Source organism: Chryseobacterium aquifrigidense (assembly GCF_006716485.1).
Lineage (GTDB): Bacteria > Bacteroidota > Bacteroidia > Flavobacteriales > Weeksellaceae > Chryseobacterium > Chryseobacterium vietnamense.
Genome location: NZ_VFPD01000002.1, coordinates 713,757 through 771,427 on the forward strand (window position 1 = coordinate 713,757; position 57,671 = coordinate 771,427).

General features: G+C 36.5%; 54 protein-coding genes and 1 riboswitch (2 of these 55 cut by a window edge). Of the genes, 40 read left to right on the top strand and 14 right to left on the bottom strand.

Translation table 11 applies throughout. The features are described 5' to 3' along the window. Positions 1-7, bottom strand: the 5' portion of a protein-coding gene (locus FB551_RS18320; RefSeq protein WP_047427610.1) for a hypothetical protein. 428 nt of this gene lie to the left of the window's left edge; only the first 7 of its 435 coding nucleotides appear in the window; the start codon lies at positions 5-7; the stop codon falls past the left edge of the window. Positions 8-73: 66 nt separating this feature from the next. On the opposite strand from FB551_RS18320, the gene FB551_RS18325 reads away from it, so the two are divergent. The 8 genes from FB551_RS18325 to FB551_RS18360 all read left to right on the top strand — a co-directional run bounded on the left by FB551_RS18325 (position 74) and on the right by FB551_RS18360 (position 8,280). Further along, positions 74-1,927, top strand: a complete 1,854-nt coding sequence (locus FB551_RS18325; RefSeq protein WP_142018487.1) for a glycoside hydrolase family 35 protein — start codon at positions 74-76, stop codon at positions 1,925-1,927. A gap of 218 nt (positions 1,928-2,145) precedes the next feature. Continuing rightward, entirely contained in the window at positions 2,146-2,778 is a 633-nt protein-coding gene (locus tag FB551_RS18330) for a response regulator (protein WP_047427613.1), read from the top strand. A gap of 6 nt (positions 2,779-2,784) precedes the next feature. Continuing rightward, entirely contained in the window at positions 2,785-3,576 is a 792-nt protein-coding gene (locus FB551_RS18335; protein WP_142018488.1) for a hypothetical protein, read from the top strand. 1 nt (position 3,577) lies between these two features. Then, the gene (locus FB551_RS18340; RefSeq protein ID WP_142018489.1) at positions 3,578-4,213 is read left to right on the top strand and encodes a hypothetical protein; all 636 of its coding nucleotides are present in this window, start codon (positions 3,578-3,580) and stop codon (positions 4,211-4,213) included. Next, entirely contained in the window at positions 4,210-4,998 is a 789-nt protein-coding gene (locus FB551_RS18345) for a sensor histidine kinase (RefSeq protein ID WP_142018490.1), read from the top strand. Before FB551_RS18340 ends, FB551_RS18345 begins: the two co-directional genes overlap by 4 nt. Before the next feature lie 67 nt (positions 4,999-5,065). Continuing rightward, on the top strand, positions 5,066-5,395 hold the full coding sequence (locus FB551_RS18350; protein ID WP_047427626.1) for a hypothetical protein: 330 nt from the start codon (positions 5,066-5,068) through the stop codon (positions 5,393-5,395). A gap of 217 nt (positions 5,396-5,612) precedes the next feature. Further along, positions 5,613-6,905 (top strand): phosphopyruvate hydratase, encoded by a 1,293-nt coding sequence (gene eno / locus FB551_RS18355; RefSeq protein ID WP_047427629.1) that lies wholly within the window; start codon positions 5,613-5,615, stop codon positions 6,903-6,905. An 88-nt stretch (positions 6,906-6,993) separates the two neighbouring features. After that, positions 6,994-8,280 carry a citrate synthase gene (locus FB551_RS18360; RefSeq protein ID WP_047427632.1) on the top strand — a complete coding sequence of 429 codons (1,287 nt, stop codon included), beginning with the start codon at positions 6,994-6,996 and terminating at the stop codon, positions 8,278-8,280. A gap of 59 nt (positions 8,281-8,339) precedes the next feature. On the opposite strand, the gene FB551_RS18365 is transcribed toward FB551_RS18360, so the two are convergent. Together FB551_RS18365 and FB551_RS18370 are read right to left on the bottom strand one after the other, a co-directional pair. Then, complete coding sequence (locus FB551_RS18365; RefSeq protein ID WP_047427634.1) at positions 8,340-8,663, bottom strand: nuclear transport factor 2 family protein; 324 nt, start codon at positions 8,661-8,663, stop codon at positions 8,340-8,342. An 18-nt stretch (positions 8,664-8,681) separates the two neighbouring features. Continuing rightward, complete coding sequence (locus FB551_RS18370) at positions 8,682-9,476, bottom strand: SDR family oxidoreductase (protein ID WP_142018491.1); 795 nt, start codon at positions 9,474-9,476, stop codon at positions 8,682-8,684. 120 nt (positions 9,477-9,596) lie between these two features. Between FB551_RS18370 and FB551_RS18375 the strand changes: the two genes are divergently transcribed. After that, the gene (locus tag FB551_RS18375; RefSeq protein WP_142018492.1) at positions 9,597-9,983 is read left to right on the top strand and encodes a winged helix-turn-helix transcriptional regulator; all 387 of its coding nucleotides are present in this window, start codon (positions 9,597-9,599) and stop codon (positions 9,981-9,983) included. Positions 9,984-10,070: 87 nt separating this feature from the next. On the opposite strand, the gene FB551_RS23365 is transcribed toward FB551_RS18375, so the two are convergent. Further along, positions 10,071-10,235: a hypothetical protein gene (locus FB551_RS23365; protein ID WP_156121335.1), complete on the bottom strand. Its 165-nt coding sequence runs from the start codon at positions 10,233-10,235 to the stop codon at positions 10,071-10,073. Between the two features lie 290 nt (positions 10,236-10,525). On the opposite strand from FB551_RS23365, the gene FB551_RS18380 reads away from it, so the two are divergent. From FB551_RS18380 to FB551_RS18430, 11 genes are all read left to right on the top strand, one after another. Further along, positions 10,526-11,440, top strand: a complete 915-nt coding sequence (locus tag FB551_RS18380; protein ID WP_047422426.1) for a dimethylarginine dimethylaminohydrolase family protein — start codon at positions 10,526-10,528, stop codon at positions 11,438-11,440. Positions 11,441-11,537: 97 nt separating this feature from the next. Then, entirely contained in the window at positions 11,538-11,945 is a 408-nt protein-coding gene (locus FB551_RS18385) for a four helix bundle protein (RefSeq protein ID WP_047427641.1), read from the top strand. A 55-nt stretch (positions 11,946-12,000) separates the two neighbouring features. Beyond that, complete coding sequence (gene ctlX, locus FB551_RS18390; protein ID WP_142018493.1) at positions 12,001-12,924, top strand: citrulline utilization hydrolase CtlX; 924 nt, start codon at positions 12,001-12,003, stop codon at positions 12,922-12,924. A 20-nt stretch (positions 12,925-12,944) separates the two neighbouring features. Continuing rightward, on the top strand, positions 12,945-13,304 hold the full coding sequence (locus tag FB551_RS18395; RefSeq protein ID WP_047427646.1) for an S-adenosylmethionine decarboxylase family protein: 360 nt from the start codon (positions 12,945-12,947) through the stop codon (positions 13,302-13,304). A 129-nt stretch (positions 13,305-13,433) separates the two neighbouring features. Beyond that, entirely contained in the window at positions 13,434-14,765 is a 1,332-nt protein-coding gene (locus tag FB551_RS18400; RefSeq protein WP_226798734.1) for a DUF4178 domain-containing protein, read from the top strand. After that, positions 14,762-14,956: a hypothetical protein gene (locus FB551_RS18405; protein ID WP_047427653.1), complete on the top strand. Its 195-nt coding sequence runs from the start codon at positions 14,762-14,764 to the stop codon at positions 14,954-14,956. Before FB551_RS18400 ends, FB551_RS18405 begins: the two co-directional genes overlap by 4 nt. Positions 14,957-14,969: 13 nt before the next feature. Further along, positions 14,970-15,185, top strand: coding sequence for a DUF350 domain-containing protein (locus FB551_RS18410; RefSeq protein ID WP_047427656.1), 216 nt, complete (start codon positions 14,970-14,972; stop codon positions 15,183-15,185). Next, positions 15,178-16,692 carry a polyamine aminopropyltransferase gene (locus FB551_RS18415; RefSeq protein ID WP_142018495.1) on the top strand — a complete coding sequence of 505 codons (1,515 nt, stop codon included), beginning with the start codon at positions 15,178-15,180 and terminating at the stop codon, positions 16,690-16,692. Before FB551_RS18410 ends, FB551_RS18415 begins: the two co-directional genes overlap by 8 nt. 37 nt (positions 16,693-16,729) lie before the next feature. Next, positions 16,730-18,256 (top strand): flavin monoamine oxidase family protein, encoded by a 1,527-nt coding sequence (locus FB551_RS18420; RefSeq protein WP_226798735.1) that lies wholly within the window; start codon positions 16,730-16,732, stop codon positions 18,254-18,256. 9 nt (positions 18,257-18,265) lie between these two features. Beyond that, positions 18,266-19,291 (top strand): hypothetical protein, encoded by a 1,026-nt coding sequence (locus FB551_RS18425; protein ID WP_142018497.1) that lies wholly within the window; start codon positions 18,266-18,268, stop codon positions 19,289-19,291. Positions 19,292-19,318: 27 nt separating this feature from the next. Next, positions 19,319-21,073 (top strand): discoidin domain-containing protein, encoded by a 1,755-nt coding sequence (locus FB551_RS18430; protein ID WP_142018498.1) that lies wholly within the window; start codon positions 19,319-19,321, stop codon positions 21,071-21,073. A 51-nt stretch (positions 21,074-21,124) separates the two neighbouring features. Here FB551_RS18430 and FB551_RS18435 read toward each other — a convergent pair whose 3' ends face one another. From FB551_RS18435 to FB551_RS18445, 3 genes are all read right to left on the bottom strand, one after another. Next, positions 21,125-21,985, bottom strand: coding sequence for an alpha/beta hydrolase (locus FB551_RS18435; RefSeq protein WP_142018499.1), 861 nt, complete (start codon positions 21,983-21,985; stop codon positions 21,125-21,127). A gap of 80 nt (positions 21,986-22,065) precedes the next feature. Continuing rightward, entirely contained in the window at positions 22,066-24,324 is a 2,259-nt protein-coding gene (locus tag FB551_RS18440; RefSeq protein WP_142018500.1) for a TonB-dependent receptor domain-containing protein, read from the bottom strand. A 44-nt stretch (positions 24,325-24,368) separates the two neighbouring features. Then, the gene (locus FB551_RS18445; protein ID WP_142018501.1) at positions 24,369-26,630 is read right to left on the bottom strand and encodes an outer membrane beta-barrel family protein; all 2,262 of its coding nucleotides are present in this window, start codon (positions 26,628-26,630) and stop codon (positions 24,369-24,371) included. Positions 26,631-26,951: 321 nt separating this feature from the next. Here FB551_RS18445 and FB551_RS18450 point away from each other — a divergent pair, with 321 nt between their 5' ends. Further along, a complete protein-coding gene (locus FB551_RS18450) occupies positions 26,952-28,733 on the top strand; it encodes a carboxypeptidase-like regulatory domain-containing protein (protein ID WP_142018502.1) in 1,782 nt (593 codons plus the stop codon). A 50-nt stretch (positions 28,734-28,783) separates the two neighbouring features. Here FB551_RS18450 and FB551_RS18455 read toward each other — a convergent pair whose 3' ends face one another. The 3 genes from FB551_RS18455 to recJ all read right to left on the bottom strand — a co-directional run bounded on the left by FB551_RS18455 (position 28,784) and on the right by recJ (position 31,539). Next, entirely contained in the window at positions 28,784-29,122 is a 339-nt protein-coding gene (locus FB551_RS18455; protein WP_142018503.1) for a DUF3817 domain-containing protein, read from the bottom strand. 83 nt (positions 29,123-29,205) lie between these two features. Further along, the gene (nadD, locus tag FB551_RS18460) at positions 29,206-29,790 is read right to left on the bottom strand and encodes a nicotinate (nicotinamide) nucleotide adenylyltransferase (protein WP_142018504.1); all 585 of its coding nucleotides are present in this window, start codon (positions 29,788-29,790) and stop codon (positions 29,206-29,208) included. Positions 29,791-29,826: 36 nt separating this feature from the next. After that, entirely contained in the window at positions 29,827-31,539 is a 1,713-nt protein-coding gene (gene recJ, locus FB551_RS18465) for a single-stranded-DNA-specific exonuclease RecJ (protein ID WP_047427687.1), read from the bottom strand. 387 nt (positions 31,540-31,926) lie between these two features. Between recJ and FB551_RS18470 the strand changes: the two genes are divergently transcribed. Further along, a complete protein-coding gene (locus tag FB551_RS18470) occupies positions 31,927-33,681 on the top strand; it encodes a fibronectin type III domain-containing protein (RefSeq protein ID WP_142018505.1) in 1,755 nt (584 codons plus the stop codon). Positions 33,682-33,756: 75 nt separating this feature from the next. Here FB551_RS18470 and FB551_RS18475 read toward each other — a convergent pair whose 3' ends face one another. Then, positions 33,757-35,379, bottom strand: coding sequence for an ABC-F family ATP-binding cassette domain-containing protein (locus FB551_RS18475; RefSeq protein WP_047427693.1), 1,623 nt, complete (start codon positions 35,377-35,379; stop codon positions 33,757-33,759). Positions 35,380-35,500: 121 nt separating this feature from the next. Here FB551_RS18475 and smpB point away from each other — a divergent pair, with 121 nt between their 5' ends. The 5 genes from smpB (at position 35,501) to FB551_RS18500 (ending at position 40,238) form a co-directional block, all read left to right on the top strand. Beyond that, positions 35,501-35,959, top strand: a complete 459-nt coding sequence (gene smpB, locus FB551_RS18480) for an SsrA-binding protein SmpB (RefSeq protein WP_047427948.1) — start codon at positions 35,501-35,503, stop codon at positions 35,957-35,959. Between the two features lie 77 nt (positions 35,960-36,036). Then, positions 36,037-37,548 (top strand): OmpA family protein, encoded by a 1,512-nt coding sequence (locus tag FB551_RS18485; protein WP_047427696.1) that lies wholly within the window; start codon positions 36,037-36,039, stop codon positions 37,546-37,548. Between the two features lie 95 nt (positions 37,549-37,643). Beyond that, positions 37,644-38,384: a YebC/PmpR family DNA-binding transcriptional regulator gene (locus FB551_RS18490; protein ID WP_034694756.1), complete on the top strand. Its 741-nt coding sequence runs from the start codon at positions 37,644-37,646 to the stop codon at positions 38,382-38,384. Between the two features lie 57 nt (positions 38,385-38,441). Further along, entirely contained in the window at positions 38,442-39,266 is an 825-nt protein-coding gene (locus tag FB551_RS18495) for a UDP-2,3-diacylglucosamine diphosphatase (RefSeq protein ID WP_142018506.1), read from the top strand. After that, positions 39,267-40,238, top strand: coding sequence for a glycosyltransferase family protein (locus FB551_RS18500; protein ID WP_142018507.1), 972 nt, complete (start codon positions 39,267-39,269; stop codon positions 40,236-40,238). It begins immediately after the preceding gene. Here FB551_RS18500 and FB551_RS18505 read toward each other — a convergent pair. Next, entirely contained in the window at positions 40,227-40,517 is a 291-nt protein-coding gene (locus FB551_RS18505) for a GNAT family N-acetyltransferase (RefSeq protein WP_047427706.1), read from the bottom strand. The two genes, FB551_RS18500 and FB551_RS18505, sit on opposite strands and share 12 nt — an antisense overlap. Before the next feature lie 118 nt (positions 40,518-40,635). Further along, entirely contained in the window at positions 40,636-41,385 is a 750-nt protein-coding gene (locus FB551_RS18510) for an RDD family protein (RefSeq protein WP_142018508.1), read from the bottom strand. A gap of 28 nt (positions 41,386-41,413) precedes the next feature. Between FB551_RS18510 and FB551_RS18515 the strand changes: the two genes are divergently transcribed. The 7 genes from FB551_RS18515 (at position 41,414) to FB551_RS18545 (ending at position 48,279) form a co-directional block, all read left to right on the top strand. Further along, positions 41,414-42,397, top strand: coding sequence for a stage II sporulation protein M (locus tag FB551_RS18515; RefSeq protein WP_047427712.1), 984 nt, complete (start codon positions 41,414-41,416; stop codon positions 42,395-42,397). After that, positions 42,381-43,343 carry a DUF4013 domain-containing protein gene (locus FB551_RS18520; protein ID WP_047427715.1) on the top strand — a complete coding sequence of 321 codons (963 nt, stop codon included), beginning with the start codon at positions 42,381-42,383 and terminating at the stop codon, positions 43,341-43,343. Before FB551_RS18515 ends, FB551_RS18520 begins: the two co-directional genes overlap by 17 nt. Continuing rightward, positions 43,336-44,127, top strand: a complete 792-nt coding sequence (locus tag FB551_RS18525; protein ID WP_142018509.1) for a DUF4129 domain-containing protein — start codon at positions 43,336-43,338, stop codon at positions 44,125-44,127. Before FB551_RS18520 ends, FB551_RS18525 begins: the two co-directional genes overlap by 8 nt. An 11-nt stretch (positions 44,128-44,138) precedes the next feature. Beyond that, positions 44,139-45,296, top strand: coding sequence for a hypothetical protein (locus tag FB551_RS18530; protein ID WP_047427722.1), 1,158 nt, complete (start codon positions 44,139-44,141; stop codon positions 45,294-45,296). Between the two features lie 114 nt (positions 45,297-45,410). Then, a complete protein-coding gene (locus FB551_RS18535; RefSeq protein ID WP_185150221.1) occupies positions 45,411-46,442 on the top strand; it encodes an AAA family ATPase in 1,032 nt (343 codons plus the stop codon). 67 nt (positions 46,443-46,509) lie between these two features. After that, a complete protein-coding gene (locus tag FB551_RS18540) occupies positions 46,510-47,832 on the top strand; it encodes a DUF58 domain-containing protein (RefSeq protein WP_047427725.1) in 1,323 nt (440 codons plus the stop codon). A gap of 27 nt (positions 47,833-47,859) precedes the next feature. Next, positions 47,860-48,279 carry an OsmC family protein gene (locus tag FB551_RS18545; RefSeq protein WP_047427729.1) on the top strand — a complete coding sequence of 140 codons (420 nt, stop codon included), beginning with the start codon at positions 47,860-47,862 and terminating at the stop codon, positions 48,277-48,279. Between the two features lie 78 nt (positions 48,280-48,357). Here the strand turns inward: FB551_RS18545 and FB551_RS18550 are convergent, their stop codons facing one another. Then, positions 48,358-50,973, bottom strand: a complete 2,616-nt coding sequence (locus FB551_RS18550; RefSeq protein WP_142018510.1) for an MGH1-like glycoside hydrolase domain-containing protein — start codon at positions 50,971-50,973, stop codon at positions 48,358-48,360. A gap of 188 nt (positions 50,974-51,161) precedes the next feature. Then, a riboswitch (SAM riboswitch) is annotated at positions 51,162-51,268 on the top strand. A gap of 60 nt (positions 51,269-51,328) precedes the next feature. Here FB551_RS18550 and FB551_RS18555 point away from each other — a divergent pair. The 6 genes from FB551_RS18555 to metH all read left to right on the top strand — a co-directional run. Continuing rightward, a complete protein-coding gene (locus FB551_RS18555; protein WP_142018511.1) occupies positions 51,329-52,267 on the top strand; it encodes an alpha/beta fold hydrolase in 939 nt (312 codons plus the stop codon). Between the two features lie 5 nt (positions 52,268-52,272). Next, positions 52,273-53,811 (top strand): ACT domain-containing protein, encoded by a 1,539-nt coding sequence (locus tag FB551_RS18560; RefSeq protein WP_047427737.1) that lies wholly within the window; start codon positions 52,273-52,275, stop codon positions 53,809-53,811. A gap of 112 nt (positions 53,812-53,923) precedes the next feature. After that, positions 53,924-55,084 carry an O-succinylhomoserine sulfhydrylase gene (locus tag FB551_RS18565; protein ID WP_142018512.1) on the top strand — a complete coding sequence of 387 codons (1,161 nt, stop codon included), beginning with the start codon at positions 53,924-53,926 and terminating at the stop codon, positions 55,082-55,084. A gap of 34 nt (positions 55,085-55,118) precedes the next feature. Next, on the top strand, positions 55,119-56,129 hold the full coding sequence (locus FB551_RS18570) for a homocysteine S-methyltransferase family protein (protein WP_142018513.1): 1,011 nt from the start codon (positions 55,119-55,121) through the stop codon (positions 56,127-56,129). Between the two features lie 82 nt (positions 56,130-56,211). Beyond that, a complete protein-coding gene (locus tag FB551_RS18575; protein WP_142018514.1) occupies positions 56,212-57,303 on the top strand; it encodes a fatty acid desaturase family protein in 1,092 nt (363 codons plus the stop codon). A 1-nt stretch (position 57,304) separates the two neighbouring features. After that, positions 57,305-57,671, top strand: partial view of a methionine synthase gene (metH, locus tag FB551_RS18580; RefSeq protein ID WP_142018515.1) — the 5' portion only. 2,294 nt of this gene lie beyond the right edge of the window; only the first 367 of its 2,661 coding nucleotides appear in the window; it begins with the start codon at positions 57,305-57,307; the stop codon falls past the right edge of the window.

Consider the following 57,671-nt stretch of genomic DNA (forward strand, 5'->3'; position numbering starts at 1 on the left):
TTTTCATGATTATATTATTTGATATTCAATATGATTTTTATACTTTAATTTTACAAAAATCATGCCTTACAATATGAGAAATTTTAACCGATATTTATGCATTATTCTTTTATTTTTCTCCTTGAATACTGTGTTTTCACAGAAGGGAAATTTTGAAATAAAAGATGGACATTTCTTCCTGAACGGAAAACTATTTACCATATACTCCGGTGAAATGCATTATCCGAGAGTTCCTTCAGAATACTGGAAGCATCGCCTGGAGATGATGAAAGCTATGGGGTTGAATACTGTTACCACCTATGTATTTTGGAATTATCATGAAGAAACACCGGATAAATGGAATTTTACAGGTGAGAAAAATTTACAGAAGTTCATCAGGACAGCACAGGAAGTCGGCTTATACGTCATTATCCGGCCCGGGCCTTATGTTTGTGCAGAATGGGAATTTGGCGGATATCCGTGGTGGCTGCAGAAAAATAAAAATCTGGAAATAAGAAGAGACAACAAAGCCTTTTTAGAAGAGTGCCAGAAATATATCAGTCAGCTGACAAAACAGATCGTACCTCTTCAGATTAACAATGGAGGTCCCGTAATTATGGTACAGGCAGAAAATGAATTTGGATCTTATGTCGCCCAAAGAAAAGATATTCCCCTGGAAGAACATAGAAAATACAGCCATAAGATTAAAGATATGCTATTGAAAAGTGGGATTTCTGTACCATTATTTACTTCAGACGGAAGCTCGCTTTTTAAAGGGGGTTCCATTGAAGGAGCTTTACCCACTGCGAATGGAGAAAGTGATATTGCTGTTTTAAAGAAAAGTATCAATGAATATAATGAAGGGAAAGGCCCATATATGGTTGCAGAATATTATCCCGGCTGGCTTGATCACTGGGCAGAACCATTCGTGAGGGTTTCTGCAGAAGAAGTGCTGAAGCAAACAAAACTGTACATAGAAAATGGTATTTCTTTTAATTACTATATGATTCATGGAGGAACCAACTTTGGGTTTACCAGCGGTGCCAATTACGATAAGGATCATGACATCCAGCCGGATCTTACAAGTTATGATTATGACGCTCCTATCAGTGAAGCAGGATGGACAACTCCTAAATACAATGCATTAAGAGAAGTTTTTCAAGCTATCAATAAAAGTAAACTTCCGGATGTTCCAAAACCCGTAAAGGTCATCACCATCCCACAAATAAAATTTTCAAAAGTAAATTCTCTGTTTGATCTTACCGACCATCAGAAACCTATTATTAGTGACCAGCCCCTTACATTTGAAGATCTGAACATCGGAAACGGATATGTTCTTTACAGAAGAAAGTTTGACAAAGATTATAAAGGAATATTGGAAATAAACGGTCTGCGTGATTATGCGAATGTTTATATCAATGGCCAATGGAAAGGTGAATTGAACAGAGTACATAAAAAGTATGATCTTGATATTGAAATAAAATCCGGAGACCGGCTGGAAATTCTGGTTGAAAATATGGGCAGAATCAATTATGGAGCAGAGATTGTTCATAATCTAAAGGGAATTATCAGCCCCGTAAAAATTAATGGTACTGAAATTTTCGGAAATTGGGAAATGCTTCCCCTGCCTTTTGAAAGCTTCCCAAAACATAATTTTAAAAAGAGAGATATTGCTTTTCACTCACCCGTAATTCAGGAAGCAGAATTTATGCTTGATGAAACAGGAGATACTTTTCTGGATATGAGAAATTTTGGAAAAGGTATTGTTTTTATCAATGGGAGAAATGTAGGAAGATACTGGAGTACTGCAGGTCCCCAACAAACCCTTTATATTCCCGGAGTGTGGCTGAAAAAAGGAAAAAACCGCATTCAAATCTTTGAACAGATCAAATTCCATAATACTATAAGCAGTATTGATCATCCTATTCTTGATCAGATTGTAAAATAACTGTTAGTGTAAAGTGTCTTATTATTTCTTATTGGCTTTATCTTTAAATTTATTGTGAAATATTTAGGCATATATTATTTTTGGAATGAAAAATTGATTAAATTTAATAAAGTCTAAAAGACTGAACGATAACTTCAAACTCAAACAATAATATTACACAAACGTGTAATTGATTTCAATCTGTTTTCTGTTGAAATTTGCTTCAAACAAACAAAGTCATGAGCATTTCCATAGCCATAGTAGAAGACGAGAAAAACTACAACAATGCGTTGAAGAAGGTCATCAATTATCAGAAGGATATGAAAGTGATCGCTCAGTTCTTTGATGGCAATGATGCTATAACGAATTTACCTGATATTTCTCCTGACGTTGTGATGATGGATATCCAGTTACAGGATATGCTCGGAATCGAAATCATAGAAAAATTACGAAAAGAAATGCCCGATACACAGTTTATCATGTGTACCAGCTTTGATGATGATGAAAAGATTTTTAATTCTTTAAAGGCAGGCGCTATGGGATATCTGGTAAAAGGCGAAAGTATGGATAAGATTCTTTCCTCAATACGGGACGTATATCAGGGAGGTGCTCCTATGAGTTTTTCTATTGCAAGAAGGGTATTGAATCATTTCGAGAAGAAACTTCCTGAGATAAAAGGTTTTGATGAACTTACGGAACGCGAAAAAGAAATCCTTGAACTTCTTTCCCAGGGTCTTCTTTACAAAGAGATTGCAGATAAAAAATTCATCAGTATTGATACCGTTAAAAAACACGTAGGAAATATCTATAGAAAACTCCACGTCAACAATAAAGTGGAGGCAGTCAATAAATTTAATCAATCAAAAAACTAAGAAATTATGGAAAATTCAAATGCAACAAGTCAGGTAATCCCTGATGATAATTTAACTTACAGAGAAGGCCCTATCGGTAATAAACTTGAACAGCTAGTTGAAGATGTGTCGGAAATTAGGCCAATCAGCCAGATTCTGGCAAAAAGTTTTATTGACAGTGCTAAAAAGGGAGTTTTGCTATTTATGCAAAATCAAAATGTGAATTTTAATCTCGGAGGTATTTATGCTGTAGAACATTCATTAATGAAAAATATTTGTGACCTCATGAATGATATTAAAGCGACCTATTTAACATTCACTTTCGTACAGATAGATCCACAGGATTCCAGGTTGCGACTTACACCTTATTCTGAAAACAAAGTGATCTACATGGTGGCCTCTTTGCAAACAGAGGGGAAAAATACCATTGATGAGCATAATTATCTTATCATTAATGCCAATCAGGATTTTTCACTTAAGGATCTGAGAATTTCCGATGAGAATGTAAAAGCACTTTATGATTTTTATCTTCAGAATGGACATCAGGTATTGACTAATTATCTAGGGCGAAATAATACACGTTATATCAGTTATCATATCGTTGATCTGATAGATACCTTATCAAAAGATCGTAGTGATACATTTATCATCAATCTTTGCGAGATCAGTGATGTCAAGAAAGTGATTTTTGAAAATAATCTTGGAGATAAGTTTCGGGAAGACCAATATGAAAAACACTTTGAAACCCACGAAAAACAAATGACGCTGGTTTTTAGCACAGACAAGGGATATTACGATATGGGCTCATTATATCCTTAAGATGTTGATCCAGGTAATTTATATTGCAGTACTCTTGGCGGCTACTGTAAAGTCTATAGTTTTAGCTGGAAAGAAAGGTCTTTCCAGCCAAAACTATTTTGCGGTATTTTTGTTTCTGTCGCTTTGCCTGGAGCTGTATGGCCATTATAAAATATTCAATAAAGAATTTGACTTTGCTTATCTGTTTAATTATTACAGCATTTTTTTGATTATTTTTTTTGGCATCTACTATGCTAAAATTTTCCCCCGGAAACTCAGTGTATTTTCCCGGTATGTTCTGATGGCCATACTTGCGTATATTATTCTCTTTGTAAAGTTTTATAGTGATAACTATGAAAATACATTAGGAATATTAGTATGCTTTTATTTCATCATTAATGTGTTGGTTTGGTTGTACATCAGACTGAAAAATTTTGACGAAATAAAAATTCTGGACGATCCGCATTTCTGGGTTTCCTGTGGTTTGCTTTTCTGGAGTATCTTTTTTATTTTCAGATCTATTCCCATGTTTTTCCTTCAGGATAATGATCCCGGGCTTCTGCACATCTTGAAAGTGATGCAGTATTGTGTTAATATCATTATGTATGGATTGTTCTATATTGCTTTAAGGAAATTTGAAAATAAAAAAACAATATGAAACAGCTGCCGGATACCATACGATTGGCTTATATTATGGCTGTTATTTTGTTAATAACTTTCGTCATCTTTATTGTTTTAATAGTTGTTCTGTATAATAAAAGACAGCTCTTTTTTATTCAGCAGCAACAGCTCAAAGAAGCAGAACACCAAAACCAGCTTCTCCAGAAAGAGTTGGAAAAACAAAAAGTACTGGAGCAGGAACGGGAACGTATCTCCCATGATATGCACGATGATCTTGGAGCCGGAATTTCTGCATTGAAACTTCAGGCGGAATTTCTAAAACAGAAAGCAGAAGACGATGATCTGCAAAACGATATCGATGAACTTCTGAAGACCTCTGAAGAAATGAATATCTCCATGAGGGAAATGCTCTGGAGTCTGAACTCAGGAAATGATACATTGGGAAGCTTTGTCGATTATGCTATCCTTTATACGGGGAACTTTTTAAAGAAAACAAAAATCAGGGTGTATTCAGAATGCGAAGATATCATTGCAGAAGCACCCATCTCTACGGAAATGAGGCGGAATCTTTTTCTCTGCTTAAAAGAAGCCGTCAACAACGTGTACAAACACAGCCATGCAGATACTTTGAAACTTTCATTTTCGCAGAAAGAAAATAAGTTTTCTATGAAAATTTCCGATAACGGAAACGGAATTCCTGATGGGCAGAAAGAAGGTAACGGCCTTAGAAATATGAAACGAAGAATGAATGAATTATCAGGAGAATGTATAATCATATCCGAAAACGCCGGAATCTGTTTGGTGTTCAACATAACACTATAAATACCCCTTTTGTGTAATTGACGGGTTCGTTTTTTAGAGATAAATTTGGTATATAAAATTAAAAGCCATGAAAACTCTTATTAACGACAGTATCGGAGATTTGGAAGCTGCTTTAAAAAATAACAGTGATCTTCAGGAGAAGTTCAAAACAAATCCTATAGAGGCTATTAAAAATGTAGAAATAAGGAATCCAAAGGATACAGATTATTGGATTTACAGGATTATTGTCCTGATGCTCGGGCTGGCGGTCATTGCAATTATTGCAGGGCTTATTCTCATTGCTTACTGGAATGACGGCTCTTCTAAAGATAATCAGCTGGTCACGATCTTTGCTACCATTTCATCAGGAGCAATCGGGGCGTTGGCAGGTCTTTTATCGCCTACTCCCAGAAAATAAAAATAACTTCACATATCGTATAACAAAACCCACTTTTTAAGGTGGGTTTTGTTATAGCCTTCTATTTTTAAACCCCTGATCTGTTACCGCAAAAATTAGGAATTATCATAATATAAATTAACTAAAATTTAACTTGGAATAGTTTCAAAAAAATACTGTGAAATACCCTTAAAAGTTAAATTTTGATTAAATTTGTCTAAACTAAAAAAAATAAAAAATGAGTGCAATTTCTTACATAGAAGCAAGACAGATTTTAGATTCCAGAGGAAATCCTACCATTGAAGTAGATGTATTTACAGAAAGCGGAGCAATGGGCCGTGCAGCTGTACCTTCAGGAGCATCTACAGGAGAACACGAGGCGGTAGAATTACGTGACGGTGGTTCAGAATATCTGGGGAAAGGAGTTCTGAAAGCTGTTGAAAATGTAAAAGAAGTAATTGCAGAGAATTTAGTAGGACAGCCGGTTTTTGAACAAAACTATATTGATCAGATCATGATTGATCTTGACGGAACACCAAATAAAGGAAATCTTGGTGCTAACGCTATCCTTGGTGTTTCTCTGGCCGTAGCAAGAGCAGCAGCAGCAGAATTGGGAATGCCTCTTTATAAATATGTAGGGGGAGTGAACGCAAACACCCTTCCTGTTCCAATGATGAATGTAATCAACGGTGGATCTCACTCAGATGCTCCTATCGCATTCCAGGAATTCATGATTATGCCGGTAAAAGCAGATTCTTTCTCTCATGCATTGAGAAAAGGAACTGAAATTTTCCACAATCTAAAGTCTATTCTTCATTCAAGAGGATTATCTACTGCGGTAGGTGACGAAGGTGGTTTTGCACCTACTTTCAAAGGAACTGAAGATGCTTTGGATACTTTACTTCAGGCTATTGAAAAAGCAGGTTATAAGCCAGGTGATGACATTATGTTAGCACTAGACTGTGCAGCTTCTGAATTCTACAAAGACGGAATCTATGATTACAGAAAATTCCAGACTCCGGATGCAGCTCAGTTTTCAAGCAGCGAGCAGGTTTCTTACTTAGCGGAGCTGGCAGCAAAATATCCAATCATTTCTATCGAAGATGGTATGCAGGAAAACGACTGGGAAGGTTGGAAAATGTTAACGGATAAAATCGGTGACAGAGTACAGCTGGTAGGAGACGACTTATTTGTAACCAACGTAGAAAGACTATCCAGAGGAGTAAAAGAAAATATTGCCAACTCTATCCTTGTAAAAGTAAACCAGATCGGTTCTCTTTCTGAAACAATGGCTGCAGTACAAATGGCTCAGAACAACAAATTCACTTCAGTAATGTCTCACAGATCAGGAGAAACTGAAGATTCTACAATTGCTGATTTAGCTGTAGCAATGAACTGCGGACAGATCAAAACAGGTTCGGCTTCAAGATCAGACAGAATGGCAAAATACAACCAGCTGTTGAGAATTGAAGAAGCTTTAGGCGAAACTGCAATTTTCCCAGGGTTGGAAGCTTTTAAAATCAAAAGATAATTAATCGAATTTATAAATAACGGCAAGCGAAATTTTTAGTTTGCCGTATTTTATGGAAAGTGGTATATTTAAAAAAAATAAATAAATAATGTCAGACAACAAAGTAATATTGAATTACGACGGTAATTCATATGAATATCCAATCGTGGATAGCACTATCGGAGACAGAGGGATTGATATTTCAAAATTAAGAGACCAGACAGGTTTAATCACTCTGGATTTAGGTTACAAAAATACAGGAGCTACTATTAGCGACATCACTTACTTAGACGGAGATAAAGGAGAATTATTCTACAGAGGTTATCCAATTGAGCAGATTGCTGAAAAATCTAACTTCACGGAAGTAATGTATCTTTTATTACATGGAGAATTACCTACTCAGGATCAGTTTACTTCATTCGACAACAATATTAAAAAATATAACTTCATCGCAGACGAAATGAAAAAGATCATTGATGTTTTTCCTCGTTCTGCTCACCCTATGGGAGTTTTGTCTTCTTTAACTTCTGCTTTGACTGCTTTCAATCCAAAAGCTGTTAACGTAAACTCTAAAGAAGAGATGGATCACGCTGCTGAGCTTATGATCGCTAAGTTCTCTCACCTTTGTGCATGGACTTACAGAAAAACTCAAGGTTTACCTTTAAACCACGGTGATAACAACCTGAACTACGTAGAGAACTTCTACAAAATGGCATTCAGATTACCAAACGCTGATTTCGAAATTGATCCGGTAGTGGTAAATGCTTTAGATAAATTATTAATCCTTCACGCAGACCACGAACAAAACTGTTCTACTTCTACAGTAAGAATGGTAGGTTCTGCTCACACTGGTCTTTTCGCTTCTATCTCTGCCGGGGTATCTGCACTTTGGGGACCACTTCACGGTGGTGCTAACCAGGCGGTAATCGAAATGCTTGAATTGATCGAAAAAGACGGAGGTGATGTATCTAAATATGTTGCTAAAGCTAAAGATAAAGCTGATAATTTCCGTCTAATGGGATTCGGACACAGAGTGTACAAAAACTTCGACCCAAGAGCAAAAATCATCAAGAAAGCTGCTGACGATATTCTTACAGCATTAGGTATCCAGGATAAAGCTCTTGACATTGCAATGCAGTTGGAAAGAGTAGCGCTGGAAGATGAGTACTTCGTAGAAAGAAAGCTATATCCAAACGTAGACTTCTACTCAGGTATTATCTACAGAGCATTAGGAATTCCTACAGAAATGTTCACAGTAATGTTTGCATTAGGAAGACTTCCGGGATGGATTTCTCAGTGGAAAGAAATGAGACTGAAAGGAGACCCAATCGGAAGACCAAGACAGGTTTACCAAGGTGCTCAGGAAAGAAACTATATCGACATTGCAAGCAGATAATATTTGCTTATACCATAAAAGAATCCTAAAGCTTGCTTTGGGATTCTTTGTTTTACAACTTATTCAGTAATGGTTAAGGCTGCAATAAGGTTGTCTTCAATCCTGAAATAAAACTTAAGAAGTACCGGACTGCCGTCAAAAGATCCTGAAATATTGATCTTCAAAAGAATAGTATCATCCTTCGTCAGGAAGTCTTTCACCTCAAATAACGTTTTAAATTCATTATTAGAGTTCTGATTCCATTCTCTGATTTCATCTTTTCCTATATATATTTTTCCTTCATCAAATACGGATGCCTGTTCAGAAAAACAACTGGCAAAAGTTGTACTGTCAAAAAGTTCCTGTGCCTTTAAAAAATCTTGTAAAATGGTAGGTAAATTCATATTATTATTTTTAAATGATTAAACAGTAGGGATAGTACCACCATCTATTACATATTCGGTTCCTGTTAAATATTGTGCCCGTGGAGAAACTAAAAAACCAACAAATTCTGCAATATCTTCTGGCTGGGCAGGTTTGCCGATAGGAATTCCACCCAGTGCATTCATAACGCTTTGAGTTGCTTCTTCAATGGATGTTTTAGAGCTGTCCGCAATACGTTCCATCATACGCGTAGAAGCTGAAGTCATGATCCAGCCCGGAGAAACAGTAAGTACACGAACTCCCTTCGGAGAAACTTCTTTTGATAGACCTTTGCTGTAATTGATCAGTCCGGCCTTAGCAGCAGCATAAGGTAATGTGGAATCAAATAAAGGCAGCCTTCCCTGAATGGACGCAATATGTATGATCACTCCTTTCTTTCGTTCCAGCATTTGCGGCAGAAATCCTCTGTCTAAACGAACGGGTGCCAGCAAATTGGTCTGAATTGTATTTTCCCAGTCTTCATCACTCAGAACAGAGAAGCCGCCACCAGGCGTTTCTGAGCCGCCCAATGTATTAATTAAAATATCAAGCTTCCCAAAAGTAGATAATACTTCTTTTACCAGTTTTTCCGTGTCTTTTGCCTTACTCAGATCTCCTGAAATAAAATGAAGCTGATTATCCATCTCTTCAGATCGGTTTCTTGCAGTAATAATTACAGTGGCGCCAGCGGTGAGTAATCTCTCAGCAATAGCTTTTCCGGTTCCTTTTGTCCCTCCGGTTACCAAAGCAATCTTACCTGATAATTCATTGTTGAAATTAAATGATTCTGTCATGATTTCTTTTTGTACAAATTTCAGGAGTATGACAGGCTCTTACAAGTACGGTCTTACGAATCCCATAGGGATAAATTAATCCCCTATTGTGATCTCATTTCATTGTGTTACATTTGTTTTATGTATGAAAGAAAAATCCCACCCAATCTGAACTGCGGGCTTGATCTGATTGCTGAGGTGCTCTATGGCAAATGGAAAATTCGTTTGCTATGGTTTATTAATGAAGGATTTCAAAGACCCAGTGAATTGCAGCGGAAAATTCCGGATGCTTCCCGCAGAGTGTTGAATGTTCAGCTAAAAGAACTGGAAGAGCATGAACTAGTAACAAAGAAGATTTATCCCGTTGTGCCTCCAAAAGTAGAATACAGGCTTACAGAATTTGGACAGACATTGATTCCGGTGATTGGCACATTAGGGAAATGGGGAGATGACCATGAAGAACGTTTACGGATATTGATATTGAGAAGGCTTGAAAACTTGTCACAAAGCGAGAGAAACAATACCTGATATTAGCTTTTTTGATTTAATCTCAGGTGAAGAATCTATAAAATAATAGAAGAAAGCCTGCTTAAAAAAGCAGGCTTTCGTTTTTTATTAAGGACATTGGCATCTGTCACATGTCCAGATATAACAATTTCCTGCATCATCCCACTCGCAGCATCTTCTGCCAGTTGAAATCGGAGCACCTCCCATTACAGATTTTTGTTGGTCTCTTCCTAATTTTTGTGCGTTTTTCAGCACCGGATTGTTCTTGTTCATGACTTTGATTTTTGGTGTTAATAGTTATGTTTTAGGGTCTATAATTTCGCGAAAATTATATCACTAATATAGGAAATTAAATAATATAAATATCTGTTTTTTTATTCTTATGTAGATGGAAAATAGTAAGTTGTAGATGTTTTTGGAGCTATTCACTACAGTTGGCCGGACAGACAAGGAAATTTTGTTGAAGGGTGCTCGTTTTGGCGATCAAATTTAATGCATAAAATAATCCAAAAGTTTTATAGGTAGAGACCTTTACTTATATTTGTAGTATTGCATAAATCTTTATGAGACTAAACATTAAAAACGAAACGGGTAGGCTGAAGTCAGTAGTTCTAGGCCAGCCTAATTCACTGGGAGCAGTTCCCACACTAGAGGAAAGTTATGACGCAAAGTCATATTACTCAATCGAACACAACATTTATCCTAAAGAAGAGGATATTATTAATGAAATGAACGCTTTTGAAGCAGTTTTAAAAAAGTATGACGTTGAAGTACTGCGTCCAAGTATCATCAAAGATTACAACCAGGTTTTCTCAAGAGATGTAGCCTTTGTGATTGACGATAAGATGATCATTTCCAATGTGATCGCGGACAGAGCAGACGAGCAGGAAGCATACAAAAGCGTTTTTGAGAAAGTAGCATGGAGAAAGATCATCAACCTTCCGGAAACAGCACATATTGAAGGAGGAGATGTAATTGTATGGAATGATTTTCTTTTTATCGGAACCTGCTTCAGTGAAGATTACAGAAACTATAAGACGGCAAGAACAAATGAATATGCCATTGAAATCTTAAAAGAATATTTTCCAAAGAAAAGAATTATTGACCTGGAACTGAAGAAAAATGATAAAGTTCCGTTTGAAGGCATTCTGCATTTGGACTGTACATTTAATCCCGTAGGAGAAGACAAATGTATTATTTATAAAAATGGATTCGTAGATGAAAGTGATTACCGCTTGATCATCGATATTTTCGGAGAAGAAAACTGCTTCCATATCAATGACGAAGAAATGTTTGAAATGTTCCCGAATATCTTCTCAATTGCTCCTGATGTAGTAGTTTCAGACAAAGCATTTACAAGAATGAATGACCATTTGAGAAACGTATGGGGAATGACCGTTGAAGAAATCCCTTACAGAGAAATCTCTAAAATGGGTGGTTTGCTGAGATGTTCTACAATGCCGCTTGTGAGAGAATAATGGAGTAGGAGTGTTTGAGAGTGGGAGAGTTTTAAGGCCTGAGAGTTATAGTGTTGGTAGGCTTGAATATTTTTTTAATTTTAAATAAATATTAGGTATGTCAACAATTAAATTTCATCAGGACTTAAAAGTTTATCAAAAATCATTTGAAACAGCACAACTGATTTATGAATTCTCAAAATCCTATCCAAAAGAAGAACTTTATTCACTTACAGATCAGATAAGAAGATCATCAAGATCTGTAACTGCAAATATTAGTGAAGCTTGGGGAAAAAGAAGATATGAAAAATCCTTCATCGCTAAGCTTACAGATTCAGAGGGAGAAGCAAGAGAAACCCAAACATGGCTTCAATTCGCTTTTGCTTGTAAGTACATAAATGAAGAGCAATATGATCATTTGCACAAAGAATATAATCAAATAATAGGAATGTTAGTTAACATGATGAGTCAGTCAGAAAAATGGTGTTCATTTTCTTCTGTGAATAAAGAAGAGAATAATTTGTAAAACGCTGTTCAGACACTCAAACTCTAATACACTAATACCCTCAAACATATAAAAAATGCAAACAACAGATACAGTATTAATGATAGAACCGATCGCATTCGGTTATAACGCTGAGACAGCGAAAAATAATTATTTTCAGGTAGAACAGACAGGTTCTGATATCCAGTCAAAAGCTTTGGCAGAGTTTAATACCTTTGTCGGAAAGCTGAGAGAAAAGGGAATTAATGTAATTACTATAAAAGATACTTTGGATCCACATACACCGGATTCTATTTTCCCAAACAACTGGGTAAGTTTTCACAAGGACGGAAAAGTGGTTTTATATCCGATGTTCGCTTCCAACAGAAGAGTGGAAAGAAGAGAGGATATTATTGAAAGCATCCAGAATCAGGGATTCGAAGTGGCGGAGATTGATGACTGGTCTTTCTCTGAAACTCAGGGGCATTTCCTAGAAGGAACAGGAAGTATGATTTTCGATCACGATAACAAAATTGCTTATGGATCTGTTTCTTTGAGACTGGATGAAAAACTGTTCAGAGAATTCTGTACAAAATTCGGATTTACTCCCGTTGTTTTCCATTCTTTCCAGACCGTAGGAACAGAAAGACTTCCCATCTATCATACTAACGTAATGATGTGTGTGGCAGATCAATTTGTTGTAATCTGTCTTGATTGTATTGATGATGAGCTGGAAAGAGAAAAAGTAGTGGAAACCATTAAAGGATCAGGAAAAGAAATCATCGAAATTTCAGAAGAGCAGATGCAGCAGTTTGCAGGAAATATGCTTCAGGTTCAGAATAAAGACGGTGAGAAGTTCCTGGTGATGAGCCAGACAGCCTATCAGTCTTTATCTTCAGAACAGGTTGCAGCTATAGAAAAATACTGCGAAATTATCTATTCAGACCTGAATACCATTGAAGTAAATGGAGGAGGAAGCGCAAGATGTATGCTTGCTGAGGTTTTTCTTCCAAAAAAATAATATATTTACGAAAAAATTAATTGAACCCATTATCAAGTAAAGGTTTACATATTCTTCTGACTTTGGAAACAGAGTCAGAAGATTTGTTATTAGACAGCAAAGGTTTTCTGACGTTTACAGAAGATATTCTGAAAACTAAAGAAGTAGAAATTGTAGGAGTTACCAATCATATTTTTGAGAATGATAGTTTTACTTCTGCAGTGATCCTTAAAGAGTCTCACCTTTGTATCCACACGTGGCCGGAATTTAAACAGCTTACTTTTGATGTTTTTCTTTGTAATTATTCACAGGACAATACCACAAAAGTAGAGCAGATTGCAGATGAAGTGGTTCAGTATTTTAAAGCTAATACGATTCAGAAACACAAAATTTACAGATAAAAAATGCACTATGTCTGCCCAGCATGCGAATCAGAAAATACATTAGATCTCACTTTTCCTATAGAAGAATATGTTTGTAAAACCTGCTCTTATCTCATTGATGTAGCGGGAAATAAAAAGACTAAACATTTGAAAGTACCGACAGAAAACGTTGTATTGGACGTCGGACAGAAAGGGAAAATTGAAGATGTAGAATATACGGTCGTTTCAATTACTGTCAAAAAATACGGAAACAGTATTTTCTGGCGGGAATATTCTTTAAAAGACAGCAAAGGAAATGATGCTTTCCTGAGTGAAAGTGATGGGCACTGGGTGTTCCTGATCTCAATGCATCCCGATGATTTTAAAAGTAAAAATTCGAAATTACCTACCTATGCCGGGCGAACTTATCGCTGGTACGAAAATACTCCATGCACTATTGATGCTGCTGCCGGTTTTTTTGATGAACACCTTGATTTCAGCGTTGCGACCTACAAAGAATATGTCAACGGAACCCGTATGATCTCTCAGGAAAAGACCGCTAAGAAAAGCCAGTACTTCTACGGCGTTCACATTTCAAAACATGATGTCAAAAGAGCTTTTAAAATAGCTTACATGCCGTATTATACAGGAGTTGGGATTGTTCAGCCTTATTATTTTGATATGAAACAGGCTTTGAACATCTTTTGTGTAGCCGCATTAATGATATGTCTGCTTCAGCTCTACGTATATACATCAAGAACTAACGAAACCGTTTTTGCGGAGACCATCAATTTTGCTGATGTAAAAAATAAGGAACTGGTCAGCAAAAGTTTTACCCTTTCAGGAGGCTCAGCACCATTAAAGGTCAATGCTTTTTCAGGAGTTGATAATTCCTGGGCAAATATCCAGTTGAGTCTTGTGAATGAAAAGACCAATGAAATTATCTATACCTCCAAAGATATCGAACAATATCATGGTTACGAAGATGGAGAAAGCTGGTCAGAAGGAAGTCAGTCCGAAGATTTTAATCTCTGTGGGGTAGGCTCCGGAAAATATCACTTCATTATTTCCGCCGAAAAAGAAGGTGGCTTACCTTCATTTTCAGGTCTTACGTCGCCTGATTCAAAGGTCATTATATCACGGGATAAATCAGGAATCATTGAGATTACTGATATATTCAAGGTGCAGACTAAAACCTTTACAGACGGACAGACGCTGGAAAAAGATACCTCGGACGTAATCAGACTTGCCAAAGCATCGTTCGGAACTCAAAAGCTGGACTCCCTGATTAATACTGAAGCACTTAAACTCACTACAGATCCCATTTCAAGCAATACCTATGTACAGCTCAAAGCAACCTGGCTTCCCGTTTCATTCTGGAACTTCGGATTTATTTTATTCATAATGGTTGTTCTCTTTGTAGCGATGTGGATAGGAAGACATTTCTTTAATGTGAATAAATGGAAGAACAGTTCAAATACCCCTTATGCCACATCATGATAATTAATATTTTAAATTACATAAGACAAAACTGGATACTCTGCATGATCGGTGGATTCTGCCTGACCTGGTTTGTATACCTTACGTACCAGGGAAATCAGGTATGCGACTGTGCCAAAACAGAAACATACCGCGACGGAACTACAAGAAGCCATTCTAGAGTAGGATTCTACAGATACTATCACAAATAAAAATATAAAAACTATGGACAACATCAATTTCTTACCCATAATAAACTCGGTTCTTTATTCATTTTTAGGAATCGCCATTTTACTTGTATGTTATTTCATTATTGAAAAATTGACTCCTGAAAAAACATGGCACGAGATCGCCCAAAACAAGAATATAGCAATTGCTATTGTTTTCGGGGCATTTATCATCGGAATTTCAATGATCATAAGCGCGGCAATTCATGGATAAGAAGAGGATTCCTCTTGAGCTGCTTTTATTGTTTTCAGTATTCGTCATTGCTACATGTGGATTGATTTATGAGCTGGTGGCAGGAGCCCTGGCGAGCTATCTTTTAGGAGACTCTGTAAAGCAGTTTTCCTTCATTATCGGGGTGTATCTCTTCTCGATGGGAGTAGGTTCCTACCTGGCAAAATTCATCAAAGGAAATCTTATTGATAAATTCATTGAGATTGAAATCCTTGTTGGAATTGTGGGTGGAATCAGCTCTGTAGTGCTGTTTATTTTATTCAATACACTCGCACACTTTGAAAGCGTTTTATATCTTTTTGTCTTTTTCACGGGCTGTCTTGTCGGCGTGGAAATTCCGCTTTTGATGAATATTCTGAAAGACAGAGTACAATTTAAAGATTTAGTTTCAAACGTTTTTGCGTTCGATTATATTGGAGCTTTATTAGCTTCGATCCTTTTTCCACTGGTTTTGATTCCAAAGCTGGGTATTGTAAAAACACCTTTGTTTTTCGGACTGATCAATATTTCTATTGCAATATTCCTCTGTTATTATCTTACAAATGAATTATCAAAACCCTTATCATTAAAGGTAAAGTCTATTACTGCATTTACATTTCTGTTAGGTCTTTTCTTTTTCTCAGATACGATTCTGTCTTATTCTGAAGAAAAACTGTATGGAGAAAATGTAGTGTACACCAAAAGTTCTCCCTATCAAAGAATTGTTTTAACGAGAAATACGCACGAGTTTCGTTTATATTTAAATAACAACTTACAGTTTTCATCCACGGATGAATACCGTTATCATGAAGCTTTGGTACATCCTGCCATGTCGATGGCAAAAAACATTGATAATGTTCTGATTCTCGGAGGTGGTGATGGTTTTGCAGCCAGGGAAGTATTAAAATATAAAGATGTTAAAAAACTAACACTTGTAGATCTTGATGGGGAAATGACCCAGTTTTTCAAGACGAATGAAACCATGCGCAGGCTCAATCAAAGCTCTTTCTCCAATCCGAAGGTGGAAGTGATCAATAAAGACGCTTACATTTGGGTAAAAGAGAATAAAAAGAAGTTTGATGTCATTATCATCGACTTTCCGGATCCATCTAATTACAGCTTGGGAAAACTCTATTCCTTACAGTTTTATAAAGAACTGGAGAGATTGACAACCCTTGATACCAAGATTGTGGTTCAGACCACTTCTCCCTATTTTGCTCCAAAATCTTTCTGGTGTATTGAGAAAACGATCAATCAGATTTTTCCTTTCACAACAGCGTATCACACTTATGTTCCGTCTTTTGGAGAATGGGGATTTTCTATGGCTTCATTTGAGCCCATCAACAACAGGATCTATAGAAAGCTTCCTGGCTTGAAATACTATGATTACAACTTTTCACAAATGTCTTATTTTAATAAAGACATGAAAGTGAAAGAAGTAGAAGTTAACCGTCTGGACAACCAGATACTAGTCCGTTATTTCGATGAAGAGTGGGGGAAAGTACAGTAGAAAGCATTTTCTTACAACTATATTTTTAGGTAGCCTTATGCTTCCCTTTTTGCAGTATTGTGGAAAGAAAGTAAAAGCTTTGCTGCTAAAAATCACCGGAACCAATCATGTTCTCGGGCATAAACTGTGGGCAAAAGATTTTCCACAGTTTTCAGAAGTTATCCATACAAAATATCTTGTTGTGGGTGGTGGAATTTCCGGACTATCCGCATGCAGATTTTTCAGCCGGAATAATGAACAGGATTATCTTCTCCTTGAAATGGAAAACCATCTGGGAGGAAACTCTTCAAACGGACAGAATGCATTTTCAAAATTCCCTTTAGGCGCACATTATTTACCGTTACCCAATAAGGAGAACGTCGAAATCATAGATTTTTTGAAAGAATGTGGAATCTGCCTCGGAGCAGAAGAAAATGGTGAACCCATCCTCGATGAATATCAAATGACTTTTCCACAACAGGAAAGACTGTTTTATAAAAATTCCTGGCAAAATGATATAGTGCCTCAAAGAGGTGTTTCAGCAGAAACGCAGCAGGAGCTTAACCGTTTTTTTAAGTTAATGGATGAATTCCGTGTAAAGAAAGATGGACAGGGAAAATACTGGTTTGCCATTCCGGTACATGATTCAAGCAAAGAAGATGAGGTTGTAAAGCTTGAAAAAATTATTTTTAAAGACTGGCTCGTCGAAAATAACTACCATTCTGAAGAACTTCTCTGGCTGCTGGATTATTCGTGCAGAGACGATTTTGGGTTGGGAATTGACTATGTTTCTGCGTGGGCAGGAATTCATTATTTTGCTGGCAGAAAAAATAACTGGAGCACAAAATATAAAGATCAGGTATTCACATGGCCGGAAGGAAATGCCAGATTAGCAAAGCATTTTTCAAAATATACAGAAGGAAAACATATGTCCGGAAATCTGGTTTTTGATGTAAAAATCAATGATAAGGTCGAGGTATTGAGCTTTGATAATACTCAAAAGAAAACTAAAAAGATTATTGCAGATAAAGTATTGTTTGCATCACCACAGTTTGTAAACGAGAGAATTTTCAATCATCAGAAAGCAGCTTCATTTCATTACGTGCCATGGCTTTTAACAACCATTACCCTGAAAAATGAATTTGGAGGAGATGAAGAACTGGCCTGGGATAATGTGATCTATGGATCTTCGGGATTGGGGTATATCTTTGACCAGCATCAGAATCTGAATCAGATTATAGGTGAAAAGGTAATTACCCACTATAAGAGCTTTTCAACAGGAGATTGTAAGAAAGCCAGGAAAAAGCTCTACGGAATGAAAGAATCTGAACTGAAAACTTTAGTTTTGGATGATCTGAAGAAAGCCCATCCTCTGATAGAAGATTTCATTCTCGAAATGCAGTTCCATAAAATAGGGCATGCCATGATTGCTCCGGTTCCCAATCAGATTTTTGGTGAAGAAACCCAAAAAGCAAAAGAACCGATAGAAGGTAAAATTTTCTTTGCCCATTCTGATCTTTCCGGAATATCTATTTTTGAAGAAGCCTTTTATCAGGGAATCCGTACTGCAGAAAAAATGATGTAAAATAATACAATGAAACAGCCGTGGATACATAGTGCAAAAACAGACTGGTGGTTTATCTTATCACCACCTTTTTTGGTGCTGCTTGTTATTTTTCTTTTTCAGAAACAAATTCAAGGGTTGGAAAATCATTATTCCTTTTATACATGGCTTTTTCTGATTGTTTTTGTGGATGTAGCCCATGTATATTCTACCTTGTTCAAAACCTATTTTGTAAAAGGAGAAATACAGAAAAATAAACTTCTTTACCTTGGAATTCCTGCTGTAAGCTGGATATTGGGAATTATTCTGTTTCAATTCGGAAGTCTGACATTCTGGTCGGTTTTGGCGTTGATCGCTGTTTTTCATTTTATCCGACAACAGTACGGCTTTATGAGGATCTATGCCCGCTTTGAACCGAATAACTGGAGTAAAAAAATAGATGAGGTTGCCATCTACTCTGCAACTATTTATCCGATGTTGTACTGGTTTAAAACACCCCGGGCTTTTACCTGGTTCGTTACTAATGAATTTGACTGGTTTAAAAACCTCCCGGATTATATTCCCTTCATTACGATCATCTATTTTGCAATTTTGATCATTTGGCTTTTTAAAACTGTTGTTGAAGTTTTTAAAACAAAAAACATTAACATTCCCAAAACAGCACTGATCACCGGAACATTCCTTTCCTGGTATTTTGGGATTATCTACTTTAACAACGATCTTCTTTTTACTTTTCTGAATGTAGTTTCTCACGGAATTCCTTACATCGCATTGATTTATATAAGGGAAATACAACAAAAAGAAAATCATCAGCTGAGCTGGATGCAGATTTTTAAGTCTTTTTCCGGAGTATTACTATTTGTTGGTGTCATTTTATTATTTGCTTTTGTAGAAGAATTTTTGTGGGAAACCCTGGTGTGGAATGAGCACTTTTCCATGAATATGATGATCTCCGAAAATCTGTTTCAGTTTCTGGTTCCCTTACTGGTTGTTCCGCAGCTTACTCATTATCTGCTGGATGGCTTTATTTGGAGAAAACCAAAAAAAGTTACCTAACTTTGTCTCAATCTTTAAAATCTAAAAATGAGACAATATTTTCTGTCATTGACAATTTTTCTTGGAATTATTGTTGGTGCCCAGCAGAAAACTTTCTGCAATCCTATCAACATAGATTATGGTTATACTCCTTTTGAAGTTTTTTCAAAACAAGGGAAACATCGCGCTACGGCAGATCCGGTGATTGTTAATTTTAAGAATAAACTGTTTCTTTTTTCTACCAACCAGGAAGGATACTGGTACAGTGATGATATGCTGGACTGGAAGTTTGTCAAAAGAAAATTTTTAAGAGATACTAAATATATTCATGATCTTAATGCTCCTGCAGTTTGGGCCATGAAAGATACTTTATACGTTTATGGTTCTACCTGGGAACAGGATTTCCCGATCTGGAAAAGTACAAATCCTACGAAAGATGACTGGAAAATAGCGGTAGATACTTTAAAAGTGGGAGCTTGGGATCCGGCATTCCATTATGATGAAGATAAAAATAAACTGTATCTGTACTGGGGCTCAAGTAACGAATGGCCATTGCTGGGAACAGAAGTGAAAGTAAAAAATCTTCAGTCTGAAGGTTTCGTAAAACCTATTATTAAATTAAAACCTGAAGACCACGGATGGGAACGTTTTGGGGAATACAATGACAATGTTTTTCTTCAGCCTTTTGTAGAAGGAGCTTGGATGACAAAGCATAACGGAAAATATTATATGCAGTACGGTGCTCCGGCAACAGAATTCAGTGGATACTCGGATGGAGTATACGTAAGTAAAAATCCTTTGGAAGGCTTCGAATATCAACAGCATAATCCGTTTTCCTATAAACCTGGAGGATTTGCCAGAGGAGCAGGCCACGGAGCTACGTTTGAAGATAATTACAAAAACTGGTGGCACATTTCTACCATTTTTATTTCTACTAAAAATAATTTTGAAAGAAGACTGGGAATCTGGCCTGCAGGGTTTGATAAAGATGATGTAATGTACTGTAATACAGCTTATGGAGATTATCCTACTTATCTTCCGCAATACGCACAGGGAAAAGATTTTACAAAAGGTCTTTTTGCCGGCTGGATGCTGCTGAATTATAACAAACCTGTTCAGGTATCGTCTACTTTAGGTGGATATCAGCCCAACTATGCTGTAGATGAAGATATCAAAACCTACTGGAGCGCCAAAACAGGAAATTCCGGGGAATGGTTTCAAACGGATTTGGGTGAGGTTTCCACCATCAATGCTATTCAGATCAATTATGCAGATCAGGATGCTGAGTTCATGGGGAAAACCTTTGGAAAAATGCATCAGTATAAAATCTACGGTTCCAATGACGGGAAAAAGTGGAGTGTAATTGTGGATAAAAGCAAAAACACCAAAGATGTTCCTCACGATTATGTAGAACTTGAACATCCTGCAAAAGCCCGTTTCCTTAAAATGGAAAACCTGAAAATGCCAACAGGAAAATTTGCATTAAGCGGTTTCAGAGTGTTTGGAAAAGGAGCAGGAAAACAGCCCGCAAAAGTAGAAGGTTTTGTACCATTAAGAGCTGATCCCAAAAAGTATGGGGAAAGAAGAAGTATCTGGATGAAATGGGAGCAGAATCCTGATGCAGACGGCTATGTAATTTATTTCGGAAAGTCTCCTGATAAATTGTATGGCAGCATTATGGTCTACGGAAAGAATGAATATTTCTTTACAGGTGCAGACCGAACGGATGCTTACTATTTCCAGATTGAAGCTTTCAATGCGAATGGCGTTTCAGAAAGAACAGCCGTTGCAAAGTCAGAATAAAAATTCAATTTTAAAATAAAAAAATAGCACGTTTTGAAGAATCAGAACGTGTTATTTTTTGTCTGTTTTTTTGAGAAATGTTTCTATTTTATCAATAAGAAATTGATCATTTGGGTGTTGATCCCAGTCCAGATGCCCGCCATTGAATGAATAAGACTCATGGAAAATATGGTTTTTATTTAAAACAGAATCTAATATCTTTTCTTGTGAAGAAGGAATAACACGATCTGAATTTCCATAGTAAGATAAAGTAGGAGCGGAGTTTTCATCGATCCATTTTACAGGACTTGCAAAATCTATTAGTGATGTTCCCGCTTTCTGTATTTGGGGATCAACAAGTCTTTTTTCCACAAAAGAATATTCCTGATAGTTTTTAAAACCCGGATCTGAAAGGTCTGCAGGACCAACAATATTAATCACAGCTTTTACTTTTTTATCTGTATCAAACTTATAGGCATACAGCATAGATAAATGGGCTCCGGCGCTGTTGCCTAATAAAATCACATTTGGATTATACCCCAGTTTATTTTTTAGTAGTTCAGTTACTTTTTTTATATCATCAGTTTGATTGGGAAGTCCAAAGTTACTAGCTGAAGCTAGTCTGTAGTTCATATTAACGAAGATATAATCGGGAAATCTCTCCATCATAGAAAGAGTGAAAAATGTAAGCTGTGATTTATTTCCACTGCGCCAGCCCCCACCATGAATCATGATAAAAACATTCTTTTCCTGAGTTGTTTTGATTTGTGGAATATAGAGATCCATTACCTGTTCAGCACTCTTTCCGTAATGAATATTCTCCTCTTTGTCAAAGTTGATATCCTTACCTAGTTTAATCTTTTTTTCTGTACAGCCAGCCCAAAGAAAAAGAAGACTCATGTAAATTAAAATAATCGGTATGTGTTTTTTCATAGTGATTAAATATAAAAAATCCGCTGAAAATAATCAGCGGATACCGTAAGAATAATTGAATATGAAGAAAGATAATTCTTTTACCTTGTTCTGCTTTTAATGGCATCTGATGCGCCTTCTATATCTCTTACCTTTTTCACCTTCTGGTTTCCGAAATTATAGGTAAGACTTACGATTAAGCTTCTGTTGTAGCGGTTTTGATGGACATAATTATAATTCCCGTTTTCCTGAAAGTCCTCAATTTTAACGATGTTGGTATTCAGTACATCATTTACATTCACTGCAAACGTCCAGTCGTTCCACATTTTCTTAAGACTAAGATCTAAACTCATCAGGTTTTTCAATGAACCAAGCTCAATCTGCTGCTTGTCTACGAAGAAATAATTAAGTCCGAAGAACCATGTTTTCTTTTTATCAAGACGAACGGTGTTGTTGGTTTGGATCAAAAGGCTGGTAGAATTGGTTTTATTGGTGTAGGTAATAAAGTTTCCATTAGGACCTTTTTGATCTTTGAATCGGTCTCCGGTTGTAGGATCAGTATCAAGACTTCCATTGTTAATATTATGCTGTACACCGATATTGAAATTGGTCGTCCAGTATTGTTTGAAAAATGACTTTTGAATACCTACCATGGCAGACATTTCCTGCTTATTCCCAAAATTGGTTCTGATATATCTTAAAGCCGGGTTTTCTCCTTCCTTCCCGGCCGGCGATACCGGATATCCCTGAAGCGGAACCTGTGTGATCACATCCTGAATATAAGAGTGATTTAGAATCAGGAAATATGAATTTTTGAACATATAAGTAAGCTCCTGATTATAGGTGGAAGATGCCTTTACAAATGGGTTGTTCTGAGTATAATTATCATCTGTAAGAATGTTTCTTACCGGATTAAGTTCCCAGAAACTAGGTCTTCTCATTCTGCTTGAGAAGGAATAGGAGATATTGTTTTTATCATTAATTGCATAATTCAGACTTAGATAGGGAAGAAGGTTTTTGTAATTTCTTTCAATTCTTCTTAGGGCTTCTGTGGGAGCATTGTCAGAAGTTCCAAGGCTGTTTGTAATTTCGTATCTGGCACCTACTTTTCCGGAAAGTTTGTCGGAAATTTTTTTCTCAACGGTAAGATACATTCCGTAGATGTTTTCATCATAGATAAAATGGTTAGGCCTTGAATCCGGAGCTTTTACGGGATTAAAGGAGTAAGTGATGTTTTTAGAATCGTTATCTGTTTTGGTCTTGTTATAATTTCCGCCTATAGAAACCGTCAGATCATTTTTAAACTTTTGATTATAATCCACCATTCCGGAGAAGTTATTAATGATCTGTGGAAGGTCCTGAATGACTTGTCTTGTTCTTGTCCCAACAACTCTGTCAATATCTGAAGCGAAAGTTTGGTTATCTGTGAACTGAAATCTTCTATAGTTGAGGTAAGCACCGTTTACATTCAGTTTACTGCCTAACGAATCCGTTTTTAATTCATAATTTAAATTCACAGAATTGTTATAAGATCTTGAATCCTCCCGGTTTTTAGACCATGTATATTCTGTATTTGTTTTTTTAATGGTATTAAATAAGTCTACCGTTGAATTATAACTTTTATTGGCCCATGTGTTCCATGATAATGCAAGATTGCTCTTATCATTCAGCTGATAATCAATATTCAGGTAACCCCCTATGTTTTTATTCGGGTCATCAACATCTCCTACAGATTCATTAGAAGTTTTTACAGTCCCATTTCTTAAAGTATAAGTTTGTGGCTCGATATTTTCACCCCCGCTAAGGCTGGCGCTTATTCCCAGTTTGTTTTTTCTGTAGTTGGCTGAGAAGCTTGCCTGGCTTCCATTGTATTTATTGGTGGTGTTAGACATTCTCATGTTTCCATTCAGGCCATCACTCATTTTTTTCTTTAAAACGATATTGATGATCCCATCAGATGATTCTGCCTGATACTCACTTCCCGGAACTGTAATGACTTCAATTTTCTGGATATTCTCAGCCGGAGTATTTTTCAGAAACTGAGCCAGAGATTCGGAATCCATATTGCTTTTTCTTCCGTTGATATAGATCAGCGCATTATTTTTTCCGGCAATTTTTAATGTTTTATCGTCTGTGGAAGATAATAACGGGGTCTGCTTCAGGAGGTCAAAAGTAGTATTTCCTTTCGCTACGGGAGAAGCTGCTACATCATATACAAAACGGTCGCTTTGCTTTTTGAAAACCTGCTTTGTAATGGTGACTCCTTCTATATTTTTTGTTTTTGCCGTATCAGATTTCTTCTCCTGAGCAAATGCGCAAGTACCGAATACGATGGCCATTGACAAAATTATACGTTTCATGTTGTTGTTATTTAAGAGTGGTTTAGTAATAAAGTTTTTATAAATCAGGTTCTTGATTTTACAGCATCATTAGCTGATTTCATTTCCCTTGCTTTTTTCAGTTTCTGATTTCCGAAATTATAGGTAACCCCGATGCTCATTAGCCTTGGATAGTTGAAGTTGGTGATATTATTGTATTTTCCATTAGGCTGTACTCCTTTAATACTGTAGAAACTTTGATTGAATAAGTCACTCACTTCAGCTACGATTGTCCAGTCTCCTGCAATTTTTTTCAGACTCAAATCAAAGCTTTGTCTCGCTCCAATCATTCCTCCTTCCATTGCGGTCTGGCTGGCAAAGAAGTAATTCACTCCCAGGAACCAGTCTTTTTTAGAAGACAGTCTGATAACATTATTGAGGGTTGCAGACATATTGTAGTTTTTAACATCAATGATATAAGGATCTACTACTTCAGTTTCTCCCGGAACGGGCATAGAAGTAGGATCTTCAAATACGCCACCCTTATAGGTAACATATCCTAAATTGACAGAATAGTTGGTTGTCCATATGTCTTTGAACCATGATTTGTTCATTCCAAGAGTTAATGCAATCTCCCTGTTCTTACCATAATTAGTTCTGATATATCTTAAGAATCTGGTAGTTTCCATAATTGGATTTCCTTTGATATCCTTGATGATTTTCCCCTTAGAATCTTTTTTAGGAGCTGTTACCGTTCCCTGCAATGGAATCAGGTCTGAGGCTGCTGCATCTTCCACCATATTAAAACTAAGATTGGCATAGAATGCATTTTTGTACATATAATTAAGTTCCTGATTATAGTATTTGGAAGCCAATATAAATGGATTGTTCTGTGTATAATTGGTTGGAGTAAAATAGGTTCTTGAAGGATTCAGCTCCCAGAATCTAGGTCTTCTGATTCTGCTGGAAAAAGTATAACTTAAATTATGGTCTGCACTGATGGCATAATTTAAATTCAGGTAAGGCAGAAGGTTGTTGTAATTTCTTTCAAATCCTGTTTTGTCTACAATATCTCCGGTACTTCTGGTCATTTCATATCGGGTACCTATTTTTCCGGATATTTTTTCAGTTAATTTTCTTTCATAGTTCAGATAAATCCCCAATATGTTTTCCTTGTAAATAAAGTGATTGGTTTGGTTGGGATCGATGATAAATTCTCCGTTTTTCAGTTTATCCTGTCTGGTATCATTATCCGTATTAGTGTGGTTATAACTTACTCCCATCAACCATGTAGCTCCTTTCGCTGTTTTTTTCAGATAATCAATATTAGCTGCGTAATTGTTGATAATTTGTGGCACTGCCTGATGTAATGCTGAATATTTGTTGATGGTATCATTCGTTAAAGGAAAACTTTCATTGAAACTTACTTTATCCCTGTTGAACCACAGGTAAGAAATGTTTGATGTAAGCTTACTTCCCAGGGAATCTGTTTTCATCTCATAATTTAAATTGAAAGAGTGATTTCTGGTCTGTGCATCCTCATTATTGACTGTTCTGTTATTTAACACCCCGTTTTGCCAGTTAGTAATATCCAGTACGGAATTGAAGCTTTTATTGTATCTCATATTGTAGGAGAATCCAAGACTGTGTTTTTTATTGATCTCGTAATCAACATTGAAGCCTCCACCAAAATTTTTGTTAGGATCGTCATTAAACCCAAAGGATTCATTTTTGAAAGTAGGATCTCCGTTGGACAGCGTATATCTTTGTCTGTCTGTCCAGCTGCCTGTTCTGAAATTAGAATTACCAGACCATTTTCCCTGTCTGAAGTTAAAAGAAGCTCCTGCATTGGGATTATTGTAATAAGCCTGCTCGTTCTGCATTTTCAGCGTTCCGTTGTAGCCGTTGTTTTTGCTTTTTTTCATGACAATATTAATCACGCCTTCTTTAGATTCAACCTGGAATTCACTTCCGGGAACTGTAATGACTTCTATTTTCTGGATATCCTCAGATGGAGTAGACTTCAGCATTTCAATCAATGCCTCAGAATCCATATTGGTTTTCTTATTGTTGATGTAAATTACCGCATCATTTTTTCCCAAAATCTTCAGCGTTTTTCCGTCAATGCTGGAAATCATCGGTGTTTGTTTCAAAAGATTAAAGGTGTTGGTTCCTTTTGCGATAGATGAAGAAGCTACATCGTATACCAAACGGTCACCCTGCTTTTTGAAAACCTGCTTCTTGAGAGTCACTGCATCTATAGCATTTACTTTCAAACTATCTTTTTTCTGCTGGGCAGTGATAAGTCCACCGAAAAATAGTGCTGCAATAAGAATTTGAGTCTTCATGATTATTCTTTTTTAATTAATAGCTTGTATGGTTTGTTATTTAACATTACAAAGATATATAATAAATCTAGTATCATGCAATACAAAGTACTGAAAAATATTTATAAATAAATGTAATCAATTGATTATCAGTTATTAAAAATTTACATTAAAATATTGATTGCCTGACCTTTTCTGTATAATAAGACAAATAAGGAGAAGTAAATGTTACATCAAAGACAAAAATTAATAAAGATTTTTTTAAAATTGAAGAAAAAGAATAAAAAATATCAGTGATGTTATTTTATTATTAATTTAGTGAAAACTAAAAACTAATACCATATGAGAAAATTTTACCTCTTATTTTTGTTGTCTATATTATTATTTTCATGTAAAAATGAAGCTTTATTAGAAATAGAAGAAAATACCCCAAATTCAACATCTAATTATAATTTTGGAAATACTACACAACGAAATTTCCAGGGAGTAGTTCTTGATACAAACGGAATGCCGGTTTCCGGAGCAACAGTTACCATTGGAACCAATACAGTTACTACCAATCTTAAAGGTTTCTTCACATTTAAAAATGCTTCAGTAAAAGAAAACTTTGCCCATGTAAAAGTGACCAGGGCTGGCTTTGTAAATGCATCAAGAGTTTTAGTTCCTACCAACGGAATAAACAGAGTGAATATCATGATGATTCCTGTAACAACGACATCTACAATTACTGCTGGCTCAGTATCTACAGTTTCACTACCCAACGGAACCAAAGTGAAATTCGATGGAAGCTTCAAAGATGCAAATGGAAATACATATTCAGGAAGTGTGAATGTGGGAGTTTTTCACCTGGCTCCATCCAACCAATATCTTAATGAATTAATGCCAGGATCCTTTTTGGCCACCAATGCGGGAGGGAATGCCAGAATAATGGAAACTTTTGGGATGATGCATGTACAATTAACAGGAAGCTCCGGACAAAATCTTCAGATTGCCAACGGCCATACTGCAGAAATTAGCGTTCCGGTGGATGCTGCACAAACTTCCAGCTCACCAGCCACAATACCATTATGGTCTTATAATGAAGATACCGGAATGTGGAAAGAAGAAGGCTCTGCTACAAAGATCGGAAATACTTATGTAGGAACAGTAAGCCATTTTTCCTGGTGGAATTATGATGCACAGTTTCCCCAAGCCACGTTGAAAGTAACAGTAAAAAACGCAGCAGGGCAGGTTTTACCTAATACTAGAGTTGTTTTAAAGAGAACTTCTCAAGCATATGAAAGTTACGGAATGACAGATAATACAGGAATGGTTTCCGGAATTGTTCCGGCAGGTGAGGTTCTCGTTTTAAAAGTTTATGATGTTTGTAATAACGTATTATATACCTCTAATGTAGGCCCTTTTCCCGTTGGAATTGTAACAACAATCCCTGATATTACCATAACCAATTCCACGTCTGTTAATTATACTATTCAGGGAAGTCTTAAAACCTGTACAAATACCGATGTTACCGATGGTTATGTAATATTGAAATCTGCCTTAAACACAAACTATTTTCAGTATTTGTCCTTACCGGTAAACAGTACTGGAGGTTTTACATTCAACACATATGCATGTACTGCAAATCCTCAGTTTACCTATGAGGGGTTTGATGCTATTAATTTACAAAGTACCAATGAAGTAACTTTCACGGCTCAATCTACGACAGTCAATTTGGGGAATATCATGGTTTGTAATGCTTTGAGCGAATTGATCAGCTATAAAATTGATAATCAACCAACCGTAAATATAGTGGGATTGTTCAATGCACAATGGACAGGTCTTATACCTACATCACCTACTATGTCATCTAAACAATTGCGAATAAATTCTATGAATGGGACCGGACCATTCTTTACTATGACTCAGAATAATATGTTGGGAGTGGCTGCAAGCTTTACATCCTATTATGGGCTTGAATTTTCTGGAGGTTCTATTAACTCCAATAACGGAAATGTAGTTGTGAATATAACTTCTTTTGGAGCAGTAGGAGACTACATAGATTTCACAGTCAATGGAACATATACTGATAGTTCTGGAAATCATACCTTCACGGCAACAGGACATGTGAAAAGAGATTTGTAATTACTGTAAAAAATAAAAAGGACCAAAATGGTCCTTTTTTTATGGTGTATTTATTCTCTATCGAATCGTGCAAGCTTTTTATCTACCCAAATCGTTGCAAAAGGGAAGAATGCCGATAATAAGGCAAAAACAAAATCCTCATCATCCCAGTTATAAATTTTTCTTGCAGGAAGGCATAGTAATAGATAAAGGGTGAAAAATAATCCGTGCAAACTACCAATAACACTGATGAAGATGATAGAATATAAATTTTCATCATATCGGATCCAGATCATCGCAACGCAATACAGTAAAAGACACGAAACGGCTTCTGCAAGACAGATCTGTTTAAACCATTTGATGATTTTTTCCTGAGAATATTTTGAGAAAAATTTTTCGATGAAGTCCATTTCTTAAATTATGAGGTGAGAGATAAAAGGTAAGAGTCTTTCTCTGGCTTTTAATTTTAGCCTCTCATTTCCAATAGGCAAAATTACTTATAAAAACTACTACCATCCAAATATTCAAAAACTTCAGGTGGCAGCATAGGCCTTACATTTTTACCATTTTTAAGCATCGTACGGATTTCTGTAGCAGAAAGTTCTATTACCGGAGCTTTGATCATGGAGATATTTTCATGCTGTAAATATTCAGAATCTTTCTTTTCCCCCTCAAATACTCTTGGATAAACAATGATATGATGATTTTTGATCAGGATATCAGAATTTTTCCACTTGTGAAGGCTCTTCAGATTATCTTCTCCCATGATCAGGCTGAAAGAGTAATCAGGGTGTTTTTCATGAAGATACGTCAGAGTATCAATAGTATAGCTTGGTTTCGGAAGGGAAAACTCCACATTGGAAGCTCTCATATTGGGATAATTCTTTACCGCAAGCTGTACCATATCAAGTCTGTTATGGTCATTCAGTAAAGATTTTTTGTCTTTAAATGGATTTTGCGGGCTCACTACAAACCAAAGCTCATCCATATCAGAATTTTCCAGAATATAATTGGCCAGAATAAGGTGTCCGATATGAATAGGATTAAATGATCCGAAAAATAAACCGATTTTTTTCATTTGTTAAGGTAGCAGGTAGAAGATTATAGGTAATAGTTAATCCCTGAATTTTACATCCTTGATATTAAGATAATGGGTGACATTGCCCTTCCAGTGGTTTTCTTCCAGGGTAAAAGCAAGATCGAAATTTTTATTTTTAAAATCTTCAACAAACTGTCCCAGTTTAAATCCGACACATTCAATATTACGTCCCGTAGATTCCTGTCTGATATAAAACTTCAGGTGATTATTATCTTTTCCCATTGTTTTTACATATCCGGAAAGCTTTTGATTCGTTAATGTAAAGATAGGTTTCATATTATGAGGTCCGAATGGAGCCAGCTTTCTGTGGAAATTGATAAACTCTCTGTTGATTTCGTCCACTGTAATCTCAGTATCAATGGTAATAGAAGGTTCTTTCTGATGATCCTTGATTTTTTCAGAAACTATTCTTTCAAATTTTTCTTTGAAGGCAGCAAACTTCTCTTTCTCCATTGAAAGTCCGGCGGCAGCGTGATGCCCCCCGAATTTAAGGAAATATTCAGAACAGAGATCGAGAGCTTCATGTACATCAAAATCAGAAACAGATCTTGCGGAAGCTACCATCTCCCCATTATTACCATCGGTAAAAACAAGCGTAGGTTTATAATACGTTTCAATAAGTCTCGAGGCAACGATACCAATTACCCCTTTATTCCATTCGGGATGATATACGATGGTGGTATGTTTGGTTTCCTGCTGGGATTCTATAATCTGATTCAGAGCAGAAAGTGTGGAATTCATGTCCAGTTCACGTCTTTCATCGTTGAGGTTCATGATATCATTTACAATCTGGTTGGCATGTTTCAGATTGTCAGAAACCATAAGCTCTACAGCTGCTTTACCATGAGAAATTCTTCCGGCAGCATTAATTTTAGGAGCTATTTCAAAAACGATATTGGAAATTTCAAAATGAGAGAGCTTATCCTCAGGAATCAATAATCGTAACCCAAGATTTCTGGTTTTTCTGAGGGTTTTTAATCCCATTTTAGCCAAAACTCTGTTTTCACCTGTCATGGAAACAATATCTGCAGCAATGGAAATTGCCAAAAGGTCTGTCAGTTCAAATAATTCTGCTTCCGGTAATTTGTAAATTGTATTAAGTCCCTGGCAAAGTTTAAAACCAACGCCACATCCGGAAAGTTCTTTGAAAGGATATCGGCAGTCACTTCTTTTAGGATCAAGTACAGCCGCAGCATCAGGAATCTCTTCACCCGGAAGGTGATGGTCGCAGATAATAAAATCTATGTCCAGATTCTTGGCATAGTTGATCATATCCAGGGCTTTTATTCCGCAATCCAGAGCAATGATTAATGAAAAACCATTTTCTTTGGCGAAATCAATTCCTTCTGTAGAAATTCCGTATCCTTCAGAGTTTCTGTCCGGAATGTAATAATCCAAATATTTTTTCTCAACAATTTTACTGAGATATAGATACATTAAAGCAACTGCTGTGGTTCCATCCACATCATAGTCACCATATACCAATATTTTTTCACCATTTTCAATAGCCGTTGCAATGCGCTCTACAGCCTTTTGCATGTCTGCCATTAAAAACGGATTGTGTATATCGGTAAGGTTAGGTTTGAAAAATTCTCTGGCCTTTTGATAATTGTCAATTCCCCTTAGAACGAGGATTTTAGATTCAAAAGTACCAAAACCAAGTGACGAACTTAGTCTGTCCACAACTTCCTCATCGGGTTCAGGCTTGTAAATCCATTTTTGACTCATTTCACAAAAATAAGGAAAAAAAGTGTAAAAAGACAGTTTCAAAATTGGGAAGAATTATGAATTTACTTGAAGAAATAGTACAGAAAGAGATTATTCTGTTTATTTCCGGCACATTCAGTTGCTGTTTTTATTAAAGAACCGAGCGATTCTCAACCATTACCGTTGCTGTAGTTTGAAAATTTATCCTCTTATAAAAATTATACTAAAACAGATAAATGGTGAAATTTAATTCGAAAAGTAGATAATATTTATTCTGTTTATAAAGTTTTTTTGTTTGTGGATGTAATAATATTTTGTTTATAATATGAATTAAATTAGTTAAAATATGTTAATTCGTTAGGTTTGTTTGAAAATAAATTATATTTGTACTGAATAAAAATACAAATTATGAGAAAAAAAATTACAGTAGGTTTCTTTTGCTTAATGACAGTATTGTTGTTTAGTGAAATTAATGCACAAACTTATCAGACGCTACAGGTGGTTAGTGGGTATAATGCTGATCTTATTGCAAACGGATCAGGCGCATCATCATCCAGTACCACTCAAAATGTGGATTCACCAGCTAATGGTTATGTATTTATGTCTAAAGACTTTGTAAACGCAGCAGGAGTGACGCCTACTTCAGGATTACCAAGTTCAGGACTAATTAATTCCGCAAATACAACAGGGTTGTCATTTCAGTTGGCTCCCTACACGTCGAATAATGCATTAAGGCTCGAAAATATCAATGATTCGGGAAGTTTAAATTTTGCATCATCACCCAAGGTATCAAAATTGTTTGTGTTGGCAACCGCTGGAGGCGGAAGTTCTGTTGCTAATATTGTAGTCAATTTTACAGATGGGACTAATCAGACATTTACAAATCAGTCTATTAATGATTGGTATTGGGGAACAGGATTTGCAATAATGGGAATTGGGCGCGTAAATAGAGTTACTGATGCTATAGAAAATATCACTTATAATCCCAGGTTATATGAAATAGCGTTGCAGATTAGTTCTGCAAATCAGTCAAAAAGCATTGCCAGTATATCTGTTAAGAAAAATTCTTCAACAGGTATTTTATCTGTTTTTGGGTTTTCTTATATTGCTGCCGGCAGCTGTATCGCACCGGATTCTATAACAGTTTCCAATTTGACTTCAAATTCCGCTACAGTTTCCTGGACAGCCGTTCCGGGAGTATCGTCTTATGAACTTTACAGGAGTACTTCAAACGCAGCTCCTGTAGGATCCACTACACCAACAGATACAGGAATTACGACTGCTACAAAAAACATTACAGGCTTATCTCCCGCTACATCCTATAATATTTGGGTAAGATCAAACTGTGGAGGAGGGAGCGTGAGTGAATGGAGTCCGGTAATGGCTAATTTTACGACACCTTGTTTATCCGTTGATACACCTTATACAGAGGATTTCAATTCTTCATATGGGACCCTTCCAACGTGTACTTCGCAGCAACTTATAAATCCTGGAACAAATTGGAGTACTGGTATTGGGGCATCGTTAGGTTTTAATTCTAACATACTTTATACATATAGTAGTGGTTCAAGTGATAAAAATACATGGTTTTATACTAATGGAATCAACCTGCAGGCAGGTGCTTCTTATACTTTTACATTTGATTATATTAATCAGGGCAGTCCTCAAAATTTTAAGGTTGCATATGGTACATCACCGTTAGATGTTGCAATGACCAATATAATTCACGACTATCCTAACGTGAATGTCAGTACACATGTGCCTGTATCCGAGGCTTTTACAATTACACCTGCAGCAACCGGGGTTTATTATTTGGGATTTAATATGTATACAACGGCTGTCATGAGCGCGAGTGCCCCTTTTGGAATGGGAACGATGGCTTTTGATAATGTATCATTAACTTTAGCTAACTTGTCTACATCTGAAAATCTTTTATCTAAGAATTTACAGATCTATCCCAATCCAACAAGTGATTATTTAAATCTTAAAGGAGATAAGAAAATTGCAGCAGTTAAGATATTTGATATTTCAGGGAAGATGGTGTTGTCTTTAGATAAAACAGAAGGAAAAATTGATGTTTCTCGATTGATTAAAGGAGATTATGTTCTTGCGGTTCAGAATGCAGACGGAACTTCTTATACCCATAATTTTATTAAGAAATAATAACTTAGCCAATTCATTATATAAAAATAGCTGTTCAAACGAACAGCTATTTTTATTTTGAAAAATATTTTAAAATTAAGAATACATTTTCTCTCTTAATTCTTTTACTTTTTTATCAGCAAGGTATTCATCGTAAGTCATTTCTCTGTCGATAATTCCGGTAGGAGTTAATTCGATGATTCTGTTACAGACTGTTGAAAGCATTTCGTGGTCATGAGATGCCAGTAAAAGATTTCCTTTAAAGTTAGATAAAGAGTTGTTCAACGTTGTAATACTCTCCAGGTCTAAGTGGTTGGTAGGTTCATCTAATAAAAGAACGTTAGCTTTTTGAAGCATCATTCTACTGAACATACATCTCATTTTTTCACCCCCTGAAAGTACCTTACAAGATTTTAAAGCTTCATCTCCTGAGAATAGCATTCTTCCAAGGAATCCTCTTACAAATTCTTCGTGGCGCTCTTCATCGTTCTTTGTAAACTGTCTCAACCAGTCAACCAGGCTTAGGTCTTCCTGGAAGAAGTTGGTGTTGTCCAAAGGCATGTGAGACTGATTGGTTGTTACTCCCCACGCAACAGTTCCTTTGTCAGCCTGTACATTTCCAGCAAGAATCTCGAAGAATTCTGTAATGGCCAGAGAGTTTTTAGAAAGTACTGCTACTTTGTCTCCTTTTTTAAGGTTCAGATCAATATTAGAGAATAATAATTCCCCGTCTTTGGTTTTTTCAAGACCTTTTACATCTAAAATCTGATCTCCGGCTTCTCTTTCCATTTCGAAAATAATAGCAGGATATCTTCTTGAAGAAGGCTTAATATCGTCAATATTTAATTTGTCGATCATTTTCTTTCTTGCAGTAGCCTGTTTTGCCTTAGCAACGTTGGAACTGAATCTTGCAATGAAGTCCTGAAGTTCTTTTTTCTTCTCTTCAGCTTTCTTGTTGGCCTGAGCTCTTTGTCTTGTTGCCAATTGAGAAGCCTGGTACCAGAAAGAGTAGTTACCTGTGTATAGGTTAAGCTTAGAATAATCAAGGTCACCGATGTGTGTACAAACCGTATCAAGGAAGTGACGGTCGTGAGATACAACGATTACCGTGTTTTCATAATCAGCAAGGAAGTCTTCCAGCCATGAGATGGTATCGATATCAAGGTCGTTGGTAGGCTCATCCAGAATCAATACATCAGGATTTCCGAAAAGTGCCTGAGCCAAAAGAACTTTTACTTTGTCTTTGTTCTCAAGTTCACTCATCAGCTGCCAGTGCATATCATCTGTAATTCCTACATTAGAAAGCATGGTCTGAGCATCAGATTCTGCAGTCCAGCCACCCATTTCGTCATAAATTACACCTAGTTCACCGGCTTTAATACCGTCTTCGTCAGAGAAATCTTCTTTTGCGTATAACGCATCCATTTCCTCTTTTATCTCAAATAATTTTTTATTACCTCTTAAAACAGCTTCAAGAACTGTAAACTGATCGTAAGCAAAGTGATCCTGCTCCAAAACTGACATTCTTTTCCCTGGTTCCAGAGATACATGCCCTGTTGTAGGATCCTGCTTTCCTGTTAGTATTTTCAGGAATGTAGACTTTCCCGCACCGTTTGCTCCGATGATCCCGTAGCAGTTTCCTTTGGTAAACATAATATTTACCTCGTCAAAAAGAATTCTTTTCCCGAATTGTAAAGATAAGTTAGATACTGTTAACATATAGTTTTGTAAATTTGGCGCAAAAATACGAAAAGAATTTGGGTATTTTGTAATAATATAATAGTCAAGTTTTTAAATGTATGGTATTTTTTATATATTTCATTAACGAAATTTTAAAATGATGAAGATTGAAAAAACAGTTAATATATTAAACAAAAGAGCCCGTTTTGAATATGAGATTCTTGAAGAATATGAAGCGGGGATGGTTTTAACAGGGACGGAAATAAAATCTTTACGTTCATCCAAAGCATCCATCACAGAATCGTTCTGTCAGTTTATTGATGGGGAATTGTACATCATCAACATGATGATTGATGAGTACAAATTGGGGACTTTTTACAATCACAAAACAAAAAGGGAACGGAAATTGCTCTTGCACAAAAAAGAATTACAAAAACTTGAAAAAAAGTTAAAGGATGCTGGGAACACCATAATACCTTTAAAATTATATATCACTGACCGAGGGAAAGCAAAGGTGCTGATAGCGCTTGGTAGAGGGAAAAAACTTTTCGATAAAAGAGAGGCGATAAAAGATAGAGAAAATAAACGGAACCTCGACAGAATATTAAAGAAAAGTTAAAAATCATTTGAAAAACTTTGTATATAAAGAAAAATTATATTTATTTTGCATTATCAATTATTTAATCATTTAATTCTATGAAAAATCTAAAATTAGGAATTTCAGCATTGGCGCTTACTGTTGCCTCTACTGTTTTCGCACAGACTACCAACAATCCGTGGTTAATCGGAGTTGGTGCTCATGCTGAAAACCACGTAGCAGCAAGAGGTAACTTCAGTAATACGTTCTCTGCTAACAATTTGACAAAAAGTATGTTCAATGTGAACAACTTTTCTATTACACCTCCACTATCTAAGTTAACAGTTGCTAGAAACGTTGGTAAAGGTTTAGTAATTGACTGGCAAACTTCTGTTGGAAATGTTGAAAACAAAAGATTCAACATGGGGAAAGAATTTTTCCTAATGACAGGTCTTGGTTTCCAGGCTCACGCTGCAGGTCTTTTATGGAACGAAGAATCTTGGTTTGATCCATATTTAAGAGTTGGTGCTAACTACTTAAGACATGACTATACAGCTCTTACTTTCCCTAGAACATCTGTTGATGCTAACGGTAACGCAATCGAAACTGTAACAAACGGTAAGGATGGTAATGAAAACGGTAAAGCTAACCACTTTACTGTAGCTACAGGTGCTGGTGCTAACTTCTGGGTAACTAAGAACTTCGGTCTTGGTGTTCAGGGAGATTATGTATCAACTCCAGGTGACAAATCTACTGTTGCTAACTTCTGGCAAGCTTCTGCTTCCATCTTATTCAGATTCGGAAACAGAGACAGAGATAAGGATGGTATCCTAGATAAAGATGACCTTTGTCCAGATACTCCAGGTTTACCAGAATTCCAAGGATGTCCTGATACTGACGGTGACGGAGTTCCAGATAAAGACGATCAATGTCCAGAAGTGGCTGGTCCAGTTGAAAACAACGGATGCCCTTGGCCAGATACTGACGGTGATGGTGTAATCGACAAAGATGACGCTTGTCCTACAGTAGCAGGTCCTGCTGAAAACAACGGTTGTCCTTGGCCAGATACAGACGGTGACGGTATCTTAGACAAAGATGATGCTTGTCCTACTGTTCCAGGTCTTCCAGAATACAACGGATGTCCTAAACCAAAAGATGTAATCGCTAAAGAAGCTACAGGAGCTCTTAAAGATATCTTATTTGATTTCAATAAAGCTACTATCAGACCTGAATCTAGTGGTAAATTAGATCAAGCGGCTACAATCATTAAGCAATCTAACGATGGTACATTCTTAGTAACTGGTCACACAGATAAGAAAGGTGCTGATGCTTACAACTTGAAACTTTCTAGACAAAGAGCTGCTTCAGTAGTAGGTGCTCTAGAATCTAGAGGAGTTAATGCAAACCAATTAAAATCTGTAGGAGTTGGAGAAAGAGACGCTACTGTTTCTGAAAAAGCTTCTGATGCAGAAAGAATGGTTGACAGAAAAGTAGTTGTTGAAGCTGTAAACGGTGCTGCTTGGGATGCACTTAAGAAATCTGATCTAGAAGTTGTAGAGAAGAAGACTGTAGTGAAGAAAGCTAAAAAAGCTCCAGCTAAGAAAAAAGCTGCTGCTAAAAAGAAAAAATAATTAATTTTTCTAAATAATGAATACCTCCAATTTGATTGGAGGTATTTTTTTTTTGTTGACTTTTGAGTAATTTTGTTGGAAATTTAAAAATTAAAATGGGAAGAGCATTTGAATATAGAAAAGCTTCTAAAATGGCCAGATGGGATAAAATGGCCAAAACATTCTCTAAAATAGGAAAAGATATTGCATTGGCTGTAAAAGCCGGTGGAACAGATCCCGAATCTAATCCGGCCCTGAGAAGATGTATCCAAAACGCGAAAGGGGCTAATATGCCTAAGGATAATGTTGAAAGAGCTATTAAGAAAGCGAGTGGTGCAGACGCAGAAAACTATGAAGAAATCACTTATGAAGGTTATGGACAAGGTGGTGTTGCTTTTTTTGTAGAATGTACTACAAACAATACAACAAGAACTGTAGCCAATGTAAGAGCTGTTTTCAATAAGTTTGACGGTAACCTTGGTAAAAATGGTGAGCTGGCATTTATCTTCGACAGAAAAGGAATTTTTACCATAGATTTGGCTCAAATCAAAATGGATTGGGATGATTTTGAAATGGAAATGATTGACGGAGGAGCAGAAGATGTAGAAAAAGATGAAGAAGAAGTAATGATTACCACTGCTTTTGAAGATTTCGGTTCTCTATCTCACAAATTGGATGCACTTGGAATTGAAGCAAAAAGTGCAGAACTTCAAAGAATTCCAAATAATACAAAAGAAGTAAACGCAGAACAGTTCAAGGCTAATATGAAAATGCTTGAGCGTTTCGAAGAAGATGATGACGTGCAAAACGTTTACCACAACATGGAAATTACAGAAGAGCTGATGAACTCTTTATAAAAAATAATATAGCATTCATATACAGTTAATTTTCAATTAGTTTCTTTGTACAAAACTATGAAAAGAAACGTTGAATTAGTTGTTATATCGGATGTTCATTTGGGAACTTATGGATGTAAGGCTAAAGAACTGTTAAGATATCTCAATTCTATCCAGCCTAAAACTTTAGTTTTAAATGGTGATATTATTGATATCTGGCAGTTTAAAAAGTCTTACTTCCCTAAACCTCATCTGAAGGTAATCAGAAAGATACTTTCACTGGCTACCAAAAACACAGATGTCTATTACATTACAGGCAATCATGATGAAATGTTCCGTAAGTTTACAGATTTTGAACTCGGAAAACTAAAAGTCTGTAATAAAATCTGTCTGAATATAGATCAGAAAAAAACCTGGATTTTTCACGGTGATGTTTTCGATGCATCCGTCCAGCATTCCAAATGGATCGCCAAACTTGGCGGAAAAGGCTATGATCTCCTAATTATTATCAATAATGTTGTAAATTGGTTCTTGGAAAAAATGGGTAAAGAGAAATATTCATTTTCCAAAAAGATCAAAAACAATGTGAAGAAAGCGGTAAAATATATCGGAGATTTTGAACTTACAGCTTCTGAGCTGGCTATTGACAACCAATATGATTATGTAGTATGCGGGCATATTCATCAGCCGCAGATTCGTGAGGTTGTTAATAAAAAAGGGGCCTGTACTTATCTGAATTCAGGTGACTGGATAGAAAACCTTTCTGCATTAGAGTATCATGATAAAGGATGGAGGATTTTTTATTATGATGAGCATAAACATTTACTGAAAGATGATGAAGCAGAAGAAATCCCGGAAATGGATAATTCAGCTCTTTTAAAAATTGTAACCAACTTTTCCTAAATGAAGATTTTGTATGCATTCCAGGGTACTGGAAACGGGCATGTGGCCAGAGCACAGGAAATTATTCCTCTTCTCAAAAAACATGCATCTGTAGATACCCTGATCAGTGGTCATCAATCGCAGCTGAAGGCTGATTTTGATATTAATTTTCAATACAGAGGGATTTCCCTTCTTTATAATAAAACAGGCGGTTTATCCTACAGAAAAACATTTACCGAAAATAAATTCTTGGAAGCTGCTAAAACAATCAGAGAACTTGAGCTGTCGCAGTATGATTTAATTATTAATGATTATGAACCTTTGACAGGCTGGGCTTCCAAACTGAAAAAGCTTCCAATGATAGAACTCAGCCATCAGGCATCCATGAGTTTCCCGGAAACACCCAAACCGAAGAAAAAGGACTTTCTAGGTGAAATGATTCTAAAATATTACGTTCCAAGCGAAAGAAAAATCGGGTTTCACTTTGAAAATTATCATCCACAGATCAAAAAACCTGTGATCAGAAGAAAAATAAGAAATCTTAATCCTTCCAAACAGGGTTATTACCTTGTTTATCTTCCCAGTTTTGCCGACGAGAATATCATTAAGGTTTTAAGAAAAATCCCTGTAGAATGGAAAGTGTTTTCAAAATACAGCAAAGTACAGGTTAAAGTAAAAAATGTGGAAGTATTTCCCATTGATGAAATGCAGTATCTGAAATACTTTGAAGGCTGTGAAGGAATTTTATGCAATGCAGGTTTTGAAAGTCCGGCAGAAGCATTGTTTATGGATAAAAAACTGTTTGTAATTCCCATTCATAATCAATACGAACAGGAATGCAATGCATGTGCCCTTGATAAAATGGGAATTCCCAATTCCAAGGTATTAAATCTTCAGGAAATAATGGAATGGGTGGCTTCTGACCATCATCTGAAAGTGGATTATCCGGATGATATAGAAGATATTCTGGTGAATGAAGTTTTAATTCTTTAGAAATATATCGTCCACATCACTCATTCTCATCATGACGGATCTTGCATAGGAACAGTGCGGGTATACTTTCCAATTATTTTCTCTGGCAAACTTAATGGCTTCTTCCACTAAAAATTTTCCCATTCCTCTTCCTTCAAATTCAGGATGTACCAGGACAAAAGAGATAATGAATTTATGATCTTCTGGGAAAATAGTATAGGTAAGTCTTCCGACTTCTTTTATTTCGTTATTTAAAGTGATGACTCCGCCGTTTCCGGATTTATTGTTTTCAAATTTCATGATTCTGAACTTTATATTAAGGATACAAAAATTGAACCGTCCTTCATAAGCAATAACCTTTGGTTAATTGTTTTTAATTTGACCATTCATCTGTAAAGCAAATTGACTACTGACTTCTTTAATTATCTTTCCCTGTATAATAATTATAATCTTTAATGATTACATCGATAAACTGTCTTTCCGTCATTTTAGTAGGGTCTATTTCCAGCTTCAGAATGCTTTTGATTTTTTCGGACAGCTTACTGATGATCTGGCGGTCGTCTACTTTCAGAGCTTTGGTGTAATTGTCTTTGATAATTCTCATGTCATTATCACTTAAGGCAATTACCTGAGGGAAAGAAGGAATATAATTTTCGTGAATATTCTCCAGAATGGTATGGGAAATATTAATATTGTTCTTTAGAGAAATAACAGCTGTTCCGGAAGCAATGTCACCCAAACGCTGGTTGTTTTTAGAAACAATCATAGAAATAAGTCCTACTACTCCGGCAAATGAAACATCTACAGTTCTGAAAACCCATCGGATCATATAATCTGCGAAACTGGCCTGATAACCGTCAATCTTCACTACCTTTATTTTCATAAGCTTTTTACCGGGTGTCTGACCTTCCATCAGGCTTTCCAATACAAGAGGATAAATATAAACAGGAAAGGTAAGGACAAGATATACAGCGCGTATTGACCAGCCGTCAAGTCCGTCCAGAAGATATCCCAAATCAAAAATATTGAAGAACAGATACAGGATAATTACTACGTAAGCAATCCTGATCAGAAGATCAATAATGAAGGCAAGCATCCTTTCTCCTACACCAGCAATATTAAAATTAATATTTACATTTTGTGAGGTATTTATCGCAATTTGAGACATATTTTTTATTATTTTAGCCTTAATAATTATGAGAGAAGTTTATTTCATTAAACAAAATAAAGAAAAATGGTTGGGAATCGAACAGGTTATTCAAGGGAAAATTAAAAAAAATCCTGATGACCTGTCTTCACTGTATATAAACCTGATCAACGATCTTTCTTTTGCCCAGACTTATTATCCCAAAAGCAATACCACCGTTTATCTGAACCATTTATCTGCTCAGATTTTTCAGAAGATTTATAAAACAAAAAGGGTAGAGGAGAACAGACTGATTTATTTCTTTAAAACCGAAGTCCCGCTGCTGATGTATCAGTACCGGAGATATCTGATGTATGCTTTTCTTTTTTTCATCTTATTTACGTCAATTGGAGTACTTTCTGCCATTTATGATAAAAGCTTTGTGAATATAATTCTTGGCGAAGGGTATGTGAATGAAACCGTTGAAAATATTAAAAATAATAATGCTGTAGGGGTTTATCAGAGTGGAAGCACATGGGGTAGTACAATCGGGATTATTTTTAATAATATTCAGGTAGGAGCAAAATTGTATATTTACGGTATTGCCGGAGGAGTGGGAACATTGTTTGCACTGCTTTCCAATAGTGTGATGCTGGGTGCTTTTCAATATTTTTTCTATGATTATGGTGCATTGAAAGACAGTGCAAGAGGAATATGGCTTCACGGAGTTTTTGAGATATTTGCAATGGTAGTGGAAGCAATGTGCGGATTGATTCTGGGAGCTTCTATCTTATTTCCGAGAACATTTTCAAGATTTAATTCGTTTAAAAAAGGATTTAAAGATTCATTTAAGATATTTTTGAGTACGGTTCCTTTCACCATTTGTGCAGGGATTATAGAAGGATATGTCACCAGACACGCATTGAAGATGCCTTTAATATTGAACCTTATCATTATTTTTGGCTCACTGGCAATTATCGGATACTATTATTTTGTGTATCCATCTGTTGTTTACAAAAAAACTAATAAACACATCAATGATACAATTTTATAAAAAAAGAGACTTTGGAACTTTTATCAGTGATAGTTTCAATTTTTTCAAATTATACGGGAAGAATTATTTTAAAAACTATATTCTGATCAACGGTTTGCTTTTGATCTTAATGGTTACCGTCGTAATTTTCGGCTATAAGGAACTTTTTTCACAGATATTCGGATCAAATCTTGGAGGCGAAACCTATTATTTTGAACAGTATTTTTCAGAAAATTCCGGAATGCTGATTACGGTAGGGTTGCTGACTTTCCTGCTTTTTATGATTCTGATGATTGTTAATTACCTGTATCCGGTTTTTTATTTAAAAAGAATCGCACAGGGAGCAGAAAAGATAAAAGCGGATGAAATTCTTGGTGACTTTAAAAATAATGCCGGAAGAATCGGAAAACTGTGTCTGGGAATGATCTTTATCGTTACTCCGGCCATTTTATTTGTGGTAGGTTTTTCGTATCTCCTGATTTTTATTATTATCGGATTGTTTTTGATATTGCTTCTGTATCCCACGATATTCAATTTTACTACATTTCTGATGTATGATTACTTTAATTCGGACAGAGGTTTCTGGGGAAGTCTGAGCTATGCTTTACGCTCTCAGTTTTCTTATCCGAACGGAAGTGAAAAATCACCTTACTGGAAATACTGGGGCTCTGCCTTTGTGATGTTTATTATTATTTACATTGCAACATCTATATTCACATTTATTCCAATGATGTTTTTTTATGGATCATTGCTTACCTCTACACCGGATGGCAATTTTGAACAGAATCCTTTTACCGGAACTGCAGGAATCATTTTTTTCGTATTCTATGGAGTTTCCATGTTACTTTCATTTTTCCTTTCCAATCTGATGTATGTGAATGCAGGATTAATGTATTATGACAGCCGAACAGATCTTCACCAGAAAGTTGAACTTGCAGAAATAGACACGATTGGGATCAATGAATAGAATTCTTTTTTTCATATTGCTTTTCTTCTCCCTTGGGCTGGTTCATGCTCAGGACGATAATCCTACTTCTGATGATCTGGTAGATTCATTATATACAACCGGGCATTACAGGAATATGCTGCGTGCAGATTCTGTACTGATGAAATATCCGGTATCGGAGAATGAGGTGTATCCCAAAACATTTAAAGAAAACATTCCGTCAAGATATAAAGGAAATGAGTTTGATTATTCCGTTTCAAAGCCGAGAGAATCTTTCTTTCAAAAGCTGATGCGGAAGATCAATCAGATTATACAAGGGATTTTTGGTGAAACAGCCCTTACTAAATCGGCGGAACTTACTACTATACTTATCAGGCTGTTTGCTATTATTCTTGTTGGATTTCTGCTTTATTTCATCATCAGATATATTATGGGAAAAGACGGGAATTTTATTTTTGGTAAAAAGAATAAAAAGCTGGATCTTAATGTGCAGGAACTTCATGAGAATATCCACGAAATCAATTTTCCTGAAAGTATCTCAAAATTTGAGCTTGCAGGGGATTACCGTTCCGCAGTTCGCTATCAGTTCCTGTTTATTCTTAAAAAACTGAGTGATAAAAAACTGATCAACTGGAATCCTGAAAAAACCAATAAAGATTATGCCCTGGAACTAAAGGCTTCTCATCTGAAAAATGATTTTTCTAATCTGTCTTATATTTTTGATTATGTCTGGTATGGTGAGTTCAATATTGATGAAGAAAGCTACCGGAAATTTAAAAACCAGTATCAGACATTTAAACCATAACAATAATAACCATGAATAAAACTTTCAAAACATATGCTGTAATTTTCGTCATTGTGATGATTATTTTGGCATTGCTTGAAGTTAACAAAAAAGAAACAACAGATTGGCGCAAGAATTTTGATAGTAATGAAAAATCTCCGTTTGGGCTGTTTGTTTTTAATAATGAAGCCAAATATCTTTTTAAAAATAATCTGAAGAAGATTGAACAGGTTCCTTATGAATATTACAGCCAGCACAAAAAAGGAGCTCATAATATTGTAGTCATTGAAAATAACCTTGACGGTGAGTCGTGGAAAAAAATCCTGGCTCAGGTATCTGAAGGCTCAGACGCATTTTTGATGGTAACCCGTATGCCTAAAGAAATTTCAGACAGTATCGGATATTATGATTCTGAAATCTCGTTTGAGGAAGAAAATGTTCTCAAACTTACCGACAAAAAATTTCAGAATGATTTTATTAAGCTGGATAAATTTCCATCAGGGAGAGGATTTTCATTCATTAAACCGGGAGTAGAAGTACTGGGAAAAACGGTTGAGAGAAAGAATACGGATCAGGCGAACTTTATCAAAGTAAAGTTTGGTAAGGGATACATCTATGCTCATGCTGAACCTCTTTTCCTGACGAATTATTATCTTCTGAAACCGGGAAACGTAAAATACGCGCAGGATGTATTCTCATATCTTCAGGATAGGGAAACCCTCTGGTTCGTATCAAACAAAAGTTCTGAATCACGCTTTTTCATGAGATTTATACTGTCAAACCCGGCCTTAAAATATGCATGGTGGGTATTTTTAGGCGGGCTGGTTCTTTTTATCTTCTTTAATGCAAAAAGAAAGCAGAGAATAGTCCCTGTGACAGAACCCTTGAGAAATACTTCCCTGGATTTTGTGAAAAGTATTGGAAATCTGTATCTTCAGGAAGGTGATTTTCATGATATGATGGCCAAGAAGGCACAGTACTTCCTGAACAAAGTAAGAATGGACCTGTTGATAGATACCCAGAATGTAGATGAAGAATTTGCTAAAAAATTACATCTGAAAACTGGTAAACCCGTAGAAATGATAGGTGAAGCAATAACACTTATCAAAAAAGCCCAGGATCCTTATGCCAGCGTAATGAAAGAAGACCTTACAAGGATCAATAAGCTCCTTGATGAAATACTTAAATAATATAAAAATATAATAACCTAATGATGTAGTGTTGATCAATGCTATAATCAGTGTTCAGAGAAGGGATACAATTATGCATTCATACATGATTAGAATGATAAATTAAATTTTATTATGGAAAATTTTGATAACCCAAATATAGAAAACCAAAGCTCTATCAATCTCAATAAACAGGAGGAGCAGTTTCAGTCCAGAATTGATATGATTGAACTTCGTACAAGCCTGGAGAAAGTGAAATCTGAGATCGGAAAAGTGATTGTTGGTCAGGAGAAAATGATTGAACATCTTTTGGCAGCATTACTTTCCAATGGCCACGTTCTGATTGAAGGCGTTCCCGGAGTCGCGAAAACAATCACTGCAAAATTATTAGCCAAAACCATTGACGTAGGCTTCAGCAGAATTCAGTTTACACCCGATCTTATGCCTTCTGATATTTTGGGAACGTCCGTATTCAATGTGAAAAACTCAGAATTTGAATTTAAAAAAGGACCTATCTTCTCCAATTTCATCCTGATTGATGAGATCAACAGATCACCTGCCAAAACGCAGTCTGCATTATTTGAAGTCATGGAAGAAAGACAGATCACAATGGATGGTACGCGTTATAAGATGGAAGAACCTTTCCTTGTGATAGCTACTCAAAACCCTATCGAACATGAGGGAACATATAGGCTTCCGGAAGCACAGCTGGACCGTTTTTTATTCAAAATCAATGTAGGATATCCTAATCTTGAGCAGGAAATAGCAATCATTAAAAACCAGCACGAAACCAAAAAAGAAGATAAAACAGAAGGGATCAACCGGGTTATCACAGCTGAACAGCTGAAAAACTACCAACATCTGGTAAAAGAAATTATTGTAGAGGCCCAACTGATGGAATATATTGCTAAGATTATCATCAATACCAGAGAAAATCAATTCTTGTATCTGGGAGCGTCTCCAAGAGCTTCACTAGCGCTTCTTACCGCTTCAAAAGCATTTGCTGCTATAAGAGGAAGAGATTTTGTAACTCCTGAAGATATTAAAGAAGCAAGCTACGCTGTTTTAAGACACAGAGTCATCGTATCTCCGGAACGAGAAATGGAAGGACTTACAGCAGACGAAATTATCCGCCAGATTTTAGAAGGAATAGAAATACCGAGATAGGTTAGCAGAGAGTAGAGTTTGGATTATAATTCCTAAAACCTATCATCTGCAACCTGCAACCTAACCAATGAAAAACTTATACATCAATACACGTTTCTTTTTTACACTTATCGGAGTGGGGATTCTGTATGTCCTGGCATTTTTCTTTCCGGTGCTCATGTGGGCAGCCCATATTGCACTCCTGATTTGCTTTCTGGCAGCAATGGTAGATTTTCTGTTGCTTTTTAATCAAAAGAATGCATTACAGGTCCAGAGAATTCTGCCGGAAAAACTGTCCAACGGAGATGAGAATTTTGTGAAAATTGATATCAAAAATAATTACAGCTTTACCATAGCTACTAAAATTATTGATGAAATTCCGTTCCAGTTTCAGAAAAGAGATTTTCTGATTGAAAAACAGATCGCTTCAGGAGCGAACACGTTTTTTCAATATTCATTAGAACCTAAGGAAAGAGGAGAATACCATTTCGGAGGACTGAATATTTATGCATCTTCACCATTGGGATTGATCTCAAAAAGATTTATTTTCCAGAAAGATGCTATGCTGCCTTCTTATCCTTCCTTTATTCACCTCAGAAAATATGAGCTGATGGCCATTCAGAGTGAGTTTTTATTGGGCGGAATCAAAAGAGTGAGAAAACTGGGACACACCATGGAGTTTGAGCAGATCAAAGAATATGTACCCGGAGATGATATCAGAACGATCAACTGGAAAGCAACATCGAAGACAAACCGTTTAATGGTTAACCAGTTTCAGGATGAAAAATCACAACGTATTTTTATGCTGATTGATAAAGGAAGAACCATGAAAATGCCTTTCAACGGATTGAGCCTACTGGATTATTCCATCAATGCAACCATGGCATTGTCTCATATTATTTTGAGAAAAGGAGACAGAGCCGGGATGATGACCTTTTCCAAGAAAGCTGAAAATAAAATTGCTGCTGATAATAAATCCGGACAGCTGAAGAAAATCTCCGAAGCCCTTTATAATATTAAAACAGATTTCTTTGAAAGTGATTTCAACCGTTTGTATCAGGATGTAAAATATTCGATCAACCAAAGAAGCTTAATTCTGCTTTTTACCAATTTTGAAACATTGGACGGACTGAACAGACAGCTGAAATATCTCCGTGGAATTGCTAAAAACCATTTATTGGTAGTTGTATTCTTCAAAAATTCAGAGTTACAAACACTGATCAACAAAAACCCTGAAAATATGCAGGAAATCTATGATGAGATCATTGCTGAAAAATTTGAGTTTGAAAAGAAACTGATCATCCAGGAACTTCGTAAATATGGAATCTATACCGTTTATACACTTCCGGAAAATTTGAATATTGATGTTATCAATAAATATCTGGAGATAAAAGCGAGAGGAATTTTATAACTTTGCAGAAGCAATAAGCAATAAATAATGAAAATTACACTTAACAGAATAAACGACGATTTTTTATTTGAATGTACCAATGCTCAGGGAAATTCTATTCTTTTGGATAATACTTCCCAGCCGGGAGCCAAGGGAGTTTCCCCAATGGAAAGTGTACTGATGGCAGTAGCCGGATGCAGCGGAATTGATGTCGTTTCTATTTTAAAGAAGCAGCGTCAGGAAATCAAAAGTTTTCAGGCAGAGGTTGAAGGAGAAAGAGTACAGGTAGAAGATGCGAAACCTTTTAAGTCAATTACCGTTAAATTCCTTTTGGAAGGAGAGATTGATCCTAAAAAAGCTCTGAAGGCTGCAGAACTTTCTTTTGAAAAATACTGTTCCGTATCAAAAACATTAGAACCGAATGTAGAAATCGGATACGAAGTCTATGTGAACGGAGAAAAAATATAATCTCTGATATAAAAACAGCAAAAGCCGGATGATTCATCCGGCTTTTTTATTACTCATTACTGATTATTTATTACTCATCTAAAAGGTAAGTCTTGGTTTTATCAGTTTCGCTACAGTGGCAGTCCATCCAGTTTGATGGGAAGCTCCTACACCACGGCCGTTATCTCCATGAAAATATTCGAAGAAGGTAATATAATCTCTGAAATGTTCATCATAATTGAATTTTGGATTCCCTCCGTTGAAAGCTCTTTGTCCATGTTCATCCTTTAAAAATAGAGAACAGAGTCTTTTGCTGATGTTCTGGGCTACTTCATCAAGATTTTTCTTGTCGCCGCTACCTGTTGGAAGTTCTACTTTCAGGCTGTTTCCATAATAATAATGGAAGCGCTGCAGGCTTTCCACAATCAGGAAGTTGATAGGAAACCATATAGGGCCGCGCCAGTTGCTGTTTCCGCCAAACATACGGCTGTCACTTTCTGCAGGGGTGTAGTAGACCATATTTTCCGTTCCATGCACAGAAAATACAAAAGGATTTTCTTCATATACTTTGGACATCGCACGGATTCCATAAGAACTCAGAAACTCGTTTTCATCAAGCATTCTGGACAGGACCTTTGTCAATCTGTTTTTGCGGAGTATGCTCATCAGGTGTTTTCGTCCGTGTCCTTCCTCGTCCCAATGGGAAACCAGTTTCGTTAATTCCGGCTTATTCTTTAAAATCCATTCCATCCGGGTTCTGAAATTCGGCATCTTTTCCAATAAGCGGTGGTCTACGATTTCAACAGCAAACATCGGAATCAAACCAACAATACTTCTTAATCTCAAAGAAACACTGTCTCCGTTTCCAAGCTGCAGTACGTCATAGAAAAATCCGTCTTCTTCATTCCAGAGACCTTTTGTGCCTTCGCCCAGATTTTCCATCGCTTCAGCGATATAAAGATAATGTTCAAAAAACTTGATCGCCATATCCTCATATACCTGATAATATTGGGCAAGTTCCATTGCAATACGCATCATATTCAATGCATACATGGCCATCCAGCTGGTTCCGTCTGCCTGTTCAAGGTGCTGGCCGTCCTTTAAAACCATATTCCGGTCAAAAGCCCCGATATTATCGAGACCAAGGAAGCCTCCTCCGAAAATATTTTTCCCGTTTTTATCCTTCCGGTTTACCCACCATGTAAAATTGAGCAGGAGTTTCTGGAATACTTTTTCTAAGAATAATAAATCCGGCTTTCCGTTATTTTTTTCATCAATTTTAAAAACACGAAAACAAGACCATGCATGTACAGGCGGATTCACATCGCTCATGTTCCATTCATAGGCAGGAAGCTGTCCGTTAGGGTGCATGTACCATTCTTTTGTAAGAAGTAAAAGCTGTCCCTTGGCAAATTCTGCATCAATGATGGAAAAAGGAACACAGTGAAACGCAAGATCCCACGTTGCATACCATGGATATTCCCATTTATCTGGCATGGAAATAATATCTTTGTTGTGAAGATGGTTCCATTCCGTATTTCTTACATATTCACTGAAATTTCTTGGTGCTTCAAAATTCGGATCACCTTTCAGCCACTTTCCGATATTATAATGATAAAACTGTTTGTTCCAGAGAAGTCCGGCAAAAGCCTGTCTCTGTACATTTCTTTCATCTTCGTTAACCGTATCACTCTGAATTTCCTGATAAAACTCTTCAGCTTCAGCCTGTCGGGTATTAAAAATTTCATCAAAGTTTTCAAATGGGTCATCATTTTCCTCAGGACTTAATCTGAATTCAAAAATTTTAGATTCTCCTGCGCCCACCATTTCATCAATCAGAAAAGAAGCTTTTGTTCCCCTTTTTTCAGGATTTACCGTATTTGTCTGATGAATAATATAGTTATTGATTCCGTCTTTGAAATAGGTGTTTTCAACTGCCGGAGCTCCATACAGTTTTGAAGTATTGGTTTCATTATCACAAAATACACATTGTGCATTTGAATTTCTGGAATACAGCTTTTTGATCGAAATACTGTCGTGGCCAATGGTAATACTTCCGTCATGGGAAGCACTTAGCTCTGCCTTGTAAGTATTATATCCCCACTTCCAGTTGTTTCTGAACCATGCTGTAGGCGCCACCACAATGGGAGCTTCACGCTGGCTTCGGTTGCACACTGTCACTCTGGCCAGAATATCGTTGTGATCAGCTTTACAGTATTCAATAAAAATATCAAAATATTCGTCATTATCAAAAATCCCGGTATCGAAGAGTTCATATTCCGGTTCCTTTTTGCTGCGTCTTCCGTTTTCCGTAAGAATATCATCATAAGGAAACTCGTTGATCGGGTATTTATACACCATTTTCATATAGCTATGGGTAGGTGTATTATCCAGATAATAAAAGATTTCTTTAATGTCTTCCCCATGATTTCCCTGAGGGTTGCTCAATCCGAAGAACCTTTCTTTTACCATTTTGTCTTTCTTATTCCAGAACGAGAAAGCAAAGCATAAGAGCTGCTTTACGTCAGAAATTCCGGCAATACCTTCTTCGCCCCAGCGGTAGGCATAACTTTCGGCATTATTATGATTGGTAAAATTCCAGGCATTCCCGTTCGGGCTATAATCTTCCCGTACATTTCCCCACTGCCGGTTGCTTACATAAGGTCCCCAGTTTTTCCATTTGGTATCTTGTAATCTATCTTTTTCGGCGGTCATATGGCATCATTTTTCAATACGAAGTTAGTTTTTTTGAAAAGTAATTCCAATTTTTTTCATCTGAACAATTATTAATATGCTTTTGGAACACTTGTATTTAAGGGCTTTTTTAAATATTAAAATAATTTTTTTTTGAAATTAAAAGAAAAGAACTACCTTTGCACCATTCGTTCATTCAAATATTGAAAATGTTATCAAGAAAGGTTGAGGGATTAGACCCTATGAAACCTTAGCAACCCTTTGTGCAAGCAAAGAAGGTGCTACGTTCTACCAAAGTATTTTGGACAGATAACTTACTGAAGTTCTTTTCAGCCATTTCCTGTGGCATTTTCAATTGTATTAAAATTTAATAGAATTGAAAACAGAACTAAACTATATTAATCTTACGTATCAAACCAATTCCGAGAAGGAATACCATATCCCGCTAAGCTATCAGCTTTTCGGGAAAGATCTGTTTACAGCCCCTATCATCTTGATCAACCATGCTCTTACCGGAAACTCAGAGGTATCCGGAGTAAAAGGCTGGTGGAAACAACTGGTAGGAGAAAATCAGATTGTGGATACCAATCAGTATACAGTTCTGTGTTTTAATATACCCGGAAACGGATATGACGATTTTTTAATTGAAGACTATGAAGAGTTTACTCCCTCAGATATCGCTTCGATATTTTTGAAAGGGCTTGAAACTTTACACATCAAAAATGTATATGCCATTATTGGAGGCTCTCTGGGAGGAGGGGTTGCCTGGGAAATGCTTGCCAAGCAGCCGAAACTCGCAGAAATATTTATTCCTATTGCCTGTGATTACAGGACACATGACTGGCTTCATGCGCAGTGTCTGGTTCAGAAATTTTTATTGGATGATAAAGAGGAACCATTACAAAAAGCGAGAATTCACGCTATGCTGTGTTACAGAACGCCACAGTCACTCAATGACAGATTTCAAAACCAATATAATCAGGACAAACAACGCTTGGAATCAGAAGACTGGTTGGTTTATCATGGTAATGCGCTAAACGAAAGGTTTAGTTTAAAAGCGTACAAACTGATGAACCATCTGCTGATGAATATAAACGTTGCCGAAGAAGCACTGGAGAACATACAGGCACGAATGCACATGATCTCCGTAGATACAGACTTATTCTTCCCGGCTTCTGAAATCCGAATGTGTTTTGAAGACTTAAGAGAGAAAAATAAGAATGTTTCTTATCACGAGATCCAATCTATACACGGGCATGATGCCTTCCTAATGGAATATCAACAATTAAATAATATCATTAAAAACATTTTATAGGAGTAATGAAAAATGCTAACGAAATAAAATTTTTGAAGAACAGATCAATCGTCAAATTTGAAGGAGAAGATTTCCTGGGAGAAATCGGGATTGACGGACGAATTTTTAAAGCGCTTACTTTGGCGCGTATCAGTGTGGGGGTAATTTCTCAGCAGGCCATAGAAAACGGAATTTCTATTCTGGTTCATGAAAATGATGCAGAGAAAGCAGTTGCCTGTCTTATTGATGAATTTGAAGAAGAAAGAAAATCAGGAAAAGTTTCCCAGATCTATAGTATCAATAATGTTTCTGTCATTGGTTTTGTAGCAGAAGATTTTAATAAAGTCTTTGCTGAGCTGGCAAGAAACAATGTTTTCCCATTGCTTTTGAATCAGGTAGCAGGAGAAAACAGAGTGAATATCGTAGTAACATCTTCACAGGATGAAAAAACAAGAAACATCATAGAATCTGAAATTTTCAAAAAGCCAAAGACCGTTCATCTGGCAATTATTGGTCACGGAAACGTAGGAAAAACATTGATAGAGCAGGTGCTTGAATCTGCTGAAGAAATTAAAAAACGTAAAAAAATAGACCTTAAAGTAGTTGCGGTAGCCAATTCAAAGAAAATTGCCTTCAACAAAAAAGGGTTTGATGCCAATTGGGGGGATGAGGTTTTAACAGCAGAACATCCATCAAATGTTGAAGAACTGATCAATTTCTCCAATGAAAATCAACTGGAAAATCTGATCGTTGTGGATAACACGGCAAGCAAGGATTTTGTGAAGAACTATCATGCCCTGGCAGAAAACGGATTTGATCTGGTTTCATCCAACAAAATTTTCAATACCCTTCCGATAGAAGAATACAGAAAACTAAGATATACGTTGAATAAAAATAACAGACGTTACTTGTATGAAACGAATGTAGGTGCTGGATTACCGTTAATAGATACAATCAAGTTATTACACCTTTCAGGAGAAAATATCACAAGGATCAAAGGCGTATTCTCCGGGACATTAAGCTATGTGTTCAACAATTTTTCTTTGAGAGATGATAAATTTTCAACCATCATCAACGAAGCTCTGGAAAAAGGATACACAGAACCAGATCCGAGAGAAGACTTATCAGGAAATGACGTTGCTAGAAAACTATTAATCCTGGCAAGAGAATTAGACCTGATCAATGAATTCGGAGATATCAATATTCAGAATCTTGTTCCGGAAAGCTTACTGGAGGTTTCAAAATCAGAATTCCTTTCAAGATTGGAAGAGCTGGACGAAGAATATCAGAAAATAAAAGAAAACCAGGAACCAGGACATGTATTGAGATATGTTGGAGACCTACATGGTGATTTACAGAAAGATAAAGGGGAGCTGGATGTTAAATTGATTTCCGTTCCTGCAACCTCCGCATTAGGACAGCTGAAAGGTTCAGATTCAATCTTTGAAATCTACACAGAAAGCTATGGTGAAAATCCAATTGTGATTATGGGGGCCGGAGCCGGAGCAAAGGTGACAGCAAGAGGAGTATTCGGAGATATTTTAAGAGTAAGTGAAACGAAATAATATTTAATGTAACAATCTACCAGTTTAGCAGTGTAACAATTACTGCAATTGTCATTCTGAGCATAGCGAAGAATCCAATAGTTACCCTGCTGAATTGACAAATTAAAACTATATGGAAAATTTTGAAACATCAGCAATAAGAACTCAAACGGAAAGATCTCAGTTTGACGAGCATTCTACACCGCTATATCTTACCTCCAGTTTTATATTTCAGGATGCAGAAGATATGAGAGCAAGCTTTGCAGAAGAAAAGCCTAAAAATTTATACAGCCGTTTCTCTAATCCAAACGTAACAGAATTTACAGATAAGATCGTTAAAATGGAAGGAGCGGAAGCTGGATATGCCTTTGCAACAGGAATGGCAGCCATCTATTCTACATTTGCCACATTATTGAATGCCGGAGATCATATCGTAAGCTGCCAGTCAGTATTCGGTTCTACCCATACTTTGTTTACCAAATATTTCCCGAAATGGAATATTGAAACCTCTTACTTCAAAGCAGAAGATGCAGAGAATGTAGAGCAATATATTAAACCCAATACAAAGATCTTATATCTTGAAACACCTACCAATCCGGCAATTGAAATCCTGGATCTTGAATTCTTCGGGCAGATTGCCAAAAAACATAACCTTATCTTTATTGTAGATAACTGTTTTGCAACACCTTATCTTCAGCAGCCTATCAAATATGGTGCAGATATTGTTGTACACTCAGCAACGAAACTGATTGACGGACAGGGAAGAGTTTTAGGAGGAATAGCAGTAGGAAAAGAAGACCTGATCAGAGAAATTTATCTTTTCGCAAGAAATACAGGACCTGCATTGTCTCCTTTTAATGCCTGGGTATTATCAAAAAGTTTAGAAACATTGGCAATCCGTGTAGAAAAGCACTGTGAGAATGCATTGAAAGTAGCTGAGTTTTTAGAAAGCCATCCGAACGTAGAATTAGTAAAATATCCATTCCTGAAATCCCATCCTGGTTATGAGGTAGCCAAAAGGCAGATGAAACTTGGAGGAAATATTGTAGCGTTTGAAATAAAAGGGGGAATAGAAGGGGGAAGAAACTTCTTAGATAAGATACAAATGTGTTCACTGTCTGCCAATTTAGGTGATACAAGAACGATCGTTACGCACCCGGCATCCACAACACACTCCAAACTGTCGGACGAAGAAAGAAATGAAGTAGGAATTACAGCGGGATTAGTACGTTGCTCAGTAGGGCTGGAAAATGTAGAAGATATTATTGCAGATCTGAAGCAAGCCTTGGATTAATTCAAACATCTGCAGACTTACTAAAATAGATAAAATGAAAAATTCAGAACAATTATATAAAGCTTTATCCGAAAGAATTTTAATTCTTGACGGAGCGATGGGAACCATGCTTCAGAGATACAAATTCGAAGAAGAAGATTACCGCGGAGAGCGTTTCAAAGATTGGGAACATCCTGTAAAAGGAAATAATGACCTGCTTTCTCTGACACAGCCTCAGGCTATTGAAGAAGTTCACAAGAAGTACCTTGAAGCAGGAGCAGACATCATTGAAACCAATACGTTTTCAGGAACTACCATTGCAATGGCAGATTATCACATGGAAGATCTTGTATATGATCTGAATTATGAATCTGCAAAAATTGCCAGAAAAGCCTGCGATGAGTACACCGCAAAAAATCCTGATAAGCCGAGATTCGTAGCAGGATCTATCGGGCCAACGAACAGAACCGCGAGTTTAAGTCCGGATGTAAATGATCCCGGTTACAGAGCCATCACCTTTGAAGAATTGAGAGTAGCATATAAACAGCAATGTGAGGCATTGCTGGATGGAGGTTCAGATATCCTTCTTGTAGAAACCATCTTTGATACCTTGAATGCAAAAGCAGCTTTGTTTGCCATTGATGAATTACAGGATGAAAGAGGAATTAAGATTCCAATCATGGTTTCAGGAACCATTACCGATGCTTCAGGAAGAACTTTGAGCGGCCAGACAGCGGAAGCTTTTCTCATCTCAGTATCTCACCTGAATTTATTAAGTGTAGGTTTCAACTGTGCCTTGGGAGCAGATCAGCTGACTCCTTATCTTGAAACACTGGCCCATAACTCAGAATTCTACGTTTCAGCTTACCCGAACGCAGGTTTACCCAATGCCTTCGGGAAATATGATGAAACACCCGAAGATATGGCGAGACAGATTAAAGAATATGTTGAGAAAGGACTGATCAATATTATCGGAGGATGTTGCGGAACCACACCAGAGCATATCAAAGCGATTGCAGATTTGGTAGAACAGTATCCGCCAAGGAAATTGAAGGAATTTGTGTGATTTGATAGATTTTTTTAATTAAAATCAAGAATGAAGGCTGGATTATAAATGTTAACTTTAAGTAAACCACAAAGTTAAATATATGGAAAAGCCAATTTACTTAAAAGATTCGGAGGATGTCAGACTATTTAATGAGCTGAGGAAGAAAGTGAACCAAAGAGTAGAAGCCATTTCTGAGAACAGAGATATCTATATTCAGATCAAAGCGGTACTACTCCCATTGGTCTACGTTGGCTTATATGTTCTGGCTGTTTTGAATGCTGAAAAGCATTGGATCTATATTGTGAGTTTTGTTCTGATGGGAATTTCTTTGGTTTTAATTTATTTAAACTTAATCCACGAAGCGGCCCACAACAATATCTATAAGAGTAAAAGACTTAATGGGCTGGTTCTTCACATTTTTGATTTTATAGGTGCCAATTCCTATATCTGGAAAAAAAGACATATTGCAAGTCACCATGCTTACCCCAATGTAGATGGATGGGATACGGATATCGAACAGAGCGGATTGCTTTTAATCGTACCGTGGATCAAAGCGAAAGGAGTACAGAAGTATCAGGACAAGTTTTTCTTTTTAGTCTATCCGTTGTATTTGTTCAACTGGATGTTTATAAGAGACTTCAGAGACTTCTTTGATAAGGAAAGAGTGATTTTAAAGACCCAGGGAAAGATTCCCACCATTGAAAAAGTGAAAATGATCAGTTATAAGCTCTTCTATTTCTTTTATCAGATTGTGGTTCCTGTGGTGTTCTTTAAAGTATCAATAGGATTGGCTTTAGGAGCGTGGTTTTTACAGGTGATATCAGCAAGTATTTTTGCCTTGTTTGTGTTATTGCCTTTGCATCCGCTCCCTGATAATGCCTTTCCAAAATTAAATAAAGAAAAAGGTCTTCCATTCAGCTGGCTTCGTCATCAGTTTGAAGTGACCAATGATTTAAAAGAAAATAACTGGCTGGTAAGAAATGTGTTGGGGAACTTCAATTTTCATGTTGCCCATCATCTTTTTCCTAATTACAGTTATATGTATTACAATGAAATTACAGAGGAGATTGAGGAATTTGCTAAAGAGCATGGGTTAGCATACAAGAGATTTCCACTGATTACAGCTTTAAGTAAGCATAGGGATTTATTGAAGCAGAATGCCAATAATGCCTACTATATTTTAGAAGAATAAAATGAAGTATTTAAGATTATCAGGCCTCGAGCCTCTTATCATAACGCCGGAAAGTAATTTCATCAACGTTGGTGAAAGAACTAATGTTGCCGGTTCCAAAAAGTTTTTAAGACTCATCAAAGAGGAGAAATTCTCTGAAGCATTAGATATTGCCCGCCATCAGGTAGAAGGAGGTGCCCAGATCCTGGACGTTAACTTTGATGATGGATTGATTGATGGAAAAGCATCGATGATCAAATTCCTGAACCTAATTGCTTCCGAACCGGATATCGCAAGAATCCCAATCATGGTAGACTCTTCCAAATGGGAAATCCTGGAAGCAGGTCTTCAGGTAGCTCAGGGAAAATGTGTAGTGAATTCTATCAGCT

What these genes read in the sequence shown, in the direction of transcription:
- FB551_RS18325 (WP_142018487.1), top strand. Translation starts at nt 74, where the DNA reads ATGAGAAATTTTAACCGATATTTATGCATTATTCTTTTATTTTTCTCC.
- FB551_RS18330 (WP_047427613.1), top strand. Translation starts at nt 2,146, where the DNA reads ATGAGCATTTCCATAGCCATAGTAGAAGACGAGAAAAACTACAACAAT.
- FB551_RS18335 (WP_142018488.1), top strand. Translation starts at nt 2,785, where the DNA reads ATGGAAAATTCAAATGCAACAAGTCAGGTAATCCCTGATGATAATTTA.
- FB551_RS18340 (WP_142018489.1), top strand. Translation starts at nt 3,578, where the DNA reads ATGTTGATCCAGGTAATTTATATTGCAGTACTCTTGGCGGCTACTGTA.
- FB551_RS18345 (WP_142018490.1), top strand. Translation starts at nt 4,210, where the DNA reads ATGAAACAGCTGCCGGATACCATACGATTGGCTTATATTATGGCTGTT.
- FB551_RS18350 (WP_047427626.1), top strand. Translation starts at nt 5,066, where the DNA reads ATGAAAACTCTTATTAACGACAGTATCGGAGATTTGGAAGCTGCTTTA.
- eno (WP_047427629.1), top strand. Translation starts at nt 5,613, where the DNA reads ATGAGTGCAATTTCTTACATAGAAGCAAGACAGATTTTAGATTCCAGA.
- FB551_RS18360 (WP_047427632.1), top strand. Translation starts at nt 6,994, where the DNA reads ATGTCAGACAACAAAGTAATATTGAATTACGACGGTAATTCATATGAA.
- FB551_RS18365 (WP_047427634.1), bottom strand. Translation starts at nt 8,663, where the DNA reads ATGAATTTACCTACCATTTTACAAGATTTTTTAAAGGCACAGGAACTT.
- FB551_RS18370 (WP_142018491.1), bottom strand. Translation starts at nt 9,476, where the DNA reads ATGACAGAATCATTTAATTTCAACAATGAATTATCAGGTAAGATTGCT.
- FB551_RS18375 (WP_142018492.1), top strand. Translation starts at nt 9,597, where the DNA reads ATGTATGAAAGAAAAATCCCACCCAATCTGAACTGCGGGCTTGATCTG.
- FB551_RS23365 (WP_156121335.1), bottom strand. Translation starts at nt 10,235, where the DNA reads ATGAACAAGAACAATCCGGTGCTGAAAAACGCACAAAAATTAGGAAGA.
- FB551_RS18380 (WP_047422426.1), top strand. Translation starts at nt 10,526, where the DNA reads ATGAGACTAAACATTAAAAACGAAACGGGTAGGCTGAAGTCAGTAGTT.
- FB551_RS18385 (WP_047427641.1), top strand. Translation starts at nt 11,538, where the DNA reads ATGTCAACAATTAAATTTCATCAGGACTTAAAAGTTTATCAAAAATCA.
- ctlX (WP_142018493.1), top strand. Translation starts at nt 12,001, where the DNA reads ATGCAAACAACAGATACAGTATTAATGATAGAACCGATCGCATTCGGT.
- FB551_RS18405 (WP_047427653.1), top strand. Translation starts at nt 14,762, where the DNA reads ATGATAATTAATATTTTAAATTACATAAGACAAAACTGGATACTCTGC.
- FB551_RS18410 (WP_047427656.1), top strand. Translation starts at nt 14,970, where the DNA reads ATGGACAACATCAATTTCTTACCCATAATAAACTCGGTTCTTTATTCA.
- FB551_RS18415 (WP_142018495.1), top strand. Translation starts at nt 15,178, where the DNA reads ATGGATAAGAAGAGGATTCCTCTTGAGCTGCTTTTATTGTTTTCAGTA.
- FB551_RS18420 (WP_226798735.1), top strand. Translation starts at nt 16,730, where the DNA reads ATGCTTCCCTTTTTGCAGTATTGTGGAAAGAAAGTAAAAGCTTTGCTG.
- FB551_RS18425 (WP_142018497.1), top strand. Translation starts at nt 18,266, where the DNA reads ATGAAACAGCCGTGGATACATAGTGCAAAAACAGACTGGTGGTTTATC.
- FB551_RS18430 (WP_142018498.1), top strand. Translation starts at nt 19,319, where the DNA reads ATGAGACAATATTTTCTGTCATTGACAATTTTTCTTGGAATTATTGTT.
- FB551_RS18435 (WP_142018499.1), bottom strand. Translation starts at nt 21,985, where the DNA reads ATGAAAAAACACATACCGATTATTTTAATTTACATGAGTCTTCTTTTT.
- FB551_RS18440 (WP_142018500.1), bottom strand. Translation starts at nt 24,324, where the DNA reads ATGAAACGTATAATTTTGTCAATGGCCATCGTATTCGGTACTTGCGCA.
- FB551_RS18445 (WP_142018501.1), bottom strand. Translation starts at nt 26,630, where the DNA reads ATGAAGACTCAAATTCTTATTGCAGCACTATTTTTCGGTGGACTTATC.
- FB551_RS18450 (WP_142018502.1), top strand. Translation starts at nt 26,952, where the DNA reads ATGAGAAAATTTTACCTCTTATTTTTGTTGTCTATATTATTATTTTCA.
- FB551_RS18455 (WP_142018503.1), bottom strand. Translation starts at nt 29,122, where the DNA reads ATGGACTTCATCGAAAAATTTTTCTCAAAATATTCTCAGGAAAAAATC.
- nadD (WP_142018504.1), bottom strand. Translation starts at nt 29,790, where the DNA reads ATGAAAAAAATCGGTTTATTTTTCGGATCATTTAATCCTATTCATATC.
- recJ (WP_047427687.1), bottom strand. Translation starts at nt 31,539, where the DNA reads ATGAGTCAAAAATGGATTTACAAGCCTGAACCCGATGAGGAAGTTGTG.
- FB551_RS18470 (WP_142018505.1), top strand. Translation starts at nt 31,927, where the DNA reads ATGAGAAAAAAAATTACAGTAGGTTTCTTTTGCTTAATGACAGTATTG.
- FB551_RS18475 (WP_047427693.1), bottom strand. Translation starts at nt 35,379, where the DNA reads ATGTTAACAGTATCTAACTTATCTTTACAATTCGGGAAAAGAATTCTT.
- smpB (WP_047427948.1), top strand. Translation starts at nt 35,501, where the DNA reads ATGAAGATTGAAAAAACAGTTAATATATTAAACAAAAGAGCCCGTTTT.
- FB551_RS18485 (WP_047427696.1), top strand. Translation starts at nt 36,037, where the DNA reads ATGAAAAATCTAAAATTAGGAATTTCAGCATTGGCGCTTACTGTTGCC.
- FB551_RS18490 (WP_034694756.1), top strand. Translation starts at nt 37,644, where the DNA reads ATGGGAAGAGCATTTGAATATAGAAAAGCTTCTAAAATGGCCAGATGG.
- FB551_RS18495 (WP_142018506.1), top strand. Translation starts at nt 38,442, where the DNA reads ATGAAAAGAAACGTTGAATTAGTTGTTATATCGGATGTTCATTTGGGA.
- FB551_RS18500 (WP_142018507.1), top strand. Translation starts at nt 39,267, where the DNA reads ATGAAGATTTTGTATGCATTCCAGGGTACTGGAAACGGGCATGTGGCC.
- FB551_RS18505 (WP_047427706.1), bottom strand. Translation starts at nt 40,517, where the DNA reads ATGAAATTTGAAAACAATAAATCCGGAAACGGCGGAGTCATCACTTTA.
- FB551_RS18510 (WP_142018508.1), bottom strand. Translation starts at nt 41,385, where the DNA reads ATGTCTCAAATTGCGATAAATACCTCACAAAATGTAAATATTAATTTT.
- FB551_RS18515 (WP_047427712.1), top strand. Translation starts at nt 41,414, where the DNA reads ATGAGAGAAGTTTATTTCATTAAACAAAATAAAGAAAAATGGTTGGGA.
- FB551_RS18520 (WP_047427715.1), top strand. Translation starts at nt 42,381, where the DNA reads ATGATACAATTTTATAAAAAAAGAGACTTTGGAACTTTTATCAGTGAT.
- FB551_RS18525 (WP_142018509.1), top strand. Translation starts at nt 43,336, where the DNA reads ATGAATAGAATTCTTTTTTTCATATTGCTTTTCTTCTCCCTTGGGCTG.
- FB551_RS18530 (WP_047427722.1), top strand. Translation starts at nt 44,139, where the DNA reads ATGAATAAAACTTTCAAAACATATGCTGTAATTTTCGTCATTGTGATG.
- FB551_RS18535 (WP_185150221.1), top strand. Translation starts at nt 45,411, where the DNA reads ATGGAAAATTTTGATAACCCAAATATAGAAAACCAAAGCTCTATCAAT.
- FB551_RS18540 (WP_047427725.1), top strand. Translation starts at nt 46,510, where the DNA reads ATGAAAAACTTATACATCAATACACGTTTCTTTTTTACACTTATCGGA.
- FB551_RS18545 (WP_047427729.1), top strand. Translation starts at nt 47,860, where the DNA reads ATGAAAATTACACTTAACAGAATAAACGACGATTTTTTATTTGAATGT.
- FB551_RS18550 (WP_142018510.1), bottom strand. Translation starts at nt 50,973, where the DNA reads ATGACCGCCGAAAAAGATAGATTACAAGATACCAAATGGAAAAACTGG.
- FB551_RS18560 (WP_047427737.1), top strand. Translation starts at nt 52,273, where the DNA reads ATGAAAAATGCTAACGAAATAAAATTTTTGAAGAACAGATCAATCGTC.
- FB551_RS18565 (WP_142018512.1), top strand. Translation starts at nt 53,924, where the DNA reads ATGGAAAATTTTGAAACATCAGCAATAAGAACTCAAACGGAAAGATCT.
- FB551_RS18570 (WP_142018513.1), top strand. Translation starts at nt 55,119, where the DNA reads ATGAAAAATTCAGAACAATTATATAAAGCTTTATCCGAAAGAATTTTA.
- FB551_RS18575 (WP_142018514.1), top strand. Translation starts at nt 56,212, where the DNA reads ATGGAAAAGCCAATTTACTTAAAAGATTCGGAGGATGTCAGACTATTT.